This is a genomic window from Cryobacterium sp. N22 (assembly GCF_002929555.1).
GTDB lineage: Bacteria > Actinomycetota > Actinomycetes > Actinomycetales > Microbacteriaceae > Cryobacterium.
The window spans coordinates 57,672-115,342 of sequence record NZ_PJJP01000033.1; the positions used below are offsets into that span (position 1 = coordinate 57,672).

The window sequence follows — 57,671 nt, forward strand, 5'->3', positions numbered from 1 at the left end:
GCTGCTGGCGGATGCCCGCGGCTTCCACGAGGTCACGCCCACCGAGGGCACCCTCGAGGTGCAGGTCGAGGACATCGCCACCGACCGGGTCACCGGCGTCTGGGACGCCTCGCAGGCCGACCCGGAGACTGCGGTCGCCACGATCCGGTCCTGGGAGATGGGTCTGACCGTTCCCGGCGGCACCACCCTGGGCACCTGGGCGATCAGCTCGGTCACCGTCTCGCCCACCCACCGCCGCCAGGGCATCGCCCGGGCCATGCTCACCTCGGAGCTGCGCACCGCCGTGCGGCTCGGCCTGCCGATCGCCATGCTCACGGTCTCCGAGGCCACCATCTACGGCCGGTACGGTTTCGGCCCGTCGGCGCGGCAGTCCTCGTACATCGTCGACACCCAGCGGGCCCGCTGGACCGGCCCCACCCCGGCCGGCCGGGTGCAGTTCGTCAGCCCGGAATCGCTGCTCGCCGACGGCCCCGCCGTCTTCGAACGCACCCGCGACCGCTCCCCCGGCGAGGTCGACCGCCGCGAAATCTGGTGGAAGCGCACCCTCGGCCTACTGCCGAACGAACCCGACGCGCACAAACGCGGCATCCGCGCGGTGCGCTACGACGACGCAGACGGCGCCATCGCCGGATTCGCCCTCTACGAGATCGCGCTGCAGAACGTGAGCCATCCCGGCCAGCTCAAGCTTGTCGACCTCGTCGCGGCCACCGACGACGCCTATGCGGCGCTCTGGCGGTTCGTGATCGAGATGGACATGGTCAACGAGATCAACGCCGGCCTCCGCAGCGTCTCCGAGCCGGTGGCCTGGCAGGTCTCCGACCACCGTGCCGTGCGCAAGACCAGCGAACGCGACCACCTCTGGCTGCGCATCCTCGACGTTCCGGTGGCGCTCGGCGCCCGCAGCTACGCGGCACCGGGCGACTACTTGCTCGACGTCACCGACGACCTCGGCTTCGCGCAGGGCCGGTTTCTGCTCACCGTCGCCGCCGACGGGACGGGGCAGGCGCAACCGTTCACCGGCACGGCCCCGGCCGGCGCCGTCGAGGTGGCCCTCTCGGCGGCCGACCTGGCGTCGCTGTACCTCGGCGGCACGAGCGCCGTCGACCTCGCCCGTGCCGGCCGCATCACCGAGACGTCCCCGGATGCCGCCATCCAGCTGGACACGGCGCTGCACTCCGCCTACGCCCCGCACCTGAGCACCTGGTTCTAACCAGCGCTCGTTCCCCTCCCAGCTAGCTCACAGCGCCCGGCGACCGGTCTCATAGACCGGGTCGATATGGTCGAGGTGAGAACCAGTCCCGACGAAACGGCACAGATAGCCCATGAACGCAAAAACCCCCGGCCAGGCACTCCCCCCGAAGAAGGATCGCCGTGAGGTCGCGCGCGAAACCGCCCGCATCCAGCGGGAAGAACAGAAGAAGCGCGAGACGCGAAACCGCTGGTTCCTGCGGGGCGGCATCGGCCTGGCCCTGGTGGCCGTCGCCGCCATCGTCGCCATCCTCATCGTGGGCAGCGTCAAGCCACCCTCGCCCGGGCCGCTCAACATGGCCAGCGACGGCATCCTGATGCAGGGCGACGGCACCACCATCAGCGCGGTGGCGACCAAGGCCACCGCGGCCGACGCCAAGCCCGTGCCCACCGACGTGAGCGAGCTCACCAGTACCGTGAACATCGCGGTCTACCTGGACTACCTGTGCCCGTACTGCGGCCAGTTCGAGACCACGAACGGCGCCCAGCTCAACAGTTGGCTCACCGCGGGCAACATCACCCTCGAGACGCACCCGATCTCGATCCTCGACCAGTCCTCCAGCGGCAGCAAGTACTCCACCCGGTCGGCCAACACCGCCGCCTGCGTGGCCAATTACCAGCCGGACAGCTTCCTCGACGTGAACAGCGCCCTGTTCGCGAACCAGCCCACCGAGGGCACGACCGGCCTCACCAACGCCGAGCTCGTGAGTCTGGTGGAAGAGGCCGGCGTCACTGATGAGTCCGTGGCCACCTGCATCACCGACCAGGAGTTCGGCGACTGGGTGGGCGACGCCAGCGCTCGCGCGCTGGACAACCCGCTGCCCAACACCGACATCGGCCCCCTCACCGGCACCCCGACCGTGCTCGTGCAGGGCGTGAAGTATGAAGGCGACCTCGGCGACGCCGCAGCCTTCGAGACCTTCGTGCTGGAGCAGGCCACCGCGACGACCGACACCAGCGGAACCGACACGGGCACCGACACCGGCGAGTAGTCCTCCCACCCGCGCGATCCCGCGACGGCATCCCGCTCGGCTACTGTGGCCGGCGCGGACAATTGCACCCGGCACACCGGGTGCAGAAGTCCGCACCGGCCACAGTTGCGTCAGGATCCGGCCGCCACAAGCGGCCACGGCCACGGCAGAACCCGAAGGAGACCGGCATGCCGCACGAAGCCCCGCCCGGCCGGCAGACGGCCAGGCCGCGCGTCCACGGTGCCACCGTCGACGCGAACACCCGCTGCGTGCACTACGCCGGGCCCACCGACATCGTCGCGATCAAGTTCCGCTGCTGCGAGCGGTTCTACCCGTGCTTCCAGTGCCACGCCGACGCCGAATCGCACCCGGCCGCCCAGTGGGAGCCGTCGGAGTGGGCCGAGCGGGCCATCCTCTGCGGCGCCTGCGGGCAGACCCTCACGATCGAGGCGTACCGGGCCGTGTCCGCCTGCCCGGCCTGCGGGTCGGCGTTCAACGACGGATGCCGCCTGCACGCCCACCTGTACTTCCAGGTGCCGCCGCCGAAGTGAGCATCCTGCGCTCATGCGTTCCGGCAACCGGCGCCCAGTGGGCGCCGGCACCGAACCGGCTTCGCTACATCGGTCCCGCGTGCTCGGTCAGCCAGCCGAAGGGGTCGATGGCGGTGACGCCGTTGAGGTGGAGCTCCAGGTGCATGTGCGGCCCGGTGCTCTGGCCGGTGCTGCCGACGTTGCCGATCACCTGACCGGCCGTGACCGACTGGCCCACGCTCACGGCGGCCGAGCCGGCACGCATGTGCCCGTAGGTGCTGGTGACGTTCTGGCCGGCCACGACGTGGTCGATCATCACGTGCACGCCCAGGCCGCCGTCGTCGGACGCGGTGACCGAGCTCACGACGCCGTCGGCGATGGAGCCGATCGGGGTGCCCTCGCCGGGGTTCATGTCGAGGCCATCGTGGAAGGTCGAGCACCCGGCGCAGGGCGCCGAGCGGGGGCCGTAACCGTCGGAGATGCGGACGGTGCCGGGGAACGGCCAGCGCACGCTCGCCCCGGCGGGCGCGGCGGCAATGGCGGTGGGCGCAGCCTCGGCGGCGGGAGCGACGACCACGGGGGGTGGCGGTGCGACCTCCTCGGCCGCGAAGGTGTCCACCTGCACGGCGACGGGTGCGTCCGCGGTCACGCTGATGCTCTGCTCAGGTGCGGCCGGGGCCACCCTGGCGGTGGATGCGAGGGCCGCGCTGGCGGCGACACCGTCGGCGTCCAGGTACGCGGCCTGCGCGGGCAGCGCGCCTGCCGTTGTGAGCAGTGCCACAAAGGTCATGGCGGTGACGGCGGTGGCCTGTCGGCGGCGGGAGGGCGGCTTGATGAATCCGCTGCGCCTACGCATGAGCATCATCCCCGGCCGAAAGGTGGGCAAGGGTGTGCGCTGTGCAAAAGGGCATAACAAAAGCTTTCTGGTCGAAGCCGGATCAGGACGCGGATCCACCAGACCTCGAAAGGGTCACTCACCGGCAGCGACCCGTGTAACGAAACAGGGCCGGCCGGATAGGGCATGGAGCGGGCGGGAACCAAATCAGTGGCCCCGCCGAATGGGAATCCAGCACACGGCGACGACGTCGGCTCCGGGCGCAAGTAAGTGACGTTACGTCATTTATCTGGGTAAACCGTGTGTATGCATGCATATGCACACATCAATTGGCCCGGTGGGGACAGTTAGCTTCGTCGGGCGCGGAGGGCCAGGCCGCCGATCGGCAGGATCACCAGGCCGGCCGCGCAGAACAGGGCGATCCACTCGCCGGTGGCCAGGCTCACCCAGAGGCCGATCCCGAGAACCACGACGCTCCACAGCCAACCGAACAGCGTGCTGCGGCGGCGAAATGCGCGGTCGGGGGCGACTGTCATGCCCCCACTCTACAAAGCGACCGCTCGGCCGGTCCAGTGGAACCAGGGATCAGACGGTGACGACCGACTGGGCCAGAGCGTCGAGGGCGCCGGGCACCAGGCGGTAGTACGCCCAGGTGCCGCGCTTGTCCCGAGACAAGATCCCGGCATCCACCAGCACTTTGAGGTGGTGGGACACCGTGGGCTGGCTCAGCCCGAGGGGCTCGGTGAGATCGCACACGCAGGCCTCGGCGTCGTCGTGCGCGGCGACCATCGAGATCAGCCGCAGGCGGGCCGGGTCGGCGATGGCCTTGAGGGTCTTGGCGAGCTTTTCCGCACCATCCGCGGCGAGCGCCTGGCGGGCGGGCGGCGGGCAGCAGTCGGCCGCTGCGGGGGCCTGCAGGAGTTCGACGTTCACCATCCCCCCATTCTGCCACGCGAATTGACATCCATCGATGCTGTCGCCACACTCAATATCGACGTTCATCTATTTCTCAGCCGTGACCGATGGAGCACCATGACACAGCCCGCCCATGCCGCCACGCAGCTCGGCACCACCGATCGGCTGCTGCCGGTCTGGATTCTCCTCGCCATGGGACTCGGGCTGCTCCTGGCCGTCTTCACGCCCGGCGTCGGAGATCTGCTGCACGCCTTCTCGATCGGCTCGGTGAGCGTGCCGATTGCGGTGGGCCTGCTGGTGATGATGTATCCGGTGCTCGCCAAGGTGCGGTACTCGGATGCTCGCGCCGTCGCCGGCGACCGCCGTCTGTTGGTGTCCTCGCTGGTGCTGAACTGGCTCGTGGGACCGGCGCTGATGTTCGCGCTGGCTTGGGTCTTCCTGCCCGACCTGCCCGAATACCGCACCGGCCTGATCATCGTGGGGCTGGCCAGGTGCATCGCCATGGTGCTCATCTGGAACGACCTGGCCTGCGGCGACCGGGAGGCCGCGGCGTTCCTCGTGGCGATCAACTCGGTGTTCCAGGTCATCGCGTTCGCCGCCCTCGGCTGGTTCTACCTGCAGGTGCTGCCGGCCTGGCTCGGCCTGGCCACGACGAGCGCCGAGTTCTCCGTCTGGGCGATCACCGCGAGCGTGCTGGTCTTCCTCGGCATCCCGCTGCTGGCCGGCTACCTGTCCCGCCGCATCGGTGAGGCCACCCGTGGCCGCGCCTGGTACGAGAGCCGCTTTCTGCCGCGGGTGGGCCCGTTCGCCCTCTACGGACTGTTGTTCACGATCGTGTTGCTCTTCGCCCTGCAGGGCCGGCAGGTCATCGACCGGCCGCTGGACGTGGTGCGCATCGCCCTGCCGCTGCTGGTCTACTTCGCGGTGATGTTCGCGGCGGGCTTCATTGCCGGCCGGCTGGTCGGGTTGCCGTACGCCCGCACGGCCACGCTGGCCTTCACGGCGGCGGGCAACAACTTCGAGCTGGCCATCGCTGTGGCCATCGGCACCTTCGGCGCCACGAGCGGGCAGGCCCTGGCCGGCATCGTGGGCCCGCTCATCGAGGTGCCGGCCCTCATCGCCCTGGTCTACGTGTCGCTGTGGCTGCGCCCCAAGCTGTTCGGCCACGAGCCGGCGCCCCTCCAGGCGGCGCCCCGCACAACGGCGGCGCCGACCGCAGTCTGACCCGCGAGAGGAGCCCCGCTGCAACTCGGCGGCAGGGGCGCCGGCTCAGCCGCGGGTCACCTGGATCTTCGACGTCGTCTCGGAGCGCTCGGCGACGGGCACCCGCACCTCGAGCACGCCGTCCCGGTAGCTCGCCGAGACGTCGGAGTCCTTGCTGCCGATGGGCAGCGGGATGTCCCGGGCGAACGAGCCGTAGCGGAACTCGGTGCGGTAGCCGCCCTTCTCCTTGTGCTCGGTGGTCTCCTGGCGTTCGGCCTGGATGTGCAGCACCCCGTCGGACACCGAGATGTCGACGTCCTTGTCGGGGTCGATGCCGGGCATCTCGGCCTTCACCACGAGGGTGTTGCCGTCCTGATACTCCTCCACCCGCAGGGCGGCGGATTCCCAGTCGCCCTCGAAAAAGCGTCGCACGGAGTCGGGTAGTTCGAATCGATCGCGGCGCGCCACTCCACCAGCCATGATGCATCTCCTTGGGGGTTCGGTCTGTTTTTCGCTGCACAGAGTACCCCCGCGCCGTGACCCGCGCAGGGCGTGCGGCTGGCGCTAGATCAGCTGCGCCGCGCGCAGGTCGGCCTTCAGCTGCGGGGTCAGCGGGTCGACGATGTCGTCGTATTCCCGGTGCCCGCGCAGGTAGGCCGCCGTGAACGGGCACAGCGCCACGACCCGCAAGCCACGCGCCCGCACATCGGAGAGCGCGGCGGCCACCAGCGTCGACGCGAGGCCCTTGCCCGAGTGGTCCATGCTGATCTCGGTGTGCACGAACACCCGCTGGCCGCCGTGGTCGGCGTAGACGGTGTGGCCCACCTGCGCCCCGTCGAGCAGCAGCACGTAGCGACGCTCGTCCTCGACGAGCTCGACGGTGCGCTGCTCGCCGGCACCGGGCTGGCTCTCGCCGTGCGAAGGGATGCTCATCCCCCCAGTCTGCCCAGCGCGTCGACGGATGCAACCCCTGGCGCCACCCCCTTCCGGCGCTACTCGGTGATGGGCACCGCGCCGGCGTCCGCAGCATCCGCGCCGGCCTGGGTGACACTGCGCCGCGCCCGCCGGTAGGTCGAACGCTTCGGCTGCTCCTTGAGCTGGCGGCGCACGTCGTCGAGGATCTCGGTGACGGTCATCAGATCGGCGTGGCTGAGCCTGTCGAAGAGCATCTCCCGCACCAGGTCGACGTAGCCGGGGATGCCCGCCCGCAGCAGGTCGAGGCCCGCCGGCGTCACGTGGGCGATGACCGACCTGTCGTCGTCGGGGGCCGGCTGCCGCAACACCAGCTCCTTCCGCTCGAGCTGGCCCACCTGGTACGTGAGGCCGCTGCGGGAGACCGTGAGCGAATCGGCGATGTCGGTCATGCGACGACCGTCGGTGCCGGCTTCGCCGATGCGCAGGAGAATCTCGAACTGCGCGAGGGTGAGGCCCACGGAGTCGCGCAGGTTGCGGTCGGCCGCGTACTGCACGATGTTCGACGTCTCGAACAGGGCCGCCCAGGCACGCATCTCGTCGGCCGAGATGGATGGTTCGGGAATTCCCATGGTCGGTCCTCCGTTAGGCTGAAAACAAGTTGTTTCAAATACGAAGCACTTTGCGGCTCCGTGTCGAACGCTGAGTCCAGTGTGCTCCGCGCTACCCGAAAGAAGATAATCATGACCACGGCCATTTACACCGCATCCGCCACCTCCTGGGGCGGACGCACCGGCAAGGTCGTCACCAGCGACAACAAGCTCGACCTCGACCTGTCGATCCCTGCGGACATGGGCGGCGACGGCGGGCCCGGCACCAACCCCGAGCAGCTCTTCGCCAGCGGCTGGGCGGCCTGCTTCCACAACGCTCTCAAGGCAACCGCCCGCCAGAGCAAGGTCGACGTGTCGGAGTCCGCCGTCACCCTCACCGTCAACCTGGTCGGCAGCATGGCCGCCGGCCTCGACTTCGAGGTCACCATCGAAGCCCAGATCCCCGGCGCCGACCCGGCCACCGCGCAGGCCGCCATGGAGGCCGCGCACGCGGTCTGCCCCTACTCCCGCGCCACCAGCGGCAACATCAAGGTGTTGCTGAGCGTCGCCACCGACGAGGACTAGCCGCCGGCCCACTTCTGCGTCCCGTGCGGACAAGTGCGTCCGGCGTACCGGAACCAATTGTCCGCACGGGCAACAGTTGCGCGCACGGCAGGCCCTACCCCCAGATGTCGGCCAGCTCCGCGGGTAAGGTCCTCAGCGCGTCCCAGCGCCCGGGCACCACCAGGCTCGGCAGCACGAACGACCACATCTCCACAATCCGCTGCATCAGGTCCGCGCGGCCGGTGAGCACGCCGGAGACCACCTGCACACCCGTGAACGCCGGGCTGATGAACCGGGCGGCGGCGGCGACATCCACATCCGCGCGCACGTCACCGTCGAGGATCGCTCGCTGCAGCAGCACGGCGCACGCCGCGATCCAGTCCTCGTAGGGCCTCACGACGGGTACCGAGAGGTTGCTCGACTCCATGGTCAGGCGGATGCCGGCCCGCGACACCGGATCATCGCGCACCTGCTTGCCCAGCTCGAACGTCATCTGCAGCAGCACGTGCAGGCCGGGCTGTTCGCTGTGCAGCAGCTCGTCGCCGAGCCCGATCGCCCTCTTGTGCTGGGCGTCGATCACCGCCAGGGCCAGCGCCTCCTTCGACGCGAAGTGGAAGTACAGCGCCCCCTTGGTGAGCCCGGCCGCTACACAGATGTCCGCCATCGAGGCGCCGCCGTAGCCCACAGCGTCGAAGACATCGGCGGCGGCGCGGATGATCACCGCCCGGGTTTCCAACGCGCGTGCCTGTCGGGTCATGACGCTCCTCGAGTGGAAACAGGCGCCTGGCGGCGCGGCACCGAGACCAATTCCGAAACAGTCTCACCAGAAAGCATACCGTTTGGTATGCTTTCTCCAGGCCGGGCGAGCATTCCGGGGGGAACCTGTTTTCCCGGCCGACGACGATTGCACGACCGCATCATCCGCCCCGCGCCGCCGCCGGGCACCATCTGCCGGGATCGAGGGGAAACCGACGAATGAACAGCACAGGAATACTCAGCACCACCGTCTGGCAGGGAACGCTCGGGCGTGCAGACGTTCTGGACGGCGGCGCGATCGATGGCGCCGCACTGGGCTCCCTGATCGGAGTGACGCTCATCGTGCTGGCCGGCCTGGGCGCCCTCGTGCTGATCGTGGCCGCCCTCGCCCAGGTCATCCGCGCCGTGCACCTGAGCGAACCGGCCCGAACACGGTGGGTGCTGACCGTGGTCTTCGCACCGGTGTTCGGCGCGCTCGCCTGGTTCGCGGTGGGCAACCGGCTCCAGGCCGGCTGACCCGCACCCGGCCGACCCGCTCCGGCGGGATCAGGTTCGCGGCCGCACCACGAGCACCGGGCAGTCCGCGTGCCGCACGCACTGCTCGCTCACCGAGCCGAGCAGCATCCCGGCCAGTCCGCCGCGCCCGCGGGAACCGACCACGAGCATCCGGGACCCCCGCGAGACCTCGATCAGAGTCTTGGCCGGCCCGCCCAGCGCCACCCGGAACTCCACCGTGAGCCCCGGATGCTCGGTGACGGCGGCCTGGGTGTCGTTCACGAGGCGCTCCCGCACCGCGCCCGCGTAGTCGGAGTACGACGACACGTAGCCGAATTCCCAGTTCGCCGGGCGCGGAGCCGTGTCGATGGTCCAGGCCCGCACGATCGTCACCGGCACCTTGAGGCCGGCGGCCAGATCGAGCGCCACGGTCAGGGCGTGATTGGCGTCGGCCGATCCGTCGTGCCCGACGACGATGCCCGTGCGCGGGCCGGGCTCCTGCGCCGGTTGCGCGGCCGCCTCGGCGTGCACCGCCGCCGCGTCGCCTGCCTCGGCCCGCGGGTCCTTGCCTGTGCCCGTGTCAGCGTCCATGGTGACCTCCTGCCGCGGAAGGCGGAGCGTCCGACTCCTGCGGTTCCTCCCATTCAACCGTCCCCGGCCTGCCGCCGGAAGAGCCCGGGCATCGCGGGCGGGGATTTCGGTGCCCAGAGCCGGTGAGCCGTGCCGGCGCCGGCTCTCGCAGCCGCCTCCCACCCGACGTCCGTACGCCTTCGATAGTCTCGGGGGATGAGCTTCTTCGAGCGCCACCGCCTGCCCGCGCTGGCGACGGCCGCCGTTCTCGTCGTCGTCCTGGCCGGGGCGGCCCTGGTCGGCGCGGCCACGCGCACCGAACCCGCCACGGCGGCCCCCACCGCGCCCATCGCCACGAATGAGATCGACCTGGCCGGCTTCCAGCCGGGCCGCATCATCAGCGATTACACCTTCTTCAACGCCGATGCGATGACCGAGAAGCAGGTGCAGTCGTTCCTGCTGTCGCGCAGCTGCATCCGCACCGACAGCTCGCCCTGCCTGTGGGAGTACCGCGAGAGCACCGTCGACCAGCCCGCCGCGGGTGCGGGCCACTGCGCCGCCTACCGGGGCGACGAGAACGAACACGCCAGCACCATCATCAGCAAGGTCGCCGAGGCCTGCGGCATCAGCCCCCGCGTTCTGCTGGTGCTGTTGCAGAAGGAGCAGTCCCTGCTCAGCCGGCCCACCGAGTCCGGCTACCTGCGTGCCACCGGTTACGGTTGCCCCGACACGGCCGACTGCGAGACCGAGTATTTCGGTTTCTTCAACCAGGTCTACAACGCGGCCTGGCAGTTCCGGCAGTACACCCAGGAGCCCGACCGCACCTACAAGATCGGTGACACCGAGGTGGGCTTCAACCCCGACGCCGAGTGCGGCGCCAGCACGGTCGACATCCAGAACCAGGCCACCGCCAATCTGTACAACTACACGCCGTACCAGCCCAACGACGCGGCCCTCAGCCAGCCCGACAGTGACGGCGACGGATGCTCCACCCACGGCAACCTCAACTTCTGGTTGTTCTACACGGCCTGGTTCGGCTCCGGCGACCCCGACCCGTACCCGGATGCCCTGGGCTCGTGCCTCAACTACGCCCACGGCCAGCCCTGCCGGGTGCCCGAGCTGATCCCGTCGCTCTAACCCCCACCGCACGCTCAGGAGGAACCATCGTGGACGTCCCCGCCGGCCGCCATCTCGTCTACCAGACCAGCCTGATGAGCGCCCTGCTCGACGGCATCTACGACGGCGACACCACCGTGGCCACCCTGCTCGAACACGGCGACTTCGGCCTGGGCACCTTCAACGCGCTCGACGGCGAGATGCTGATCCTCGACGGCGTCTGTTACCGGATGCGGGTGGACGGCACGGTGGCGCCCGCCGCGCCCGGAGACCGGAGCCCGTTCGCCGTGGTCACCGAGTTCGTCCCCACCGTGACCATCCCCGTCGCCGGGCCCGCCACCCGCGATCAGGCGGTGGCGCTGATCAACGAGACCCTGCAGAGCGCCAACTACCTCTACGCGGTGCGACTGACCGGCGAGTTCGAGTGGGTGCGGGTGCGGGCGGTGCAGCGGCAGGAGAAGCCGTACCAACCCATGTCCGAGGCCATCCGGGGCGAGAAGACCCTGGAGTTCGGCCGTACCACCGGCGTCGTGGCGGGGTTTCGCACCCCGCTCTACGGGCAGGGCATCGGGGTTCCCGGCGGGCACGTGCACTTCATCGACGCCGACCGGCAGCACGGCGGCCACGTGCTCGACTTCGCGCTGAACTCCGGCACCATCGAGATCTGCATCGGCACCGACCTGCACCTGGAGCTGCCGCTGACGCCGGAGTTCAAGAACGCCGACCTCAGCCCGGACAACCTCGCCGACCAGATCGAGCAGACCGAAAACCACCGCTGAGCGGTCGGCTCGCGGGATCTCGACAGGCTCGATCAGCGGATGGTCGCGCCCGCATCGCTGGTCGAGCTTGTCGACGCCGTGCTGAGCTTGTCGAAGTAGACCCGGCATGCCGACCTCGACCCGCAACCACGCGAACCCGTCAGAGCCGCGGCGTGTGGCCCGGCCAGAGCGCCGCATCCAGCCCGCGTTCGAGCTTGGCGATGGTCTCCATATCCGGCCAGGCCCGCCCCTCCAGGATGCCGATGAGGGTGGCGTGGTTCATGCCGCAGGTCTCCGCCGCGCTGCGGATGCTCCGTGACCCGATGGCTTGCCGCAGGTTGCCCGCGAACACCCGCGCGACCTCCCCGATGGCGTCGCGGGCGGGCCCGTCCGGCCACGCCGTGACCAGTTCGTTCGGCTTCAGGCGCATGGTGCGGGACATCACCCCAGCGTAAGGCGCTCGGCAGGGGTCCGTGTCGGTGCGCTCCTGCTAAAATTCAGCTGGCTCGGGGGTGCTGCTCCGCCATGTCGCCGTTTGGTTTCGGACATTCACTGTGAGGACCCCCGTTGATACTGACCTCTCTGATTCTCAGTCACGCCAGACCGTACCGGTCCTGGATCGTGTGGGTCTTCGTGCTGCAACTGATCTCCACGATCGCCGCGCTGTACCTGCCGAGCCTGAACGCGCAGATCATCGACGAGGGCGTGACCCGCGGTGACACCGACTTCATCTGGTCGACCGGCATGACCATGCTGATCGTCTGCCTCGTGCAGGTGGTCACCGCGATCGGCGGTGTCTACTTCGGCGCTCGCACCGCCATGGCCATCGGCCGTGACCTGCGCCGCGAGGTGTACCGCAAGGTCGATTCGCTCAGCGCGCTCGAACTGGGCGGCTTCGGCACAGCGACCCTGATCACCCGCGGCACCAACGACGTGCAACAGGTGCAGATGCTCGTGCTGATGACCCTCAACTTCATGGTGTCCACGCCGATCATGTGCGTGGGCGGCATCATCATGGCGCTCCGCGAAGACGCCGGGCTGTCCTGGCTGGTCTGGGTGTCGGTGCCGGTCCTGTTCCTCATCGTCGGCTTCCTGGTCTTCCTGCTGCTGCCGCTGTTCAGGCTGATGCAGGACCGTCTCGACGGCATCAACAGCGTGCTGCGCGAACAGATCGTCGGCATCCGCGTGGTGCGCGCGTTCGTGCGCGAACCCTTCGAGTCCGAGCGGTACCGCACGGCGAACGAATCGATCACCGCCGTGTCGGTGAAGGTCGGCAACATCTTCGTGCTGATGTTCCCGGTGATCATGATGGTGCTGCACCTTGCCACCGCCGCGGTGCTCTGGTTCGGCGGCCACCGGGTCGACGCCGGCGACATGCAGATCGGGTCGCTGACGGCGTTCCTGCAGTACCTCCTGCAGATCTTGATGGCCGTGATGATGGGCGTGTTCATGGTGATGATGATCCCCCGCGCCGTCGTCTGCGCCGAACGCATCACCGAGGTCTTCACCACCGTCAGCAGCCAGGCCATCGCCCGCGACGCCCAAGTGGCCGCGCCCACCACCGGGATCGTCGAGTTCAGCGGCGTCAGCTTCGGTTTCCCGGGCGCCGAACGTCCGGTGCTCGACAACGTCAGCTTCACGGCGGAGCCCGGCCAGACCACCGCCATCGTCGGCTCCACCGGCGCCGGCAAGAGCACCCTGGTCAACCTCATCGCCCGCCTGTACGACGCCCAGCAGGGCGCGGTGACCATCGACGGGGTGCCCGTGTCCTCCCTCACCCGCGGCCAGCTCGCCCAGGTCATCGGGCTGATTCCGCAGAAGCCGTACCTGTTCTCCGGCACGATCGGCTCCAACCTGCGCTTCGGCCGGGCGGATGCGACGGACGCGGAACTCTGGGAGGCGCTCCGCATCGCGCAGGGTGACGACTTCGTGCGCGCGATGCCGCTGGGTCTGGACGAGCACATCGCCCAGGGCGGCACCAACGTGTCCGGCGGCCAACGCCAGCGCCTGTGCATCGCTCGGGCGCTCGTCGCCCAACCCAAGGTCTACCTGTTCGACGACTCGTTCTCCGCCCTCGACGTGGCCACGGATGCCCGCCTCCGCGCCGCGCTCGGCGACGCGACCCGGGACGCCACGGTGATCATCGTGGCCCAGCGGGTGTCGACCATCACCGCAGCCGACCAGATCCTCGTGGTCGACAACGGTGTGATCACCGGCAGAGGCACCCACGAGGAACTGCTCGAAGGCAATGCCACGTACCGCGAAATCGTTGAATCCCAGTTGAGTGTTGAGGTGGCGTGACCATGGCCAAGCGAATGAGCAAGCGGGCAGCCGCGGCAGCCGCAGACAACGCCGCGGCGGCGGCACCGGCCGGCGCCCCCGACGAGGAGTTCATCCCCACCGAGGCGGACGGCGACATGTTCGGCGGCACCCCGGCCCGCAAGGCCGAGAATTTCCTGCCGTCGGCCAAGCGCCTGATCGGGCTGATGCGGCCGGAGCGCACCAAGATGATCATCGTGGTGGCCCTGGTCGTGGTCTCGGTGGTGCTCACGGTGCTGGCGCCGAAGATCCTGGGCCAGGCGATGGACGCCATCTTCAACGGCGTCATCGGCATGCAGCTGCCCGCGGGGGTGCCGCTGGACCAGGTCATCAGCCAGGCCCGCGCCACGGGCAACGACCAGTTCGCCGACATGCTCCAGGGCACCACGGTCGTGCCAGGCGAGGGCGTGGACTTCACAGTGCTCGGCCGGCTGATCATTGCGGTGCTCGCGATGTACACGATCGCGGCGGTGCTCTCCTGGGCGCAGGGGTTCATCCTCAACGGCCTGGTGATGCGGGTCGTGTTCAGGTTGCGTCAGGACATCGAGGAGAAACTCAACCGCCTGCCGCTGTGCTACTTCGACACCCGCCAGCGCGGCGACCTGATGTCGCGGGTCACCAACGACGTGGACAACATCCAGCAGGCGCTGCAGCAGGCGTTCTCCCAACTGATCCAGTCCGTGCTCACGGTGCTCGGCATCGCCGCGATGATGTTCATCGTCTCGTGGCAGCTGGCCCTCATCGCGCTGATCTCGCTGCCGCTGTCCGCGATCATCGCCGGGGTCATCGGCGTGCGCTCACAGAAGCTGTTCACCGCGCAGTGGAAGAACACCGGCGCCCTCAACGGGCACATCGAAGAGACCTTCTCCGGCCAGGAGATCGTGCGGGCCTTCGGCCGCGACAAGGAGATGCTCGAGGAGTTCGACAAGCGCAACGAGGAGCTCTACACGGCCTCGTTCGGTGCGCAGTTCGTCTCCGGCATGATCATGCCCGCGATGACCTTCGTCTCGTACCTGTCCTATGTGCTGATCGCCGTGGTCGGTGGGCTGCGGGTCGCCTCGGGCCAGATGACCCTGGGCGACGCGACGGCGTTCATCCAGTACTCCCGGGAGTTCTCCCAGCCGATCGGCCAGATGGCCGGCATGGCCAACATGCTGCAGTCCGGCGTGGCCTCGGCGGAGCGCACCTTCGAACTTCTCGACGCCGACGAGCAGCAGCCGGATGCGCCGACCGCCCAGCTGCCGGAGCGCACCAGCGGCCACGTCGAGTTCGAGCGGGTGTCCTTCGCGTACAGCACCGACAAGCCGCTGATCGAGGACCTGTCGTTCTCGGCCGAACCCGGCCACACCGTCGCGATCGTGGGGCCCACCGGGGCGGGCAAGACCACCCTGGTGAACCTGGTGATGCGGTTCTACGAGCTCACCGGCGGCCGCATCCTGCTCGACAGCGTCGACATCACGGCGCTCTCCCGCGGTGAACTGCGCTCGCAGGTGGGCATGGTGCTTCAGGATGCCTGGCTCTTCGGCGGCACCATCCGGGAGAACATCCGGTACGGCCGCCTTGACGCCACCGACGAGGAGGTCGTGGCCGCCGCCGAGGCGACCATGGTCGACAGGTTCGTGCGTCAGCTACCCGACGGGTACGACACCGTGCTCGACGCGGACGGCGGCAGCGTCTCCGCCGGTGAGCGGCAGCTGCTCACCATCGCCAGGGCGTTCTTGGCGAACCCGTCGCTGCTCATCCTCGACGAGGCGACCTCGTCGGTGGACACCCGCACCGAGCTGCTGGTGCAGCACGCCATGGCCGCACTCCGGGCCGACCGCACCTCGTTCGTGATCGCCCACCGGCTCTCCACGATCCGCGACGCCCACACCATCCTAGTGATGGACGGCGGCCGCATCGTGGAGCAGGGCAACCACGACGACCTGCTGGTGCGCCGCGGCGCCTATTACGCGCTCTACATGTCCCAGTTCCGGGGCGAGGACCCGGCCGACGATCCCGCGGCCCTGGCCGGGCCCGCAGCCGAGGCCGTGCCGGTCGAGTAGTCCCGCGGCAGTTACGGTGTCCACCACGGCCGCAACGGCAGCTCGCCGGCCACGCCCCGATTGTCGGGCCTCTTCATCAGCACCTGGTGCAACTGGATGCCGTTGCTCTCGAACCCGAGCCGCGAACCGGCCATATACAGTCCCCACACTTTCGCGGTGGCGAGCCCCACCTCGGCGACGGCCTCGTCCCAGTGTTCGACGAGGTTGGCGCACCAGTCGCGCAGCGTCATCGCGTAGTGCTGCCGCAAATTCTCTTCGTGCACCACCTCCAGACCGATGTCTTGGGCGTCACTGATGATCCGGCCCGATCCGGTGAGCTCCCCGTCGGGGAAGACGTAGCGATCGATGAATCCGCGCGCCTCGGGTTGGTGGTGGTTCTCGGGTCGGGTGATGCAGTGATTGAGCAACAGCCCGCCGGGGCGGAGCCGGGACTGCAGAAAGTCGAAGTATGACGGATAGTTGCGCACGCCGATGTGCTCGAGCAACCCGATCGACGACACCGCGTCGTAGCCGGTTTCCGTGACGTCGCGATAGTCGGCGCAACGGACCTCGGCCAGATCATCCAGGCCTTCGTCGGCGATGGCCCGCTGCGCCCACCCGGCCTGCTCGGCCGAGAGCGTCACACCGGTGGCCCGCACGCCGCGGCGTGCGGCGTAGCGCACCATGCCGCCCCAGCCGCAGCCGACGTCGAGTAACCGGTCGCCCGGTGTCAGCCGCAGCTTCTCGAACACGAGCCGGTACTTGTTTTCCTGCGCCTCCTCGAGTGATGCGCTACCGCGCGGGTAGCACGCGCAGGTGTAGGTCATCGACGGCCCGAGCACCCACTCGTAGAAGGTGTTCGAGACGTCGTAGTGGTGGTGGATCGCGTCGGCGTCCCGGGTCTTGCTGTGCCGGAGCCCCCCGGCGATCCTGCGCCACCGGGGCTGCGCCTCCTCGGGCGGCGGCGCTATCGGGCGCAGGTGCCGGGCGCCGATGGAGCGGATGATGTCGACCATCATCCGGGCCGGTGGGCGGGTGAAGACGAGGCTGTCGGCGAGCGCTTTGAGCAGGTCATAGGGGTCCCCGGGGTGTACCCCGCGGATGTCGAGGTCGCCGGCAATGTAGGCGCGGGCGAAACCGAGGTCGCCGCGGCCGGTGGCGAGGTAGCTCGTGCCCCGCGGGGTCCTCAGATCCAGCCCGAACGGAGCGTCCGGCGGTCCAGCCGAACTCCCGTCGTAGGCGGTGAACCGCAGCGGAAGCCGACCGCCGGACAGAATCTCCAGAACCTCGGCGAGGGTGAACTTCCCCGTCTTTTCCGATTTCGCTGTCGCCTCCGTCAGCGCGGTTGATTTCGTCGAGTGGTCCTTGAACGTGGTCATCGTCGTTGTACCGCCTTCGCATAGAGGTCGAGGAGACGTGAATCAGGGTCGTATTTCGTCTTCACGGCCCGGTAGCTGTCCCCGCCGTAGAGTTCGTCGAACTCCTCCCGGGAGTAATAGGAGTCGGAGTACAACGACTTGTGCCCGTCGACGTCGGTGACCCTACGCTCGATCAGCCGGTTCGTCTCGCCCTCGTGCCGCCCGATGGGCACCGTCGCCCAGAAGCCCAGGTTGACGTAGGTCTGGTTCGGCTTGATCGGGTACAGGGGCCAGCCGTCGCTGCTGCCGGCCGCGCCGCTGCTGGCCGCACGCAGGCGCAGTGGGCACAGCCAGATCGGCGTGATCGGCACGGTCGCCAGGAACCAGTCAAGGTACTCAGCACACCGCGCGAGTGGAACTTCGACATCCTGCACGACGCGTTCGCGCGGCGGCCGGCCGCCCAGTTTTTCGATCCGGTCGCCGATCCGGAACCGTTGTTCGTATTTCATCAGCGTCGAGTAGAAGCTGCTGGTCCGGTAGCGCTTCGGCCAGATCCGGCGGAGGCGTCGATCCTGCGCGCCGAACGGCTTTGAGCACCAGAACCAGTCGGTGTCCCAGCGCCACAGGTAGTCGTGAATGGTGAGGCGGTCTTCAGTCAAGCCGTCGTCGTGCTGGATCGAGCGGTAGTAGATCTGCTGGCCGGTGTAGTCGCTGACGGCACCGGGGGTATCCGTCTGCACGCCAACGCAGAGGTAACTCTCCTCGGCGCTGAACACCACTCCGTCGAGGTAGTCGATCGCCACCCCGTCGAGCCGGCCGGTCTGAACGATGCGACCCATCATCGTGACCAGGTCGCTGAGCGAGTGGAAGCGCAGGTGCCGGAGGGCGACGAATGGCTTGACGGGCTCCAGGTCGATGCGCAGGCGCACCGCATACCCCAGCGTGCCGTAGGAGTTGGGGAAGGCCCGGAACAGATCCGCGTTCTCGGTTGGCGACACGGTGAGCACCTCCCCCGCGCCGGTGAGGATGTCCATCTCGAGTACCGACTCGTGCGGCAGTCCGTTGCGGAACGAGGTCGACTCGATGCCGAGACCGGTGACTGCACCGCCGAGCGTGATGGTCTTCAACTGCGGCACCACCAACGGTGCCAGCCCAGCGGGAAGTGTCGCGGCAACGACGTCTTCGTAGGTGCACATGCCGGCGACCTCCGCCGTCCGCGCCTGGGCGTCGACGGTGATGACACCCGTCAACCCGGAGGTGTCGAGGCCCCTGACCCGGGTCTTGGTGCGCGTTCGGAACAGATTGGATGTCGGTTTGGCCAGCCGCACCGACTCCGTCGCCGGCACCGCCCGGTAGCTCGCGAGAAGTCGCCGCACGCCCTCGGCGTGAGCGACTTCGGTATCGGCTGGAGCAACGGACACGCCCCCACGGTAGCCCGCAACCGCGCTCGAAGCGACGCCTGTCAGCGCGGTGTGAGACGGATGACGGGAATCTCGCGGTCGGTGATCGTCTCGTACTTGGCGTACGCCGGGGCCTGTGTCGTGATCAGCCGCCAGGCCTCGTCCCGTTCTGCGCCGTGCAGTTGGGCGGCAGTGACGTCGATGTGCTGCCCGGCACTCTCGATGCGGGCCGCGGATGGATGCGCCGCGAGGTTGAAGTACCACGACGGATTGCGCGCGGCGCCTGATGCCGAGGCCACGATGAGCCGGGTGTCGCCCCCGCCGGGGAACCAGCCCACCGGGGTCCTGCGCTGGGCTCCGGTCTTGCTCCCTGTTGTGACCAGTACCAGCAGGTTCGAATGCCCGAGGGTGCCGGTGCGACGGACATGGCGAATCATCCGCCGGTTTGCCCAGCGCTCGAATCGGTTGCGGCCGGGCTGACGGGCCCCTCGCGTTCCGTTCGGAGTGTCGAATGCCATGGTCTCGTCTCCTCTACCCACTGTTCTTCTGCTCGTTGTCGTTCTGCAGAAAGGCCAGCACGGCCGCCACCCGCCGGTGCACGCCGGTCTCTGGCAGGCGCAGCTTGGTGAAAATCGCGTTCACGTGCTTCTCCACCGTCGACGTCGCCAGGAACAGCGACTGCTCGATCCCGGCGTTGGTCTTGCCTGCGGCCATCTCGCGCAGCACCTCGAGTTCGCGGGGTGACAGTGCTCCGAGCAGGCTCGACTCCCCCGCAGCGCTGTGGCGGCGCACGAGCGTGTCGACGATCTGCGGGTCGATCACCGACCCGCCGGCGCAGACCTCGCGCAGGGCATGCACGAGGTCTTCCAGGTCGCCGACGCGGTCCTTCAGCAGGTAGCCGAGGCCCGCCGAGCCGTCAGAGAACAGCGCGAGGGCGTAGCTCTCGTCGGCGTGCTGCGACAGCACCACGACGCCCGTCTCCGCCGAGGAGGCCCGGATCGCGTGTGCGGCCTCGATGCCCTCCATGTGATGGCCGGGCGGCATCCGAATGTCGGTGAGGACGGCGTGCGGGGTGAGCCGCCGCACCGCGTCGAGCAGCTCGGTGCCGTTCCCGACCGACGCGACCACGTCGACCGCGCCAGAGTCCTCGAGCAGGCGGCGCACCCCCTCGCGCACGAGGTAATTGTCTTCGGCGATCACAACCCGCAGCACTCCCTGCTCATCCAACGGAAACGACCGTCCGTCCGGCTGCGGGCACGACGCCGTCCACCGGCAGCTCCACGAACACCGTCGTGCCGGACGGCTCGTTCGGCGAGACCCGCATGGCGCCGCGCAGCGCGGCGACCCGGTCGCGGATGTTTGCCAACCCGCCGTAGACCCGCGACGTCGGCGAGACGTCGCCCATGCCGCAGCCGTCATCGCTGATCGAGATGAACAGGTGCCCGTTGCTCTGCGCAAGTCCGACCGACGCATGGGTCGCGTTCGCGTGTTTCGCGGTGTTCGCGAGCGCCTCGCGCACCACGTAGTACGCGGTCGTCTCGACGTCATCGGGAAACCGCGTCTGGCGCACGGCGGAGTCAGCGTCGACCCGCAGCGGGATCGGGAACCGCGCCACCCCCGACTCGACCGCAGCGACCAAACCGTTGTCGCTCAGCACTGGCGGGTGGATACCGCTCGCGAGTTCGCGCAGGTCGGTGAGCGTTTCGCGAGCCTGCTCCTGCAGCAGCGTGAGTTCCGCGGGCGTCAGCTCGCCGCGCTCCAGCCGGTTTCGAGCGAGCCTGAGACCGGCTATCTGCGCCACAAGGGTCTGCTGGATGCCGTCGTGCAGGTCGCGCTCCAGCCGCCGCCGCTCATCGTCGTGCGCGGCGACAAGCCGCTCACGCGAGGCGGTCAGCTCGTCAAGCTGCTCGGCAAGCTGTTCGGTCAGGCTCAGGTTGGCGACGGATGCCGCCGCCTGGCTCGCGACAGTGCGCAGCAGTGTGCGCTCGGCGTCGCTGTACTCCCGGCGGCGGCGGGGGCCGACCTCGATTCGGCCGAGCGTTTCGTCGCCGCGGATGAGATCGCACGACTCGACGGGCTCGCCGGCGTCGGACACGTCGCCGGCGGTCCCGGTGGGCACCTCCGCCAGTCTGCCGGCGGTCGACACGAGCCGGATCCGCACCCATGAGGCGTCGAGTCCATCGCGCACCGCCTCGGCGAGGCGGGTGAGTAGCTCGCGGGGCTCTGCCGCCTGCTCCAGCTGGGCGCCGAGCTCGCTGAGCACGCCGAACTGGCGTTCGCGGTCGCCGAACAGGGCGCGGTGCAGCCGCCGCTGCATCCAGCCGCGGGCGGGCAGCAGCACGACGGCGAGAAGTGTCGTGATCAGGATCGCCGGCACGGTCCGAAGTGGGGGCGCGAGCAGCAGAGCCGGCATCGCGACGCCGGCGGCGTAGACGACGGTGATGAGGATGTTCGACGAGCGCTCGACGCCCGCGCCGCGGTCCCCTGGTCCGATGTCGAACGCCCCGTAACGGAGGATGCCGTGGATCGCGGCGACCGGGATCGCGATCATCGACGCGTAGACCAGGAACTCGACTCCGGGGAGGCCGGGCACAAAAGTCCACAGCGCGAAGGCCACGATCGCCGCAGCGACCGCCAGGGCCATGACTCGGGTGCGAGCCCGCGCCTCTGGTGCGCCGAAGACCGCACGGGAGACGAGCACGGCGAGGCCGAGCGCGACGGCCCCCCACGCCTGGAGGATGAGGTAGTGGACGAAGGGCGCTGCCCACTCCAGCCACGGGACGACGAAGGGGTTGGGGGTCGAATCGCCGCTGATGCCGATGAACTGTGACATCACCACGTGCGGGTTCGTGAGCAGGGTGAGCGGGCCGACGAGCACCGGAGTCCAGAGGAAGACGACCGCGATCCGCTCCCACCTACGCTCCGGCGTGCCGTTCGGGAACGTGGCGAACACGATGAGCAGCGTCGAGGTGGCCACCGCATCGGCGGTGAGGCCGACCATATTGACGATCGGGAACCACGGTGCCGCAAGGATCTCGGGATTGGTGTGCACGAAGATCTCATACGCCGAGCCGACGAGCATCGCCGTCGACCCGAGCCCGATGAACAGGGCGATCCGCGACGCCGACACCGTGAGCAGCCACATGCCGAACACGAACAGCGGCAGAGCGCCGAGCAGCGGCCAGGCGAGGCCGTGATCGACGTCCACGTCTATGTCGATGAACCCGCGCATGACGACGATATAGGCCAGGGCTGCGACCCCGATCGGGCCGAGCAACGCGAGGCACACCCATCTGCGAACCACGATTCCATCGTCCTCCCGATGGGTTGTCGGCCACAAGGAGGGCCGCCCCCACCATCCGTCGGCGGCTAGCCTCCATTCGCCGTGCCGGCGACAAGCGCGGAGCACCTCCACGCGCGGCGAGGACTGCCCCGATCCCACCGCACGCCGAACAGACGAGCGTGGAGTCAAGCGGATGCCATGAGCGAAGGCCATGAGCGACCGCACCGAACAAGGAGAGACATTATGCGCAGGATCTACTCGGTCATCGCCTGGATCGTCGCTGCCGGTGTCATTGTGCAGGCTGCCGCGATCGCCTTCGGGGTCGGCGGGATGGTGCATTTCGTGCAGGAGGGCGGCGTCGTCGACAAAGCCCTGATCGAAAGTCGCCAGCTGGCCTACACCGGTGAACTCGGATTTTGGATTCATGCCATCGTCGGCGCGGGGGTGATCCCGCTCGCCGCAGTGGCACTTCTCATCGTCGCGTTCTTCGTGAGAGTCCCGCGCGCTCGACTGTGGGCTGCGATCGTGCTCGGCCTGATCGTGGCGCAGGCCACGCTCGGGTTCGCGCTCCGCGACATCCCGTACCTGGGCCTCGTCCATGGCGCGAACGCGCTCGCCGTGCTGTTCGCCGCGGTGTTCACCGCGGTGCGGGTGCGGCGGCCGTCGCGCGCGAACCGCGAGGAGGCGAAATCCAATGCCGTCGCGGCGTAGCCCCGTGCTGCGAGTGCTGGTCGGCATCGCGGTCGCGATCGCGGTCGGCGCCGGCGCCCTCGCGTGGAGCTCGACACTTCTCGGCGAGTACTCGGTCATGGACATGGGCGGCGCTGCCGTGGACGTGAGCGGCGTGCCGTCTGGGCACGCCGCGCACACCGAACACTCAGGCCGCTCGGGGCTTTCGGCCGACCCCGCCCAGCCAGGCGGCGCCGTCTCGGTGACGACGCTGACGGCTGACCCCGACCGCCCCGCCGATGTGCACGCCGAACTCGTCGCCCGCCAACAGACCGTGGACGTGCCCGGCGGACGCTCACTCGAGGGCTACACCGTGAACGGCACCTCCCCCGGCCCCGTGATCCGCGCTCGGCAGGGCGAGCTCGTCGAGGTGGTGTTCGTCAACGAGTCGGTCGCGGCGGGCGCCACCCTGCACTGGCACGGCATCGACGTGCCGAACTCGGCCGATGGCGTGGCTGGCATCACGCAGGATGCCGTTCCGACCGGTGGCCGCTACACGTACCGGTTCGTCGCGACGGATGCCGGCACCTACTGGTACCACTCACACCAGGTGTCGCACGAGCAGGTCGAAGGCGGACTGCTCGGCGCGGTCGTTATCGACCCCGCGGAGCCATCCGCGGCCACCGACGCCGACATCGTCGCGCTCCTGCACGTCTACGGCGGTCAGCACACGCTCAACGGGCGCGTTGGTGACGAGCAGGTGGCCGCCGACCCCGGCTCGACGGTGCGCGTGCGCATCATCAACTCCGATCAGGGCACGGCCGCCGTGTGGTCCGCCGCGCCCTTCCGGGTGCTCGCGACCGACGGGCACGAGGTGAATTCGCCGAGCGACGTCGAGGGCCGGAAGCTCCTCATTCCGGCGGGCGGACGGGCGGATGTGGCCGCGCAGGCCCCGCAGCAGGGCGCGGTGCGGCTGCAGGTCGGCGGCGCCCGCGGCATCCTCATCGGCGATCCAACCGTGACGGCACCGCCATCCGCGCAGCCGACGGAGACCCTCGACCTGCTCAGCTACGGCGACCCGGCTCCGCTCGGGATCGATGTGTCGTCACCCGCCCGCGTGTACGACTACGTGATCAGTCGCCGCTTCGGCATCATCAACGGTCGCCCCGGCAACTTCTGGACGATCAACGGCAAGCTGTTCCCCGACGTGCCGATGTTCCACGTGAGCGAGGGCGACGTCGTCGTCATGAAGATCGTCAATGATTCCAATGACGTGCATCCCATGCACCTGCACGGCCACCACGTCGTCGTGCTCTCTCGTGACGGTGTCGCCGCCTCCGGCAGCCCCTGGTGGGTCGACTCGCTTGAGGTGCATCCCCACGAGTCGTACGAGATCGCCTTCGTCGCCGACAACCCCGGCATCTGGGCCGACCACTGCCACACGCTCCTCCACGCCGTTGACGGCCTGATCGCCCATGTCATGTACGACGGCGTCACGACACCATTCACCATCAACGGCGATGCGGGCAACCGGCCGGAGTGACGGCGCTGGTGTCGGCGCGTTCTCGCAGACTCGTGTCATGGCCACCCGATCGGCGCGCGGGTGGCATCCGAGGCCTTGTAGCGTCAGCCGGGTGCGCAGATACTGAATCCCGTGACCGACGAACCGGGCGCCGACGACGGGCCTGTGGATGTTCCACTCGCCTCCTTCGAGAGTGTCTACAAGGGCCGCTCTCCCTTCGCGTCGGTGACAAAACCGCCGTGGACCCGCCGGTATGTGCCGTTGATCGAATCGATGAACGGGTACTCCGCCAGAAGGCTCCGGGTGGACGGGGTGGCGGGGCTCACGGTCGCCGCCCTCGCTCTGCCGTCGGCGATGGCGTACGCCGAACTGGCCGGCCTCCCCGTCACGGTCGGCCTGTACGCTCTACTCCTGCCGGTGCTGGCCTACGCGCTGCTGGGCACCGGCCTGCGGGTTGTGATCGGTCCGGAAGGTTCGGTCGCACTGCTCGTCGCCAGCGCCCTGGCCCCGCTCGCCGCGACGGGTTCGGCGGAGTACGTCACGCTGGCGGCGGCCCTGGCCATCGCCGTGGGTGGCATCTTCCTCGTGGCCCGGTTGCTGCGCCTGGGCTGGATCGCCGACTACTTCTCCCAGTCCGTGCTGGTGGGTTACATCACCGGTGTGGCGGTCCTGATGATCCTGGGCCAGCTGGAGAAACTCACCGGCCTGGCGAGCACCTACGACGGAGCCATCCAGGCGACGATCGACCTCGTCCGCCAGCTGGGCGGAGCGAACCCGGCGACTCTGGTCGTCTCCGTCGGGGCCTTTGCCATCCTCATCGTGCTCGGCCGGTTTCTCCCGCGCTGGCCGGGTGCCCTGGTGGTCGTCGTCCTGGGCATCCTGGTGTCCTGGCTGCTCGACCTGGAGGCCAGCGGCGTTTCGGTCACCGGGTCGATCCCGGCGGGACTGCCGTCGTTCGCTGTGCCTCGCATCTCCGGCCCGGACTGGTTGTCGTTGGCGCTGCCGGCCGTGGCGATCTTCCTCGTCGGATTTTCGGACTCGATCCTCACCGCTCGATCGTTCGCCGCCCGCCACGGCGAGACGATCGACGCAGATCAGGAGATGCTCGCGTTCAGCGCGGCAAACGTCGCGGCCGGCTTCAGCCAGGGTATGCCGATCGGCACCAGCGGATCCCGCACGGCGGTCAACGACTCGATGAAGGCCACCAGCCAGGTCAGCGGCCTGGTCAGCTTCGGCGCGCTGGTCCTGATCCTCCTGTTCCTCACCGGGCCCATCCGTTACCTGCCGAGCGCGGTCCTCGGTGTGGTGATCGTATACGCGTCGCTGAAGCTCATCGATCCGGCCCAATGGCGGGAGCTGGCGCGCAGCAGCCGAATTGAGGTCGCCATCGCCGCGATCACCACCCTCGTCGTCGTCGTCGTGGGCGTGCTGCCGGCGATCGGCGTCGCGGTGTTGCTGTCGATCATCGACGTCATTCGGCGTACGGCCACTCCGGACGACGCCGTGTTGGGCTTCTCCGACGTGGATCAGCGGTACGCCGACGTGGGCACTCACCCGGATGCCGGAATCACCCCGGGGGTGGTCGTCTATCGAATCCAGGAGCGGCTCTTCTTCGCCAACGCCCACTTCTTCAAGCGTCGGCTGTGGGCGGCCGTGGACGGCGCCCCTAAGCCCGTACGCCATGTGGTCCTGGACGCCACCATGATCAGCGGCATTGACGCCAGCGCGGTCGGCGCCATCCAGGAGGTGCAGTCGGGGCTGCGCAGCCGCAACATCACGCTCGAAGTGGCCCATGCCACCGACGAACTCCGGGAGGCGTTCGCCGCGACGGGCCTGACTGAGGTCATCGGTGCCGAGCACTTCCACGGTACCGTCACCGCGGCCGTGCAGGCCTGCGCGCGAGAGAGCGGGCGCTAGCGCAATCCGTGCATGGAAAAAGCACCTTCGTTCGTGGGAACGAAGGTGCTTTTTCCGTACATCAGAGCCAGTGTGAGATTTCAATCCAGTTGACGCTATTTCACGGCCAAGGCCACCTTGTTTCCGCAGGTCCACGGAAGAGTGTTCAGGCTTTTCATTCCATCCGAACTGACACTTTGTCGCCGTACCTTGTCGGAGCGGGCGACGCTAAGGCTTCCGCGTGGCAATGAGATAGCACGCGTCATTGTCAATTGCCGCGCAAACGGACCCATAGCTTTTTGACCGAGCGAATGTTCGCACCTGAGCAAATTCTCCGTCCAGAAGGGGCTTGACTCCTTCCCCGGTGACGACGGCGACCCCCTCGGCTTGCTCTATTACGAATCCCCCCACGATTGAGTGTGTTGAAAGAATTTCGCTCATTCGTATGTCCAGCGAAACCTTGTTGAAACTCTTCGAGGGCTCAGCGGTGAATCGATCAGCTTGCTTGCGCAAGCTCACGACGTGAAGCTCTCCTCGCCGGGCCAGTAAGAGGTTGTTGTCCGAGTTGCCGAGGACTTGAAGGGAATCATTACCCTGTCGAGCACCTCCACTCGCGCTCATGACCGCCGACTCGAGGGAAGGCCCGGGCCGGATACTTCTGATTTTCCAAGAAGCGAACTGCTCACCGCCTTGCTTGTCCTGCCGGCTGTCTGCCCGCCAAAGCGTGGGGACCGCATCTCCGTCGTAGTTCAACAGGTTTCGCTTCGCAAACGAGGTCTTGTATGAACGATCCGCTTTCTTCTGGAGCGAACCCTTAGACAGTCCGGAAAGGAGGTGCGACTCTGTGGGGTTGTCGGCCCAATCCACCTCGCCGAACCACAGGCCTTCGTCAGCAGCGGACGCCGCGACTGAAGCGTAGTTAGCATTTACATCGCGAGTCTCGACCGAGAGCAATTGCTCGAGTGGAGCTACCTCGTCAACGTCCTGCGGACCAACCCTCGATTCGAAGAGCCCCTCCGTCGATGCGAGAAACAAGCGATTTGCATAGACGCTGGACCCAAGCAAGACACCAGGGACTGGCTCTGTGCCAGACCAGCGCAGTTGGCTCGGGGAGTATTCGATCGGTCCGATCTCGATAGCTTCGCGTGCAGCCCCCTCCCAGTAGGACTGATAGCCCGAGCTGCGGAGCAGGCTACGTTGCTGTTCCGAAGCAGTCCAGTCATTCCGAAATAGAGCATGCTCGGCGATGGTGGCGATGTGTGGGGAATGTGTCTTCACGATGTCCCGGACAATTGTTTCGACAGGCACTTTGTACAGTTCGCCATCATCATCCCAAAGATGAAGTATTCCTTTGTACAGCCAGCAGTCGGCCCAGTTGCCGGCGATTCGAACCGCAACGCCGTGCGCAATTGTCATATCTTCTGTTCCCGGAGAATACGCCGTTGCCGTACCTTGTCGATTCGGCTTGCGGTTCGCCACGTCTTTATGATTTCTGCCGAGGGCCGGTCTCCCGCACCGGAACCCACAGGAAACCCGTGCCACGGGTCGGAGGCGTTGGCTGGCTGAGGAAATTTAGCGATCTTCTCGGCGCCGACACCAATAGGCACGGTGGCATTCTCGGAGATATACCAAACGACGCCACGGCTGTCCAACCACCCGTTTTCAAATGCCTCGCAAAAAGTGTGACATTCGTCTGCGGCCGACAGCGACCAACGCGATTTATGCGGCGAGGGAGCCGCGTTCGTTCGATGGTAGTGAAGGGCCATGTAGCACGTATGCCCGTCGCACGACATGAAACGTTCGTCCAGTCCGCTCTGACCTGTGCTGATACAACTCTTCACGCGACCCCGCCCGCTTCGATGTTCCTAGTACCGTAAGTATGTCTGCATCCGCCCCTCATCCCACGCACTCGCGGCCGAAGATGACAGAGTGCGCCAGGGTAGGACTCCTACTCTCGTTTGCTCCGGCGGGCACCTGTCGACGCCAACCAGAAAACCCACGTCAGAAAGGCGGCGCACAGCGCCCACGCGAAAAGCGGGGCTACCTCCTCTTGTGTGTCCCCCATCGTTAGCCCATAGACGACACTTGCACCGATGAACAATGTCGCAGTCAGGCACAGTCCGGCGAGTGTTTCGAAAGTGCCCTTCACAGCCTCAATACCCCCGAGGTCTTGCTCATGCTCGTTGCTTCCAGGCAAATGACGGTCCACCTGTTGGGGAACGCATGATCAGCGTATGACCCGGGACGTAGGAAAGATACTCCACATTCGGGTGCCATGGTGGGCGGTGGCGTCGACTCCCAAGGAATCGGGCGAACATCGCTGATGCCTGTATGCCGCCATCCATTCGAGGTTGTGGCGGACGACTTGGTCGACGCCGATGAATATCTCATAGCGCCAGCCTGCTTTGACGCACACGTTCTTGGTCTTTTCGAATTGCAGCGCGGCTGACTCATCGATGCGTTCCTGAGGTCGGACGTCGTAAACAACTTGCGATCCGTCGGCGTGAACCGCGAAGAAGTCCGCGTAGTGCCGCGAACCGTCGGCAAAGAAGATGCACATGGGCTGTGCCGCGATGGCACGGATTGAATGATGATGGTCCAGCCACATCAGGGCCGTGTATTCGACCATCGACTCGTGCCAAACGAGCTTCCCGGTATCGGCGAACCAGTAGTAGCCCTCGTAGTGGCGGCGGTGCTGATATTTGACCGGCTGACGCGTCACCTGAGCAGTGTGCAGGTTAAGCAGCGTGGCGCCCTTGTCGACAAGAGCGCTTCGAGGCTGACCTGTGGAATCGGTCCAAGCGATCGTGTCCCGTTGGGATATGGAGGTGACGTTCTTGAATCCGTCTGGTCGTTTCCTGCTTTTCAGTGTCATGCCTATCTCATGCGCGGACCATTCCGAAATAGGCTTGATATGACCGCTGATCAGAGTCGTTCAGCCCTCTTTTGGGTCTTTTGGCCTTATCAACTGACGGAAAGACCTAAATTGGGCCAAGTTTTATCCCGTGACTAATCCCCGATTCCGACCGCGTGGCTACGCCGACATACCTGCCGAATTCGGAAAATTCGAAAGCATTAGCTGGCTCTCTCCAAAAACTCCCGAGGATGGAGATCGACTGCGGGCCGCGCAGATGCATCACATGTTCGCCTGCCGCATCAATAAGCGTCTTCGTGAGCGCCGTGAGACTGTGGCGAAGTACGCCGAGCTGACGGGAGTCGGCTACGACCGAACGTCAAAGATGCTTCGAGGCGACGTGCTCATGAAATTCGAGGATATTGCGCAGGCCGACCGCATCCTCGGAGGCATCACAAACGGGAAACGCAAGCCGAAGCCGATCGAAGATGACGACGATTTCTGACTCGTCCTGATTTACCAAGAGCGACTCACGCATCCACCCAGCGGATCGTTCCGATTCCATAGAAACCAATGCAAAACTCGACAGAGCGTCGAACAAGACAGTCGTACCAAGCAGTTCAGTAAGAGGAGCACCGCACAGTGGTAACTGGGGAATTGAAGTCACAGATAGACAAGGTCTGGAACGCGTTTTGGACCGGCGGCATCGCCAACCCCGTCGAGGTGATCGAGCAGATCACTTACCTACTCTTCATCCGGCGTCTCGACGACCTGCACACCCTTGCCGAGAACAAGGCGAACCGCACGGGTCAGCCGATTGAGAACCGCGTCTTTCCTAAGGGGCAGGATGACACGGGTCGCGCCCCTCGCGACTTCAACGATCTGCGTTGGTCGGTGTTCGCGAACCGGTCTGCCGATGAGATGTTCACGATCGTCGGGCAGCACGTCTTCCCGTTCCTGCAGCAACTCGGTGAGACAGGGTCCAGCTACGCGCGCAACATGAAGGACGCGCGCTTCACCATCCCCACCCCGGCGTTGCTCGTGAAGGTCGTCGACCTCCTCACGGCCATTCCGATGGCTGACCGTGACACCAAGGGTGACGTGTACGAGTACATGCTTTCCAAGCTCGCCACTGCCGGCACGAACGGGCAGTTCCGCACCCCGCGCCACATCATCAAGCTCATGGTCGATATGTCGGCCCCCAACCCCACCGACGTGATCATCGATCCTGCAGCGGGTACGGCGGGCTTCCTGGTCGTGGCCGGTGAGTACCTGCGCGAGCATCACCCGGAGATCTTCACGGATGGAGTTAGCCGCGACCACTTCAACGGTCCAGCATTCACCGGCTACGATTCAGACGCCGCGATGGCCCGCATCGGAAGCATGAACCTGCTGTTGCACGGTGTCGATAATCCCACTATGGAGCGCGGCGACTCCCTCGCCGAGGACCACCCGAAAACAGATTCGTACACGCTCGTGCTCGCCAATCCACCCTTCGCCGGCAGCCTCGACTACGAGACCACCGCCAAGGACCTCCTCGACGTCGTGAAGACCAAGAAAACCGAACTGCTATTCCTCGTGCTCATGCTGAGGCTCCTCAAGAACGGCGGACGGGCCGCCGTCATCGTTCCGGATGGTGTCCTCTTCGGCTCATCGAAGGCCCACACGGACCTGCGGCGCATACTCGTAGAGGACCACAAGCTCGACGCGGTTGTGAAGCTGCCAAGCGGCGTCTTCAAACCGTACGCCGGCGTTTCCACCGCCATCCTCTTCTTCACCAAGACCAGCTCCGGTGGAACCGATAACGTATGGTTCTACGACGTGCAGGCCGACGGCTTCTCTCTTGACGACAAGCGCACGGAGCTGGATGCTGCGATGCACGAGCAGAATAACCTCGCCGACGTCCTCGCCCGGTGGTCGAGCTTGTCGAGGCCTGACAACCTCGAACTCAATCGTCCCCGCACCGCCCAATCGTTCATGGTTCCCAAATCTGAGATCGCCGCGCAGGGCTACGACCTGTCCCTCAACCGGTACAAAGAGGTCGAGCATGTGGTCGTCACGCATCGACCTCCATCGGAAATCCTCGATGACCTTGCCGCGCTAGACGCCGAGATTGCAGTTGGCCTCAGTGAATTGCGCCGGTCCTTGGATGCCCTCAAATGAGCGTCCGAATAGGATCAATTCTCGGCGATCTGAAACCCGGATACGCAACGTCTGACGATTTGGCTGATGGCGTATTTCAGATTCGAATGAATAACGTCACGCGCGACGGCCACCTCGACCTGACCAAGAAGAGACGCGTGTTGGCTACGGACCGTCAGCGTCAGCAACAGTCGCTGCGGGTTGGAGACGTCATCTTCAACGCGACGAATAGTCCCGAGCTGGTTGGTAAATCCGCGCTAATCAGACATCTCGATGAACCGACCGTTTTCAGCAATCACTTCTTTCGCTTGCGAGTCGATCCTCAACAAATGCACCCAGATTACCTTTCGAATTTTCTTCGATTCGAATTTAGCCGCGGAACGTTCCGGGGACTTGCCCGGCAATGGGTCAGCCAGGCCGCAGTGAGTCGGGAATCACTGGAATCGGTAGTGATTCGTGTTCCGCCCCTCCCCGAACAACGTCGTATCGCAGCGATCCTCGATCAGGCTGACGATCTGCGTTCTAAACGCCGCCGCGCACTCGCGCTCCTCGACGAGCTCGCCGACTCAGCATTTGCGGAACTGCACGCGCATTCCGCTGGAGTAGTGTCGATCCGCACTCTCGAGGAACTCGGAACGTGGAAAACGGGCGGTACCCCATCGAGAAAGTCACCGGAATATTTCTCGGGTCCAATCCCTTGGGCCACCTCGGGGGAGTTGAACTCCATGTTCATCAACAAAACGAAGGAACACATCTCTGACACTGCGGTCAGAGAAAGTTCGGTCAAGCTCGTGCCTCAAGGTGCATTGATGCTTGGAATGTACGATACGGCCGCTCTCAAGTCGGCCATTGCTTCCATCCCTATGGCATGCAATCAGGCGATTGCTTTCGGGGTTCTGGACCCCAAGAAGGCACTACCCGAGTATGTCTATTTCGCAGTTCAAGGGCAGCGACAAGAGGTTCTTTTGTTGCAGAGGGGGATTCGTCAGAAGAACCTAAACCTAGGGATTATCAAGGGAATCTCAATCCGGGTGCCGGATATTGAAGTTCAACGTCGCTTCGTCGCGTTTATTGCACAAGTCAACTCATGGCGGCTCACGTGTCAGAGCGAAATCGGGCGCATTGATGAACTCTTTGCGTCCCTTCAACACCGCGCATTCCGAGGCGAACTGTGAGTGACATGGACCAATCCGTCGGACAACCGTCCATCTCTACGCTTCCTCTTCCGTCCTCCCGCGCAGGCGGCCGCTAGAGTCAGCCTTGTAAACGTTTGGGAAGCTGGGGGCGGATCTAGCGGTGGGCAATTTCGATTTCGTGACGGCGGCGTGGCCAGAAATCAGTGACGAGGCGCGGCGCGCTGAGCACTATGCGTATGGGGAACCGCGGTCGTCGGTCTTCTATGCCCGTCGAACCCTCGAACTGACCGTGCAGTGGCTGTATCGAGCCGATGCGTCGCTCACCTTGCCGTACAGTAAGGACCTCTCCAGCTTGCTGTTCGAGCCCACCTTCAAGGCTCTCGTCGGCCCGGGCATCCACACGAAAATGAACGTCATTCGGATGCGCGGCAACGACGCCGTGCACCAAAGCGGCCCGCTGAAAGACACTCAGAGCCTGCCCGTGGTGCGTGAACTCTTCCAGGTGCTGATCTGGCTGGCCACCTACTACGCCGCTACGCCCGAGCTTCGCCCCGCGCCGGGCGTGCTTTTCGACGCGGCATCCATTCCTCGCCCACAGCCGGGGGCCGCCACCCGCACACGGGAGCAGCTAGAGAAACTCGCCGACGCCAACGCTGTCAAGGATGCGCAGCTCGCCAAGGCTACCCAGGACAACGAGGTCCTCACTGCGGAGCTTGCGGCGCTCCGTGAAGCGATGGCCCTCGCGAAGGCCGCGAACCAAGAAATTGTCGACCCCCACGACTACCGGGAAGATGAGACCCGGCACCTGTTCATCGACCTTCTGCTCGGTGAAGCCGGCTGGTCCCTCACGGATACTCGCGACCGGGAGTTCCCGGTCACCGGTATGCCCCGGGCCCCCGGAGTGGAGAGGGACGATCCTGGAATCGGGTTCGTTGACTATGTGCTTTGGGGGGAAGACGGCCTGCCGCTTGGCCTCGTGGAGGCAAAGCGCACCACGCGTGATCCACGGGTGGGCCAGGAGCAGGCGCGACTTTACGCTGACGCTCTCGAGCGCCAGTTCGGTCAGCGCCCCGTGATCTTCTACAGCAACGGGTATGAGCACCACATCTGGGATGACACACAGTATCCGCCGCGCCCGATTGCCGGGTTCTACACCCAAGATCAGCTCGCGCTGCTTGTGCAGCGGCGAACAGCGAAGCATCCGCTTGTGAGTTCAAGCAGCACGGCCGGAACAAGCGCCAATGCGGACATTGCTGGGCGGCACTACCAAGTGCAAGCCGTGACGAAGATCGCCGAGAGCTTCGAGTCAGGCCACGAACGCAAGGCGCTGCTCGTCATGGCAACCGGCAGTGGCAAGACACGGACCGTGATCGCGCTGACCGACGTGCTCATGCGCGCGAATTGGGCCAAGAGAGTTCTGTTTCTCGCCGACCGCATCGCCCTCGTGAACCAAGCGACCGGACAGTTCAAGAAGCACCTTCCGGATGCCGCACCAGTGAACCTGCTCACGGACCGCGATTCCGACGGCCGAGTCTTCGTCTCCACCTACGGCACCATAATGGGGCTGATCGACCAGGGCGGAGCCGGGTCAGAAGGCGGTCTGCGCCGGTTCGGCCCCGGCTACTTCGACCTCATCATCATCGATGAAGCCCACCGGTCGGTATACCAAAAATACGGCGAGATCTTCTCCTACTTCGACTCCCTGCTCGTAGGCCTGACTGCGACGCCGAAGGACGAAGTCGACCACAACACGTACAGCCTCTTCAACCTCGAAGACGGCGTTCCCACGGACTCCTATGAGCTCGGCCAAGCTATCGCCGACGGATACCTGGTGCCGCCCGTCGCCCGCCCGATTGCGCTCGGGTTTATGGCCCGTGGTATCCGCTACGCGGATCTGACCCCGGACGAACGTGACCAGTGGGATCTGCTCGACTGGGATGACGGCCTCATCCCCGACGAGATCGACGCGGCCGCTGTGAACAAGTGGCTGTTCAACGCCGACACCGTCGACAAAGTGCTGGAGGTCCTCATGACCGAGGGTCGCCGGGTTGCCGGAGGAGACCGACTCGGCAAGACGATCGTGTTCGCGAAGAACAACGCACATGCCGAGTTCATCGCAGCCCGGTTCAACATCAACTACCCGGAATACGCCGGTCAGTTTGCCCGGGTCGTCACCTACAAGACCGAGTTCGTGCAGAACCTGATCGGTGAATTCTCCAAGACCGACAGCGCCCCTCACATCGCGATCTCCGTGGACATGCTCGATACGGGCATCGATGTTCCTGACGTGACGAACCTCGTGTTCTTCAAGCCCGTCTACTCGCAGACCAAGTACTGGCAGATGATCGGCCGGGGCACCCGCCTACGCCCCGGACTGTACGGTCCTGGCGCTGACAAAGAAGATTTCATGATCTTCGACGTCTGCGACAACATCGCGTTCTTCAACGTCGATATGCCAGGCACCGTTTCGGGCCAGCCCGAACCGCTGCGGCAACGGTCTTTCAAAGCGCGGGTGAATCTCCTGCGAGCGATCGACGCCCTCGGCTCAGCTGACGAAAGTCAGCGGGCCTTGCGCGGGTCGGTGGCCGCAAGTTTGCACGCCACCGTGGCCGGAATGAACCATGGCAACTTCCTCGTTCGTCGGCACCTGCGCCACGTCGAACGCTTTGCCGAAGCCGGTGCATGGACCACATCGACCGGTGAGGACTTGGACGCAGCGGCCGATCACCTCTCCGGGCTGCCATCCTCCATGGATGCCCTCGACACGGACGAGCAAGCCAAGCGCTTCGACCTGCTCGCGTTACGCGCGCAGCTCGGGGTCGTGAGCGTTGAACCTGACGATGTGAACGCGTTCATCTGGGCGAAGACCCGCCTGAAAACAGTCGCCGAGGTGCTCGGTGAGCAACGCAACATCCCCGTCATCAGACAGAACCTCGAACTCATTCAGGCCGTCGCCAGCGACGAATGGTGGGACGGGGTGACACTCGGCCTGCTCGAACTGATGCGACTCCGGTTGAGGAGCCTCGTACGCCTCATCGACACGACCAAACAGGCGATCGTCTACACCGACTTCCAGGACACACTGCGGGCGCTTGAACCGGCGCAGATACGCATCGCATCGCCCGGCGTTGATCGTGAACGGTTCCGAGAGAAGCTCCTCGCATTCCTCCACGAGCACCAGGATCAGGTGGTGCTCCACAAATTGCGCATGGGACGCCAGCTCACGCCCCTAGACCTCGTTGAACTCGAACGTATCCTCACCGAGACTGGCGGCTTCTCAGCCGCAGAAATCGCATCCGGAACCGCTGAAGCCAACGGGCTCGGACTGTTCATCCGTTCCGTCGCGGGCATGGACCGTGGCGCTGCCTCCCAGGCGTTGGATGCCTTCGTCAGACACGCAACCTTCACCGCAAACCAGCTGGCGTTCGTGAAACTCATCATCGACCAGCTAGCGCAACACGGCGCAGTCGCGACCGGCCTGCTCTACGAAGCTCCCTTCACGGACTTCGCACCCCACGGCCCCGACGAACTGTTCACCGATGCCCAAGTTACAAACCTGATCGACGTCTTGCGCCATGTCGCAGCGACCGCTATCGCCTAACATCTGGTGCTGGTGAGCGGGGAGCCGTTCGACAGCGCCTATTTCTACGTCGAGAAGCATTCATGATCAAAGGTGTACCGCGGCAACCGGTCCGCCTGCACCACCCGCGCTCAGCGACATCGATGCGACGTACCTTGCAGGGGCGCCAAACCCCGTTTGGTCCCATTCGTAGGCGATAACGTTCAGCGTGTTCAGCAACCGCCCCACCAAGAATGCCATGGTCACAGGCCCGTGGAAGAACAGGTGAACGTCCGCATTGTCGTAGTCTGCCGACAGCTGCTTGATCTTCGCGGCAAGGAGTTCAGCGAGCCGCGCGCCCTCAGCCGCGTCGATGAATCCCGCGCCTGAAAGCGAGAGCTGCACGGCGGCCGAGACATCGCCATCTTCAGCGACCGCACGCACGAAAGCACCTTCACTGCTCGGCTGTTGAAGTGCTACAGCGACGTAAACTTTCGTCGCGGTGCCCACAGAAACGCTATTGAGACTCGGGTAATCCTTTTCGATCAGCTGGCGCTCATTGGGCACAGCCACCGGATCGTTCGACCATAGCGTCCCTCGGACATCTTCAATTTCGGCGTGACCAAATTTCGTATCCGGCAGTGCCATTCCGAGCGCCAAGGCGACCGTGAGATGCATCCCGCCTTGGATACGAATGGTCCGGGCTCGGCTGTGATGAATTGCATCGCTGACGAGGGGAAGTGTGAGCGCGAAGTCCTTCAGCCCGTCGCCGTGCGGCAACCGACCATCGACTGGCGGCCTGAGCCGAATGTGGAGATCTGCTGCGCGCGATGGCTGCGCCGTTGACTCCGGGCGGGTTTGCACGTCGACGACCAGAATCCCATCCGCGAGGTCGTCAGCCCTGCGGCTGATGTGATCCGCGAGGTGATCGTGGACAATCTCAAGGCGCCCGTCAACCGTCCGGCTGTTGCTCTGCTTCTTGTCCCCCAAAGTCTTCGGAGCCCGCTCGAGCAGTCGATCAGGGGCAGAGAAGTCTGGGCGGCTGGCATCAAGCGGGTTGGCTATCTCATTGGCGATGGTCAGAGTAAAGTCGGTGACTTCGTCCAGCTGGAGCAGCCTTGGCAGCTCGACATTTTTGACCACCCAGCTCTTTTCGATGGCCTTCGTGACGAGAAGCATGGCTCCGGACAGGCCGCCGGTGAGTGCTCGCTCCAGGCGTTCGTTGGTGTTGCCGGCGCGGAGATCAGTCCGATCATGCCAGACCTTGAACCCTGCGGCTCGCAGAAGCCATGCCATCTGCGACGATCTGTCCGTGCCGTCACTCTGTCGGTAGGACACGAACAGTGGGCCATCGGGATTGACGGCTCCATCTGGCAGCGGCCCCGGACTTGCAAGGGCGTCTGTGGACGATGATTGCGGAGAAACTGAGGCGCTAGACACTCGGCCGAATTTTCCTTTTCTGAATATGAGACCGTAGAGGCGATGGTCCTCGTCGTCTAGAGCGCACACGATAAGAGCTATCGGGTTGCCAGCGCTCTTCTTGAGAGTCGCACGCATCGTGGTGCGATCGGTCGGGCTAGGCCCGGTGGGTTTCGGATGGCTGTGCCACTCCCCCACATATCCGGAAATGTCTTCCGGATGCAGCGTGGAGCGGTGGTTCCGGAGCGCCTCGGCAGCATCCTGGTGATCCTGTCGGTAGTGGTGTGTTCCCGAGCCACCGCTGTCGACTGTCAGTGCGGCGGTGACCACTATTCGTGGCCCTTCGCGATAGCCGACGAGGATCCCGCCGGCCTCCAGGGGGAGGCTGGCGAGGCTCGCTGCGACAATTGTGCGTTCGGCAGCCACGTAGAGCGACAGTTCCGGACCTGTTGATGTCCGTGTCATGAGATACCCACGTTCCCTGCTTGGCGCACCTCTCCGGATGGACTAACAGGGGCGCCGGTGAGGAGTCCCACCGCGTGACGTGCAGTGACGGCCGCAGCTTCGATCGTGGTGTACGGCGCAGTCGGTGACACTGGACTTCCACAGCCGGATTCGAAGAACTCAACGTCCAAGAACTCGTTGCTTGCGTCATTATGCGACGAAGGCAGGGGCGCCGCGCCGCCTAATGGCGGAAGAATGTCGATTCGGATGGTGCGTCCTCGGTTCTGGATCGCGCTGGACAGCACATGTGCGCCAGACGCTCTTGCAACAGCCTTCAGGAGAGCGGTGACCGAGAAATCTGCCGTTGCGTTGATGATCAAGTCGACGTCTTCCAAGAGGGACATTACTTCCGCTCCCTTCCGAAGGTCATACCGGCCGGTTTCTATCTTGCCCTCCACCATCGTCCCGGAGGCGGCGATGATTTGTCTGACCGCTTCGACCTTGGGAAGGCCGATGTATCGCGGTCCGGCTAGATGCCGAATGGTGTTGCCCGGCTTGAGGATGTCGTTGTCGATCAATGTCAGACGCCCAACACCAGCCCGTGCAAGAGCGTCAGCGGTGAAGGAACCGATGGCGCCGACACCGATGATGGCGACGGACTTGGTCTGCAGCTCCGAGAAGGTCGTCCCGGCCCGGCGTGTCCGTGCTTCCCCACTCGTGCTCGAGCTCTGGAGGCCGCGCGCGAGCACGCCGCCGCCCGGCACTCCCCCAACCTCCAGAGCAAGGACAGCTTGGTGTTCGCCGCGACGGTAAGCGACCAGGAGGACACGGATCTCCTGTGCGACGATCAAGTTTATGACCTGACCTGAATTCGGCATCATCTTCGCGAGGTCTTCCCATGTGCGCGGCGGTACGGCGATCTCACCGACGTCCACCGTGAGGCCATAGACCGTCTTGCCCGCCCTGCCGTTCTTAGGCTTACGGCCGTGACCTTTCATCACCATCGTGTCGTTCGACCCCGGCACGAAACGGACGTAAGTGCTACTGAATTCAGCAGGATCTGGATAGAGGTAGAGCCGCCTGTCATGGGCTTGGTCGAAATAGCGCTCAAGATCCAAGTCGGTCCGATCACCAGCCCATCCGGTATCTGATTCCATGAGCCAAGCGTGGATGTGGTCGACGAAAGACTCGCCGTGCTTCCACCACAACCCTTCGTGGTCATCTTGGGCGACTAAGCAAAGGCTGCCATCTCGTTCCCGATGCCACGAGTACGGAAGGGAGTCGAGATCGACAGGCCGAACGGTTGGTGGCTGGAACGGGAAGGGATCAGACAGTCTGATCTCCAGCTGCGTTGTGGTGCCACCGTGTTCGATGCTGCCGACCCAGACGCTGCCCTCAAGGAAGAATCCATTGCGCATCAGCCCCTCATCGAAGGACTGGTACTCCGATTCGGTCATTTCGGTCCACTCGGCGATGTTCAACCGAAGGTCTTTGATCCGGCCGGAACATCGGGGTCCCCGGGGGTCGCCCTCGACTCATTCCGCGTTCCGTCGTCTTTGAATCCGGGGGGCATGGGGAAGACGGTGTCTCCGTCGCCGTTCTTTCCGAGCAGAATACGGTAGAGCACAGCCGCCTTCCCAATGTGCTCCTCTGCCAAGGCACTGGCCGCAGTATCGCCTGCGCGGGCGAACTCGCGATCGAGGTCGGCCAACTCATCATCGTCAGCTCGGACGTGGATCGTTTCACCATCACGGGTGGGATCTACGATGGCAATCTGGTTTTTGACGAAGCTCGTGAGGAGTTTGCTGACCGCGATGAGGGCCGACACGTAGTACTCGGCCTGGGTCTTGCCTGTGACGTCACCAGAGGCGAATGCTTGGTAGGTGGCAACCTCGATGAAGAAACCTCCGGGCTTCGCCCCGTTCAGCAAGCTCCTACGGGTCTGACGGAGCAGCTTCACAGTCGGCACGTAGAAGCCGCTGTGCTCGTCATTCATCGCGATGGTGAGCTCGCTCATCGCTTCAGGATTCGTTTCCACCCACTCATCATCGGAGCCGCGCTGAGGGATTTCCCACATGCCCCCGGAGGTGCTTGGGCGAGCGGGGACTGCGTCAACGTCGAGGTCGAATTCAGGGAAGGCGATCTTCAAACTACGGCTCTGACGGGTCACCCGGCGGTGACCGTCCTCGTCCTTGCCGAATTCCGTGTGCAGGACCTCGAAGAAGCTGTTGAGTATCTCAGCGGACGTGACACCCGCGGGCAGTGAATCCAGCCGGCAAAATACGTCGACGTCTTTCACCCGCCGGATAGATACCTTGCGCTTGTAGGAGCCGATGAGTATCGAGTTGATACCGTAGCCGGCAAGTTTCGGGTCGGCGGCCAGAGCCGCTCGTACGAGCTTGTGGGCTTCCGGTGCATTCGTTTTGTCGTCGCCCGGCTCAATCGAGTTTAGGGCGGTGGTGAACTGTGGATTTAGGTGGGCCAAGTGGACCCCCTTCTGCCGCTGCGCTTAGGCAGTTAGGCAAAGGGCAGACCGTTCCGAGGGAAGGTGGGATTCGATTTGAGAAACCTCCCTATTCTCGTTAGAGTCGAGTAATTCTTACCGGAATGACTAGACCCCGCGGGGCTGCTGATTTAACCGTCAGCGGGCGCTGACGGGGTTTTGTTTTTAACGAACGCTCAAAGTCAGGGTAGTTCTCGGGCTCTTCGCCTTCTTGGCCGTTCCAAGGTAGTTGTCACAGTGGCCACCAACTCGAATTTGTGACAACTATCTTGGAACGTTGGCCAACTGCAATGGAATCTCACAGCCAGTCGGATACTGGCCGGCGGGCTAGAAGTCCCAGTCGTCGTCTTCGGTGTTGACGGCCTTGCCGATGACGTACGAGGAGCCCGACCCGGAGAAGAAGTCGTGGTTCTCGTCGGCGTTCGGCGAGAGGGCCGACAGGATCGCCGGGTTCACGTCGGTGACGCTCTTGGGGAACATGGCCTCGTAGCCGAGGTTCATCAGGGCCTTGTTGGCGTTGTAGTGCAGGAACTTCTTCACGTCTTCGGTCAGGCCGACCTCGTCGTACAGGTCCTGCGTGTACTGCACCTCGTTCTCGTACAGCTCGTACATGAGGTTGAAGGTGTAGTCCTTGATCTCGTCCTTGCGCTCCTGCGTGGCGCCCTCGAGACCCTTCTGGAACTTGTAGCCGATGTAGTAACCGTGCACGGCTTCATCCCGGATGATCAGGCGGATGAGGTCGGCCGTGTTGGTGAGGCGGGCCCGGCTGGAGAAGTACATCGGCAGGTAGAAGCCCGAGTAGAACAGGAACGACTCGAGCAGCACCGAGGCGACCTTGCGCTTGAGCGGGTCGTCGCCCTGGTAGTAGTCCATCACGATGGACGCCTTCTTCTGCAGGTTGACGTTCTCGGTCGACCAGCGGAACGCCTCGTCGATCTCCTTCGTCGACGCGAGGGTCGAGAAGATCGAGGAGTAGCTCTTGGCGTGCACCGACTCCATGAACGCGATGTTCGTGTAGACGGCTTCCTCGTGCGGGGTGATCGCGTCGGGGATCAGCGAGACGGCGCCGACGGTGCCCTGGATGGTGTCGAGCAGGGTGAGCCCGGTGAACACCCGCATGGTGAGCTGCTGCTCCACCGGGGTGAGCTGGTTCCAGGACTGCACGTCGTTGGAGAGCGGGATCTTCTCGGGCAGCCAGAAGTTGTTCGTGAGGCGGTTCCAGACCTCGACGTCCTTCTCGTCTTCGATCTTGTTCCAGTTGATCGCGTCAACGTGGGAGACGAGCTTGAGCTTGTCAATCATTTCTTAGTCCTTTGTGGTGGTGCACCGTTGGTCGAGCTTGTCGAGACCTCGAGATCTCGAGATCTGCTTACGTGGTCTCGACAAGCTCGACCACCGATTATGCCGCTACTCACTCATAGCGCACAGGAAACACAGCCCTCAACCTCGGTCCCCTCGAGGGCCATCTGGCGCAGACGGATGTAGTAGATCGTCTTGATGCCCTTTTTCCACGCGTAGATCTGCGCGCGGTTGATGTCGCGGGTCGTGGCGGTGTCCTTGAAGAACAGCGTCAGGGAGAGGCCCTGGTCCACGTGCTGGGTGGCAGCGGCGTAGGTGTCGATGACCTTCTCGTAGCCGATTTCGTAGGCATCCTGGTAGAACTCGGTGTTGTCGTTCGTCATGAACGGCGCCGGGTAGTACACCCGGCCGAGCTTGCCTTCCTTGCGGATCTCGATCTTCGAGGCGATCGGGTGGATCGACGCGGTCGAGTTGTTGATGTACGAGATCGACCCGGTCGGCGGCACGGCCTGCAGGTTCTGGTTGTAGATGCCGTGCTCCATGACGGATGCCTTGAGCTCGGCCCAGTCGGCCTGCGTCGGGATCTCGACAGTCGAGTTCGCGAACAGCTCGGCGCCGCGGGCGGTGGTCGGCTCCCAGACCTGGTCGGTGTACTTGTCGAAGAAGGCACCGGAGGCGTAGGTGGAGTCCGCGAAGCCCTCGAAGGTGGTGCCTCGTTCGATGGCGATCTTGTTCGAGGCGCGCAGGGCGTGGAACAGCACCGTGTAGAAGTAGATGTTGGTGAAGTCGATGCCCTCTTCGCTGCCGTAGTACACCCGCTCACGAGCGAGGTAGCCGTGCAGGTTCATCTGGCCCAGGCCGATGGCGTGGGACTTGTCGTTGCCGCTCTCGATCGAGCGCACCGATGCGATGTGGCTCTGGTCGGAGACCGCGCTGAGTCCGCGGATCGCGGTGTCGACGACCCGGCCGAAGTCGGGCGCATCCATGGCCAGCGCGATGTTCATCGAGCCGAGGTTGCAGGAGATGTCCTTGCCGATGGTGTCGTAGGAGAGGTCCTCGTTGTACGTGGTTGGGGTGTTGACCTGGAGGATCTCCGAGCACAGGTTCGACATGTTGATGCGGCCCTTGATCGGGTTCGCTTCGTTCACGGTGTCTTCGAACATGATGTACGGGTAGCCGGACTCGAACTGGATTTCGGCGAGGGTCTGGAAGAAGTCGCGGGCCTTCATCTTGGACTTCTTGATGCGCGAGTCGTCGACCATCTCGTGGTACTTCTCGGAGACCGAGATGTCGGCGAACGGCACGCCGTAGACGCGCTCGACGTCGTACGGGGAGAACAGGTACATGTCCTCGTTGTTCTTGGCCAGCTCGAAGGTGATGTCGGGGATGACCACACCGAGGGAGAGGGTCTTGATGCGGATCTTCTCGTCGGCGTTCTCACGCTTGGTGTCGAGGAAGCGCATGATGTCGGGGTGGTGCGCGTGCAGGTACACCGCGCCGGCGCCCTGGCGGGCACCGAGCTGGTTGGCGTAGCTGAAGGAGTCTTCGAGAAGCTTCATCACGGGGATGATGCCGCTGGACTGGTTCTCGATCTGCTTGATCGGGGCGCCGGACTCACGGATGTTGGAGAGCAGCAGGGCCACGCCGCCGCCGCGCTTGGACAGCTGCAGCGAGGAGTTGATGCCGCGGGAGATGGACTCCATGTTGTCTTCGATGCGCAGCAGGAAGCAGGAGACGAGTTCGCCGCGCTGGGCCTTGCCGGAGTTCAGGAAGGTGGGGGTGGCGGGCTGGAAGCGGCCGGCGATGATCTCTTCGACCAGCGCGATGGCGAGCTGCTCGTCGCCCTGGGCGAGTCCGAGGGCGGTCATCACGACGCGGTCCTCGAAGCGCTCGAGGTAACGCTTGCCGTCGAAGGTCTTCAGCGTGTACGAGGTGTAGTACTTGAACGCGCCGAGGAACGTCTGGAAGCGGAACTTCTTGGAGTAGGCCAGCTCGTTGAGGCTGGTGATGAACTCGAAGGTGTACAGGTCGAGAACGGCCTGCTCGTAGTACTCCTTCTCCACCAGGTAGTCGAGGCGCTCGCGCAGCGAGTGGAAGAACACCGTGTTCTGGTTCACGTGCTGCAGGAAGAACTCCCGGGCAGCTTCGCGGTCCTTGTCGAACTGGATCTCCCCGTTCGGTCCGTACAGGTTGAGCATGGCGTTCAGGGAGTGATAATCCATGTCCAGGCCTGACGGCGGGCTGATCGGGGTGACCTTCACGGCTGTTGCTTCCAAAATTCTTCCAATCCTTCGTGAACGGCGGCTACGTCGTCCGGTGTGCCGAATACTTCAAAGCGGTACAGGTGGGGCACACCGCACTTCTGCGCGATGATGTCCCCGGCGAGGCAGAAGGCCTCACCGAAATTTGTGTTCCCGGCGCCGATGACGCCGCGGATGAGTGAGCGGTTGCGCTTGTCGTTCAGAAAGCGGATGACCTGGCGCGGCACTGCCGGCCCCAGGTCGCCGCCGCCGTAGGTGGGAACGACGAGCACATACGGATGCCGGGCCACGAGCGGCGCATCCTTGGCGTAGAGCGGGATGCGGGCGGCGGGCCTGCCGAGCTTCTCAACGAACCTCGCGGTGTTGCCCGAGATGCTGGAGAAGTAGACGATGTCCACGTCTCCGGCATCGAGCTCTTCGCCGGTGACCCGATCGGTCGTGCCGGCGGTGGACTCGCGAGTGGAATCAGCCTGAAGCAGCATGGGTTCCCCTTTTCGTGCGAGTTGAGCTGGTCGGCGCCCCCCAAGGCGCGGTGCTGGTTACGCCAGGCGTGCGGCGAGCTCGTTGATCTTGTCGGGGCGGAAGCCCGACCAGTGGTCCTCATCGGTGATGACGACGGGCGCCTGCAGGTAGCCGAGCGCCTTGACGGCCTCGAGTGCGTTCTCGTCGGCCGACAGGTCGAGGATGTTGTACTCGATGCCCTTGTTGTCCAGGGCGCGGTAGGTCGCGGTGCACTGCACGCAGGACGGCTTGGTGTAGACGGTGATTGCCATCGAAGAGGCCTCTCGTATCGTTCTCGTCGTTCAGGACCGTAGGCAAAGCTGTGCGAAATCCGTGGTGAAGACGTAGTTGAAATGTGGTGGAAATGCACCCGTAAAGTGCGAAGTTCTTTTCTAAGCGTTGTGCGATTGCTTGGACTTCAATACTACATCTAGTGATCCCCAATGGGAACAGCCACTACATGCGGGAATTACAATTATGTACTTATCCACCGACATTCCACCGGTTGTCAACAGGGCGGCACTGGCGAAGTCCGCAGGATTACGCGGTTGGGCCCGAAGTTATCCACAGGTCGGGCGCGCACAGGATTTTGCCCTGTGGAATCCGTTGCCGGGCGCGTCGATCACCCGGTCGGCCGATCCGTCCCCCCTATGGGGCTCAGGACTTGCGTTTACGCGAGACGACGAATCGCTGCAGCAGCACGAAGGCGAGGAGGATGCCGCCGGTGATGATCGTGGTGGCTTCCGGTGGGATGCCGCCGTCGCGGGTGATGAGCACATTCATCAGTCCGAGCACCAGGGCGCCGATCACGGAACCGAGCACAAAGCCGGCACCGCCGGTGAGTAGCGTCCCGCCGATGATGACGGCGGCGATGGCGTCGAGCTCCCAGCCCACCCCGGTGATGTTCTGCGCGATGCCGAGCTTCGAGGTGTACACCACCGCGGCCAGCCCTGCGAGGGTGCCGCTGATCACGTAGATCGACAGCTTTGTGCGCACCACAGGCAGGCCCATCAGCAAAGCCGACTGCTCCGAGCCGCCGATCGCGTAGACCGTGCGACCGAAACGGGTGCGGTGCAGCATGAAGAAGGCGACGATGACCACGAGTGCCGCGATGAGCACGTTGGGTGTCGTCACGAGGTCGTCGATCTTGGGTCCGTCGTAGACCTTCCACTGCGTGGACAGGGCGCGGATCACCGAGTCATCCGCCAACCGCTGCGGGGTGGTGCTGAGGATGGACGCGAGGCCGCGGGCGAGGAACATCATCGCGAGGGTCGCGATGAAGGGTTGCACGTTGAAGTACTGGATCAGCACCCCGGAGGCGACACCGAAGACCGAGCCGATCAGGATCATCAGCACAATCACGACGAGCGGATTCCAGCCGGCGTTGGCCAGCATCACGCCGACCAGGCTGCTGATGGCGATCACGGCTCCCACCGACAGGTCGATCCCGCCGGTGAGGATGACGAAGGTGAGACCCACCGCCAGGATGATCAGATACGCGTTGTTGATCAGCAGGTTCGAGATCGTGCTGAACGCCACGATCCGCCCGTAGGCGATCTCGCCGTAGATCAGCATGGCGATGAAGATCGCCACGGCGGCCAGGGTCGGCAGGGTTTCCAGGTTCGGCTTCATTCGCGACAGCAGCGAGGGTGCGGCCGGCCGATCGAGCTCGGTGATGGTCATGCCGGCACCGTTTCCTTTCGCGCCGTGATGACGCGGGTTCTGCGCCGGTTGAACATCGAACGCACCCTGGGTGACTGCAGGAGGCAGATGATCACGATGACGACGGCCTTGAAGGCCGGGGTCGCCGACGACGGGATGGACATGTAGACGATGGTCTTGTCGAGGGTCGCGATCAGCAGCGCCCCGATGATGCTGCCGGTGAGCGAGAACTTGCCTCCGGCCAGCGAGGTCCCACCGATGACCACGGCGAGGATCGCATCCATTTCGGCGGTCATCCCCGTTTTCGCCACCTCCACCGTCATGACGCTGGCGGTGCTGAAGATGCCGGCCACGCCGGCGAGCACGGCGCTCACGATGTAGACGGAGATGAGGATGCCGACCGGGCGGATCCCGGCCATCCGGGCGGCCTTGGGGTTGATGCCGATGGATTCGATCATCAGCCCGAGGGCGGTGCGGCGCACCAGGGCGGCCAGGACCGCCACGATCAGCACGGCGATCACGAACACCACCGGGAAGCCCAGGATGGTGCCGTTGGCAATCCAGCGGAACGGTTCGTTCGTCGCCGAGGTGTTCTGTCCCGATGTGATCACCTTGGCCAGGCCCCGGCCGGCGAGCATCATCACCAGGGTCGTGATGAACGGTTGCAGGCCCACGATCGAGACGAGGATGCCGTTCAACGTACCGAGCAGCGCGCTGATGCCGAGCGCCAGGAGCACGGCGACGGCCGCCGTGCCGAACGACCCTGTGCCGGTGTTCCGCATGAACTCCATCGAGACGGCACCGGCCACGGCCATCACCGACCCGACCGACAGGTCGATACCGCGGGTGGCGATGACCAGGGTCATGCCCACCGCGATCATCATGATCGGCGCGCTCGCGCGCAGGATGTCAATGACGTTGCCCGAGAGGTTACCGGTGGCGGCGTTGACCGACACCCCGAGGTACGCAGGGTTCTTGGTGAGATTGACGACGAGCAACAAAAGCAGGGCCACGATCGCCCAGACATACGGTTGGTGGAACAGCCCGCTGATGACACGGATGGCTGCGGACGGACGTGAGACGGGGGTGCTCATGCGCCGCTCCCTTCTGAAGCGATGAGATCGACGATGGCTTCGGCAGTCACGTCGGGTCCGTTGACGATCTCGCCGATCTTCCGACGGTCTTTCAGCACGATGATGCGCTCGCTGAGGCGCACGACTTCCTCCAGTTCAGACGAAATGAAGATCACCGACATGCCGTCATCGGCGAGCGCCACAATTGTCTCCTGAATCTCCGCCTTGGCCCCGACATCGATTCCGCGGGTCGGTTCGTCAAGGATCAGGAGCTCCGGCTGGGTGGCCAGCCAGCGGCCGAGCAGCACCTTCTGCTGGTTGCCGCCGGACAGATCCCGCACGGCCCGCTCCGGGTCGGCGGGGCGCACGTTCAGCTCCACCAGGTACTTGTCGCAGATCGCGGCCTGTTCCCGCCGGGACAGCGGCCGGGCCCAACCGCGGCGGGCCTGCACGGCCAGCACCAGGTTCTCCCGCACCGTGAGGTCGCCGACGATGCCCTCGTCGCGCCGGTTCTCGGTGGAGAAGGCGATCTTGCGCGCCAGGGCGCCGACCGGGCTGGTGACCTCGGCGGTTTTCCCGTCGATGGTCACGACGCCGGCGTCGGGTTTGTCGGCCCCGTAGATGAGCCGGCCGAGCTCGGTGCGGCCCGAACCGAGCAACCCGGCCAGGCCCACCACTTCGCCGGCGTGCACCTCGATGTCCACGGGTTCGATGGAACCCTTGCGGGTGAGGTCTTTTGCACTGTAATAAGGGGTGCCGCCCGAGCGCGCGGCCCGGGACCGCTGGGAACCCAGGGAGTTGAGGGCGTCCACGTCCTTGCCGATCATCTCGGAGATGAGCTGGTTGCGCGGCAGTGCGGCAGTTCGGTGTTCGCCGACGACGACACCGTTCCGCAGCACGGTGAGCCGGTCGCTGATCGCGTACACCTGATCGAGGAAGTGCGAGACGAAGAGGATGGCGACGCCCTCGTCGCGCAGGCGGCGGATGACCGTGAACAGGCCCTCAACCTCGTTGGCGTCCAGGCTGGAGGTCGGTTCGTCCAGGATCAGAACCGTGGAGTCGGTGACCATCGCGCGGCTGATCGCGACCAGCTGCTGCAGGGCGAGCGAGATGCTGGAGAGCGGTTGCTTGGGGTCGAGGTCGCCCAGGCCCAACCGGATCAGGGCCTCGTGGGCCGCCTCGTGGGTCTTGCGCCAATTGATGCCGACGGGTCCGCGCACCTCGTGGCCGAGCATCACGTTCTCCCCCACCGTGAGGTTGTCGCAGAGGTTGACCTCCTGATAGACGGTGGAGATGCCGGCGCTCTGCGCATCCGCGGTGCCCGCGAACCGTCGCGGAACGCCGCCGACGGTGATGGTGCCCGAGTCGATCTTGTACACACCGGTGAGCGCCTTGATGAGGGTGGATTTACCCGCCCCGTTCTCGCCCATCAGGGTATGCACTTCACCCGGGAAGAGTCGGAAGTTCACGTTCTGGAGAGCCTTGACCCCCGGGAACTCGATCGAGATGTTCTCCATCTCGACGATCGGCTCCGCCACTGCCGGCGCTGTCGCTGCCATTTCTCTGCCTGGTCCTGCCGGTGTGTCGGCCTCGAAAGTTGGGTTGCGTGGCGAACCTGCCACGAAGGGGGTGTTCGTTCCTGCGGCCGGTCGGCCGCAGGAACGAACACGCTGCCCGCGGATGTCGCGGGTCGGTGCTGCGGGTTAGTACTGGCGGTCGGGCAGGGCCGCGGTGGCCGCCTCGGGCGAATCGAATGTCGTGCTCGGCACGACGATGCTGGACTCGACGTCCTCGCCGGCCAGCGCCGCGTTGACAACCTCGATGGCGTCGTCTCCGAAGAGCGGGTTGTACTCGGCCACGAAGCTGAGGCGGCCGGCCGCGAGGGCCTCGAGGGCGGCCTGAGTGCCGTCGATGGTGATGATCTTCACGTCGGTGCCGGGGATGAGTCCGGCCTCCTCAACCGCGAGAGCCGCGCCCAGACCCATCTCGTCGTTCTGTGCGAAGACGAGCTGGATGTCGTTGCCGTTGGCCTTGAGCATGGTCTCGAAGACGCTCTTGGCCTCTTCGGTCGACCAGTTGGCCGACTGGCTCTCGAGCTTGGTCAGGTTGTCGGCGACGGCCTCGTCCCACCCCTTGTTGCGGTCGTTCACCACGGAAAGTCCGGGCGGGCCTTCGAGGACGACGTAGTTCGCGCCATCCGGGAACTGCTCGTTGGCCCATTCGGCGGCCGAGGCGCTGATGCCCACGTTGTCCGGAGCGATCCGGCTCGTGTAGAGGCTCTCGTCGTTCGGCTCGATACCGCGGTCAAGCAGCACCACCGGGATCTCGGCCTCCTGTGCACGCTCGAGCACGTCCTCCCAGCCCGTTGCCTCGGTGGCCGAGAGCAGGATCGCGTCAACACCCTCGTCGATGAACGAGGTGAACGCGGTGATCTGCGAGTTCTGGTCGCCGTTGCTGGACGGTGCGTACTTCAGGTCGAACCCGTTCTCTTTGGAGAACGCGTCCTGGATGTTCTGCTCGTTCGCGGTGCGCCAGCCGCCCTCGGGTCCGACGGCGACGAATCCGACGGTGGTGAGCTCGCCGCCGTCGTCACCGGATGCGGCCGGTTCGTCCGACCCCGACGAGCAGGCGACGAGACTGAAAGCCAGTGTTCCGGCCAGGGCCAGGCCCGTGAACGCGCGGAACCGTGATGTGGGTGCCATGTGATCTCCTCCTTGAGACCTGCCGGCACGAGCGTCGTGCCTGCAGTATGAATGTGTTCAGTGAACGGCTGCGGTGCTAGAGACGATGTGTGATCGCTAACAATTCGCTACTAGCCAGCCGCTTGATAGTTTCTGACTTCGATGTCGGGATCAATTGTTAGCCTTCACAATCGCTCGTTTCGGAGGCTATCCGCGGTGCGAGGGTGTTGTCAAGGGGTTTCCGCCGGGATCTGTTCCTGCGGGGAGCCTGTTGCGCCGAACGAGTTGTGAACCCTAACATTCAGGGGGACGAGGAGGTTCGCGACGTGCACGGAAGTAAAGCCGAACCGATCGTGGTGATGAGCGGCGTCACCGTCACGTTCCCGGGCGTCACCGCACTGGATTCCGTGGACTTCAGGCTGTTCCCCGGGGAGGTGCACTCGCTGCTGGGCGAGAACGGCGCGGGCAAGAGCACCCTGATCAAGGCGCTGACCGGTGTCTATCGCATCGATGGCGGCCGGATCGAGGTCGACGGGGTGAGCGTGGCCTTCACCAGCCCGGCCGACGCGCAGCGGTCCGGCGTGAGCACCGTGTACCAGGAGATCAACCTGCTGCCCAACCTCAGCGTTGCCGAGAACATCCTGCTCGGGCACGAGTCCCGCCGTCCGTGGGGTGGCATCGACTGGCCGGCGACACGTCGGCACGCCGGCGAGCTCCTACGGGGTATGAACCTCGAGATCGACCCGGCATCCACCCTGGCTGACCATTCACTGGCCGTGCAACAGCTCATCGCCATCACCAGGGCCGTTGCCGTGCAGCCCAAGGTGTTGATTCTCGACGAACCCACCTCGAGCCTGGACACCGACGAGGTGACGGAGCTTTTCAGGGTGATCGCCCACCTCAAGGAGTCCGGGGTGGCCATCCTGTTCATCTCGCACTTCCTCGAGCAGGTCTACGAGATCTCCGACAGGCTCACCGTGCTGCGCGACGGTCAACTCGTCGGCGAGTACCTCACCGATGAGCTGCTGCGGATCGACCTCGTGCAGAAGATGGTCGGCGCCGGGATGTCGGTGCTCTCCGAGATGCAGAATCGCACGAGTGAACGGGAGGTCGAGGAAGCGCTCGGCGGTGAACGGCCGCTGGTCAGCGCCATCGGCCTCGGCCGGGACGGCGCCCTCGCGCCGATCGACCTGGCCGTCTACGAGGGCGAGATCGTCGGCATGGCCGGTCTGCTCGGCTCCGGCCGCACCGAGCTGGCGCGGCTGCTGGCGGGTATCGACCGGCCGGACAGCGGCAGCGTGTCGGTCGACGGGGTCGCGCACAGGTTCCGGAGCCCCCGAGATGCGCTGAAACACCGCATCGCCTATGCCTCGGAGGACCGCCGTGCCGAGGGCATCATCGGGGACCTGACCGTGCGCGACAACATCGCGCTGGCCCTGCAGGCCGACCTGGGCTGGTTCCGTCGGATCTCCCGGAAACGGCAGGACGAACTCGCCGCCAGCTACATCCAGGCGCTGAACATCCGTCCGCCGAACCCGGAGGCGCTGGTGCGGCACCTCTCCGGGGGCAACCAGCAGAAGCTGCTCCTCGCCCGCTGGCTGGCCATCGCCCCCCGACTGCTGATCCTGGACGAGCCAACCAGGGGCATCGATATCGGCGCCAAGGCCGAGATCCAGAATCTGGTGACCGATCTGGCCGAGAACGGTCTCGCCGTGGTCTTCATCTCGGCCGAGCTCGAAGAGGTGTTGCGCATCAGCAACCGGGTCGCGATCCTGCGCGACCGCAAGAAGGTCGCCGACATCCGCAATCACGACCTGACCGTCGAACGGTTGCTCACCGTCATCGCCGACGGCGCCGACGATGACGAAGACGAGCATCGGGGGGCCGGGTTGTGACCGGGACCGCCGTGCTCCTGGCACTCACCGTCCAGGGCACTCGTCTAGAATCGGTGACACAACCCTGCATTACGTGGGCTGGCCGTATGTTCCGCGTGAGAATCGACCGCGGAGAAATGGGGCCCCGTCGCCCGCAGGGAGAGGTATCGCCGTGAGAGAGGAAACTCCCCGCCAGGCGACGATCTTCGACGTCGCGCGTCTCGCCGGGGTATCGCACCAGACGGTCTCCCGCGTGCTGAACGACCTGCCCAATGTGCGGCCGTCCACCCGGGTTCGGGTCGAGGAGGCCATCAAGAAGCTGCGGTATGTGCCCTCCCCCGCCGCGCGGGCTCTCGTGACCCGGCGGTCGCGCACCATCGGGTTGATCGCAACGGGCACGCCCGAATTCGGACCGGCGTCCACCCAGCTGTACTTCAACGCTGCCGCCAGGAAAGCGGCCTGGTCGGTCTTCACGGCCAGTCTGATCGACACCGAGCCGTCGGCGATCCGGGCCGTCGTCGAGGCGTTCCTCCGCCAGAACGTCGAAGGCATCGCCGTCATCACGAGCCGCCAAGGCGTCGTCGACGTTGTCGCCGGCATGGAGCTGGCCATCCCCGTTGTGGCGCTCGAGGCCACCTCCCGCACCGGCATCACCACGGTGGGGGCCAACCAGTACAGCGGAGCCCGGACCGCGGTGGCCTACCTGGCGGGGCTCGGCCACCGCAATATCGCGCACCTGGCCGGGCCGAGCGACTCGATCGACGCCAAGGAACGGGAGCGCGGTTGGCGCGACGAGCTGGCCTCCCGCGGCCTGCAGGCGCGCCGCATCGGCATCGGCGACTGGTCGCCGTCGGCGGGCTACAGCTTCGGCATGGCCTGCGACCTCGAGGGGCTCACGGCCATTTTCGTGTCGAACGACCAGATGGCGGTGGGGCTGATGCACGCCCTGTCCGATCGGGGCCGGTCGGTTCCCCGCGACGTCAGCATCGTCGGGTTCGACGATGTCCCCGAGGCGGAGCATCTGTCGCCCCCGCTCACCACCGTGCGCCAGGATTTCGAGCACATCGGACGGGACATGCTCAGCGTGTTGCTCGGACGCATCAACGGCGACGGTTCCCCGCTGCCGGCCTCCGTTCCCGCCCTCATCGAGCGCTCCTCCACCCGCCGGCTCGACGACTGAGCCCTTTCACCTCGGGAACCCCTCGAGCACACGGGATCTCCGTGGCGCGTCACGCTCAGGCGCGGGGCACCCCTCGCTCGGTGAGGAAAGCGTGAAACCGGGCCGGTGAGAGCGCGAGGTCCCACCCCCAGCGGTCGAAGCTGTTCACCCGGGCGCGCAAGGCGTCCTCGCGCTGCTTCTCCTGCCACACCACCGAACTCGGGTCGCGATCGCCCAGCACCGGTCCCACGCCGTACTTGAGGAACCCGTCGAATTCGCCGATCTTGCGCACCCGGCGCCAGAAGAAGTCCACCCAGGCAGTGCCGCCAAGGATGTCAGGAAAACACACCTGCAGCTCAGGCGCCGCGAAACCCAGCTGGAAGATGCGCACCCGGCTCAGCGTCTCCCCAGGGTTCGCCGCCAGCGGGTTCGCGAAGGCGATCACCCGTTCGGCCCGGCGCCGACCGGTTCGCGGGTTCACCCGTGCGAGCTCGCGGTAGAGGTCCTCCCTGGTCAGCGGCGGCCGGACCGGCACTTCACCGCGCCGCTCCCGCTCGGCGCGTTCCTGCTCAACACGCAGCGCGTGATCCACCATTGTCACCCCCACCAGAAAGGGCGACGATGCGGCCACATCCACCAGGGTTCGCGCAAGCGTGGTGACCCGGCATCCGTCGATCTCGTGTACCGCTTCCGGTACCGGCCCGCGGTGGCTGGTGGTGAATCGGGCATTGCTGCCCCCGCTGGCGCCAGGTGTAACAATGTGCACGGTGGACGGCCATCGGCCGATGATCGGGAGGCCGCGCAGGACGGCCGCTGAGTGATGCGACAGCACGGGGGGATTGCCGGCGACCAGCGCGGTCGCTCGAACCATGAGACGGTATCGCTCGTCGACGTTTGAAGCGCGCCATCGCTCCCCCGTGACGTACACGCCACGCCGAATACTGTGCAGCACGCCCTCGCGGCACAGCCTTGTGAAGCTGTGCGGCAACACCCCGGCCTCCCCTAGGGCATCAGCCGGGAGCAGCCCGCCAAACCGTAGACCCACGACATTCGCGAGGCGGAGGGCAGGGTCGACGGCGGTGAGGGCTCCACCGGCGGCCGGCGGCTCGTGGGCGAAGGATCGATCGGATGATGAGGGCTGGGCTGTGACCATGCTGCAGGTTCCTTCTTCGCGGCACGACACTCGGTCCTAGCCCCGCAAGTGGTGCAGTATCCATCGCGCCGCACCCTGTGGAGGGCGGCCCGACGGCGCAGTGCACAGAGCGCCAGAACATCTATTCCATTCCACCCCGGCCCTCGTGGCGCAGGTTTGTGCTCGCAGCGCAGGCTAATGCGCCGCATACCCTGCGCCACGAGGAGGAAGGTGCGCCACGAGAAGGAAGGTGCGCCACGAGGCCTGGCGCGGATGTCGGCGGGCCGCCGCGCAATGCGGGGCGCGCAAAAGACCGCCGGCCCCGCGTCCGAAGAGGAGGCGGGGCCGGCGGCCGGATGGAGCGTGGTGCCTAGCGGCCGCCGGAGCGGCGCTTGTTGTAGACGTCGAAGGCGACGGCCAGGAGGAGCACGAGGCCCTTCACGGCCTGCTGCCACTCGATGCCGATACCCATGATCGACATGCCGTTGTTCAGCACACCGATGATCAGACCACCGATGATGGCGCCACCGATGGTGCCGACACCACCCTGCACGGCCGCGCCACCGATGAAGGCGGCGGAGATGGCCTCGAGCTCGAAGCCGTCACCGGCCTTCGGGCCGGCCAGGTTCAGGCGGGCGGTGAAGATCAGGCCGGCGAGGGCAGCGAGCACGCCCATGTTCACGAACAGCCAGAACGTCACGTTGCGGGTCTTGACGCCCGACAGCTCAGCGGCGTGCAGGTTGCCACCGATCGCGTAGATGTGACGACCGAAGACGCTGCGGTTCATGATGATGCCGTAGACCAGGATGAGCACGGCCAGCACGATCAGGGTGACCGGGATGCCCTTGTACGAGGCGAGGGCGTAGGCGAACATGCCGATACCGACGGTGATCAGCACGAGCTTGCCGACGAACCAGACCAGCGGCTCGACCTCCTGGCCGTAGGCGGCACGGCCACGACGGGTGCGCACCTGCTGCACGATCAGGGCGATGATCGCCAGTGCGGCGACACCCAGGGTGAGCGGGTCCAGCTCGAACTCGCCGAAGACATCCGTGAGGAAGCCGTTGCCGAGTGCGCGGTATTCGCCGGGGAACGAGCCGATGTTCGCGTTGCCGAGCACCACGAGGGCGAGGCCACGGAAGATGAGCATGCCGGCCAGGGTCACGATGAAGGCGGGAATGCCCACGAACGCGATCCAGAAGCCCTGCCACACACCCACGAGCGCACCGACGAGGAGCGAGAGGATGATCGACAGCCACCAGGGCAGGCCCCAGGTCACGGCGAACACACCGGACACGGCACCGACGAAGGCGGCGACCGAACCGACCGACAGGTCGATGTGGCCGGCGATGATGACCATCACCATGCCGACCGCGAGAACGAGGATGTACCCGTTCTGCACGATCAGGTTCGAGATGTTCTGCGGCCGCAGCAGGATGCCGTCGGTCAGGAAGCTGAACAGCACGACCACCACGATCAGTGCGACGAAGATGCCGTTCTTGCCGAGGTCGGCGATGACATGGCTGAACCAGGCCGCCGCTTTGGAGTTGCTGGGATTGACTTGTGCACCTTCGGGCGTGTTGCTCGCCGGCTTGGTATCGAGATCACTCATTTTGACGTTTCTCCTATTCCGATAGCGCCGACGCTAACGGGCCTTTTCCATGGTCATGTGCTTGATAAGGGTCTCCGGGGTGGCATCGTCGATCGGGAATTCTCCCGTGATGCGTCCCTCGGAGAGGGTGTAGATGCGGTCGCAGATGCCGATCAGCTCCGGCAGCTCCGACGAGATCACGATGACGCCCTTGCCCTGTGCGGCGAGGGCGTTGATGATCGCGTAGATCTCGTACTTGGCGCCCACGTCGATGCCGCGGGTGGGTTCGTCCAGAATCAGCACGTCGGGGTTCGAGTAGATCCACTTCGACAGCACGACCTTCTGCTGGTTGCCGCCGGAGAGTTTCCCGGTTTTGGCCAGCACGGTCGGCGCCTTGATGTTCATGCTCGTGCGGTACTCGTTGGCAACCTTGAACTCTTCGTTGTCATCGACCAGTCCGCCCTTGACGAGCTTGCCCAGCGAGGCCATCGAGATGTTGCGCTTGATGTCCTCGATGAGGTTGAGGCCGTAGGTCTTGCGGTCCTCGGTGGCGTACGCGATGCCGTTGTCGATCGCCTCGGTGACCGTGCGGGTCTTGATCTCCTTGCCGGCCTTGAACACCTTGCCGGTGATGCGGCTGCCGTAGGTGCGGCCGAACAGGCTCATCGCGAACTCGGTGCGACCGGCGCCCATGAGCCCGGCGATGCCCACGATCTCGCCACGGCGCACGTTCAGGTTGACGTTGTCGACCATGACCCTGGTCGGGTCCTGGGGGTGGTGCGCGGTCCAGTCCTCGACCCGCAGGATTTCCTCGCCGATGTTCGGCGTGTGGTCCGGGTAGCGGTGCTCGAGGTCGCGGCCGACCATGTCCTTGATGATGCGGTCTTCGGTCACGTCGACCTTGTCGATGGTCTCGATGGCCTTGCCGTCGCGGATGACCGTGACGGCGTCGGAGACCTTCTTGATCTCGTTCAGCTTGTGGCTGATGATGATGGACGTGATGCCCTGACCCTTGAGGTGCAGCATCAGGTTGAGCAGGTGGTCCGAGTCCTCGTCGTTGAGGGCGGCCGTCGGCTCGTCCAGGATGAGTAGCTTCACCCGCTTGGAGAGCGCCTTGGCGATCTCCACGAGCTGCTGCTTGCCGACGCCGATGTCCATGATCTTGGTCGTGGGGTTCTCCCGCAGGCCCACGCGGGCGAGCAGCTTGACGGCTTCGGTGTTGGTCTTGTTCCAGTCGATCAGGCCCAAGGCGCCGCGCTGTTCGTTGTTGAGGAAGATGTTCTCCGCGATGGAGAGGTAGGGACTCAGTGCGAGTTCCTGGTGGATGATGACGATGCCCTTGGCTTCGCTGTCCCTGATGTCCTTGAATTCAACGACCTCGTCTTCGAAGACGATGTCGCCGGTGTAGGTGCCGTGCGGGTAAACGCCGCTGAGCACCTTCATCAGCGTGGACTTGCCCGCGCCGTTCTCACCGCAGATGGCGTGAACTTCGCCGCGAGCGACGTTGAGCGTCACGTCCTGCAGCGCCTTGACGCCGGGGAAGGTCTTGGTAATACCGCGCATCTCGAGGATGTTGGTGGTCACGTGCGTTCCTTTCTGAGGTCTAATACGTTGTGGTGACCGGCCGGCGGGGCGGGTGGCCCCGCCGGCCGGTCACGAACACGTGACTCTTAGCCGTCGATCTCGGCCTGGGTCCAGTAGCCGGTGTCAACCAGCTCTTCCGTGATGTTGTCCTTGATCACGATCGAGGAGTCGAGGAGGTAGGAGTCCACAACCTTCACGCCGTTGTCGTAATCTTCGGTGTTGTTGATCTCCGGCTCGTCACCGTTCAGCAGGGCGAGGGTCATCGAAACGGCGACCTCGGCCAGCTTGCGGGTGTCCTTGAAGATCGTGCCGTACTGCTCGCCGGCGACGATGGCCTTGACCGAGTCGAGCTCGGCGTCCTGGCCGGAAATCGCGGGCCATTCCGGGCCCACCGTGTAGCCGGAGCCCTCGAGGGCAGAAATGATGCCTCGCGAGATGCCGTCGTACGGGGAGAGCACGCCGTTGACAACGCTGCCGTCAGAGTACGTCGACGTCAGGATGTTCTCCATGCGGCTCTGTGCCTCTTCGCCGTCCCAACGCAGGGTTGCAACCTGCTCGATATCGGTCTGGCCGCTCTTGACCACGATGGTCTTGGCGTCGATCAGCGGCTGGAGGACATCCATCGCGCCGTCGTAGAAGAAGAACGCGTTGTTGTCGTCCAGCGAACCGGCGAACAGCTCAACGTTGAACGGGCCGGCCGGGGCACCCTCGATGGGCGTTCCGTCCAGCTCGACCAGGCCGAGGCCGTTCAGCAACGACCAGGCCTGCTGCTGGCCGACCTTGAAGTTGTCGAACGAGGCGTAGTAGTTGACGTTCTCGGTGTCGCGGATCAGGCGGTCGTAGGCGATGACGGGGATGTCGGC

At 65.3% G+C, this 57,671-nt stretch carries 50 protein-coding genes (2 of these 50 cut by a window edge); 19 read left to right on the forward strand and 31 right to left on the reverse strand.

The genetic code is table 11. The features are described 5' to 3' along the window. The 3 genes from CXY76_RS08575 to CXY76_RS08585 all read left to right on the forward strand — a co-directional run. On the forward strand, window positions 1-1,210 hold the 3' portion of the coding sequence (locus CXY76_RS08575; RefSeq protein WP_104163816.1) for a GNAT family N-acetyltransferase. It extends 113 nt beyond the left edge of the window; 1,210 of the gene's 1,323 nt are visible here — the last part of the coding sequence; its start codon lies off the left edge, out of view; the stop codon is at window positions 1,208-1,210. Window positions 1,211-1,322: 112 nt separating this feature from the next. Beyond that, window positions 1,323-2,240, forward strand: coding sequence for a thioredoxin domain-containing protein (locus CXY76_RS08580; protein WP_104163817.1), 918 nt, complete (start codon window positions 1,323-1,325; stop codon window positions 2,238-2,240). Window positions 2,241-2,407: 167 nt separating this feature from the next. Continuing rightward, entirely contained in the window at window positions 2,408-2,770 is a 363-nt protein-coding gene (locus tag CXY76_RS08585; RefSeq protein ID WP_104163818.1) for a CHY zinc finger protein, read from the forward strand. A gap of 64 nt (window positions 2,771-2,834) precedes the next feature. Here CXY76_RS08585 and CXY76_RS08590 read toward each other — a convergent pair whose 3' ends face one another. From CXY76_RS08590 to CXY76_RS08600, 3 genes are all read right to left on the reverse strand, one after another. Next, window positions 2,835-3,605 carry a M23 family metallopeptidase gene (locus CXY76_RS08590; RefSeq protein WP_158253866.1) on the reverse strand — a complete coding sequence of 257 codons (771 nt, stop codon included), beginning with the start codon at window positions 3,603-3,605 and terminating at the stop codon, window positions 2,835-2,837. A gap of 326 nt (window positions 3,606-3,931) precedes the next feature. Further along, window positions 3,932-4,120 carry a hypothetical protein gene (locus CXY76_RS19395; RefSeq protein ID WP_158253867.1) on the reverse strand — a complete coding sequence of 63 codons (189 nt, stop codon included), beginning with the start codon at window positions 4,118-4,120 and terminating at the stop codon, window positions 3,932-3,934. Between the two features lie 49 nt (window positions 4,121-4,169). Continuing rightward, window positions 4,170-4,520, reverse strand: coding sequence for a metalloregulator ArsR/SmtB family transcription factor (locus tag CXY76_RS08600; RefSeq protein ID WP_104163821.1), 351 nt, complete (start codon window positions 4,518-4,520; stop codon window positions 4,170-4,172). Window positions 4,521-4,616: 96 nt separating this feature from the next. On the opposite strand from CXY76_RS08600, the gene arsB reads away from it, so the two are divergent. Continuing rightward, window positions 4,617-5,723, forward strand: coding sequence for an ACR3 family arsenite efflux transporter (gene arsB / locus CXY76_RS08605; RefSeq protein ID WP_104163822.1), 1,107 nt, complete (start codon window positions 4,617-4,619; stop codon window positions 5,721-5,723). 45 nt (window positions 5,724-5,768) lie between these two features. On the opposite strand, the gene CXY76_RS08610 is transcribed toward arsB, so the two are convergent. The 3 genes from CXY76_RS08610 to CXY76_RS08620 all read right to left on the reverse strand — a co-directional run bounded on the left by CXY76_RS08610 (window position 5,769) and on the right by CXY76_RS08620 (window position 7,246). After that, window positions 5,769-6,182 (reverse strand): Hsp20/alpha crystallin family protein, encoded by a 414-nt coding sequence (locus CXY76_RS08610; protein ID WP_104163823.1) that lies wholly within the window; start codon window positions 6,180-6,182, stop codon window positions 5,769-5,771. An 84-nt stretch (window positions 6,183-6,266) separates the two neighbouring features. Then, window positions 6,267-6,635: a GNAT family N-acetyltransferase gene (locus tag CXY76_RS08615; protein ID WP_104163824.1), complete on the reverse strand. Its 369-nt coding sequence runs from the start codon at window positions 6,633-6,635 to the stop codon at window positions 6,267-6,269. Window positions 6,636-6,694: 59 nt separating this feature from the next. Beyond that, window positions 6,695-7,246, reverse strand: a complete 552-nt coding sequence (locus tag CXY76_RS08620) for a MarR family winged helix-turn-helix transcriptional regulator (protein WP_104163825.1) — start codon at window positions 7,244-7,246, stop codon at window positions 6,695-6,697. Window positions 7,247-7,357: 111 nt separating this feature from the next. On the opposite strand from CXY76_RS08620, the gene CXY76_RS08625 reads away from it, so the two are divergent. Further along, a complete protein-coding gene (locus CXY76_RS08625) occupies window positions 7,358-7,789 on the forward strand; it encodes an Ohr family peroxiredoxin (protein ID WP_104163826.1) in 432 nt (143 codons plus the stop codon). A gap of 94 nt (window positions 7,790-7,883) precedes the next feature. Here CXY76_RS08625 and CXY76_RS08630 read toward each other — a convergent pair whose 3' ends face one another. Continuing rightward, entirely contained in the window at window positions 7,884-8,525 is a 642-nt protein-coding gene (locus CXY76_RS08630) for a ScbR family autoregulator-binding transcription factor (RefSeq protein ID WP_104163827.1), read from the reverse strand. A 218-nt stretch (window positions 8,526-8,743) separates the two neighbouring features. Between CXY76_RS08630 and CXY76_RS08635 the strand changes: the two genes are divergently transcribed. Further along, entirely contained in the window at window positions 8,744-9,040 is a 297-nt protein-coding gene (locus CXY76_RS08635; protein WP_104163828.1) for a PLDc N-terminal domain-containing protein, read from the forward strand. Between the two features lie 30 nt (window positions 9,041-9,070). Here CXY76_RS08635 and CXY76_RS08640 read toward each other — a convergent pair whose 3' ends face one another. Beyond that, window positions 9,071-9,610: a universal stress protein gene (locus CXY76_RS08640; protein ID WP_104163829.1), complete on the reverse strand. Its 540-nt coding sequence runs from the start codon at window positions 9,608-9,610 to the stop codon at window positions 9,071-9,073. 195 nt (window positions 9,611-9,805) lie between these two features. Here CXY76_RS08640 and CXY76_RS19660 point away from each other — a divergent pair, with 195 nt between their 5' ends. Together CXY76_RS19660 and budA are read left to right on the forward strand one after the other, a co-directional pair. After that, a complete protein-coding gene (locus CXY76_RS19660) occupies window positions 9,806-10,726 on the forward strand; it encodes a hypothetical protein (RefSeq protein ID WP_233199662.1) in 921 nt (306 codons plus the stop codon). Window positions 10,727-10,755: 29 nt separating this feature from the next. Next, on the forward strand, window positions 10,756-11,484 hold the full coding sequence (budA, locus tag CXY76_RS08650) for an acetolactate decarboxylase (RefSeq protein WP_233199663.1): 729 nt from the start codon (window positions 10,756-10,758) through the stop codon (window positions 11,482-11,484). Between the two features lie 139 nt (window positions 11,485-11,623). Here budA and CXY76_RS08655 read toward each other — a convergent pair whose 3' ends face one another. Further along, window positions 11,624-11,905 carry a helix-turn-helix transcriptional regulator gene (locus tag CXY76_RS08655; protein WP_104163832.1) on the reverse strand — a complete coding sequence of 94 codons (282 nt, stop codon included), beginning with the start codon at window positions 11,903-11,905 and terminating at the stop codon, window positions 11,624-11,626. A gap of 125 nt (window positions 11,906-12,030) precedes the next feature. Between CXY76_RS08655 and CXY76_RS08660 the strand changes: the two genes are divergently transcribed. Together CXY76_RS08660 and CXY76_RS08665 are read left to right on the forward strand one after the other, a co-directional pair. After that, window positions 12,031-13,764 carry an ABC transporter ATP-binding protein gene (locus tag CXY76_RS08660; RefSeq protein WP_104163833.1) on the forward strand — a complete coding sequence of 578 codons (1,734 nt, stop codon included), beginning with the start codon at window positions 12,031-12,033 and terminating at the stop codon, window positions 13,762-13,764. Window positions 13,765-13,778: 14 nt separating this feature from the next. Continuing rightward, window positions 13,779-15,827, forward strand: a complete 2,049-nt coding sequence (locus tag CXY76_RS08665) for an ABC transporter ATP-binding protein (protein WP_104163922.1) — start codon at window positions 13,779-13,781, stop codon at window positions 15,825-15,827. 11 nt (window positions 15,828-15,838) lie between these two features. Here the strand turns inward: CXY76_RS08665 and CXY76_RS08670 are convergent, their stop codons facing one another. The 5 genes from CXY76_RS08670 to CXY76_RS19665 are packed head-to-tail and all read right to left on the reverse strand — an operon-like array spanning window position 15,839 to window position 21,868. After that, window positions 15,839-17,185, reverse strand: coding sequence for a class I SAM-dependent methyltransferase (locus CXY76_RS08670; protein ID WP_104163834.1), 1,347 nt, complete (start codon window positions 17,183-17,185; stop codon window positions 15,839-15,841). Further along, entirely contained in the window at window positions 17,182-18,585 is a 1,404-nt protein-coding gene (locus tag CXY76_RS08675; protein ID WP_104163835.1) for an FAD-binding oxidoreductase, read from the reverse strand. The genes CXY76_RS08670 and CXY76_RS08675 overlap by 4 nt, the downstream gene beginning before the upstream one ends. Before the next feature lie 41 nt (window positions 18,586-18,626). Next, entirely contained in the window at window positions 18,627-19,082 is a 456-nt protein-coding gene (locus tag CXY76_RS08680; RefSeq protein WP_104163836.1) for a nitroreductase/quinone reductase family protein, read from the reverse strand. 13 nt (window positions 19,083-19,095) lie between these two features. Beyond that, window positions 19,096-19,791, reverse strand: a complete 696-nt coding sequence (locus CXY76_RS08685; RefSeq protein WP_233199664.1) for a response regulator transcription factor — start codon at window positions 19,789-19,791, stop codon at window positions 19,096-19,098. After that, on the reverse strand, window positions 19,784-21,868 hold the full coding sequence (locus CXY76_RS19665) for a sensor histidine kinase (protein ID WP_158253868.1): 2,085 nt from the start codon (window positions 21,866-21,868) through the stop codon (window positions 19,784-19,786). The genes CXY76_RS08685 and CXY76_RS19665 overlap by 8 nt, the downstream gene beginning before the upstream one ends. A 222-nt stretch (window positions 21,869-22,090) precedes the next feature. On the opposite strand from CXY76_RS19665, the gene CXY76_RS19400 reads away from it, so the two are divergent. The 3 genes from CXY76_RS19400 (at window position 22,091) to CXY76_RS08700 (ending at window position 25,955) form a co-directional block, all read left to right on the forward strand. After that, window positions 22,091-22,558, forward strand: coding sequence for a hypothetical protein (locus tag CXY76_RS19400; RefSeq protein WP_158253869.1), 468 nt, complete (start codon window positions 22,091-22,093; stop codon window positions 22,556-22,558). Continuing rightward, window positions 22,542-24,059, forward strand: coding sequence for a multicopper oxidase family protein (locus tag CXY76_RS08695; RefSeq protein ID WP_104163838.1), 1,518 nt, complete (start codon window positions 22,542-22,544; stop codon window positions 24,057-24,059). Before CXY76_RS19400 ends, CXY76_RS08695 begins: the two co-directional genes overlap by 17 nt. 111 nt (window positions 24,060-24,170) lie before the next feature. After that, window positions 24,171-25,955, forward strand: a complete 1,785-nt coding sequence (locus CXY76_RS08700; protein WP_104163839.1) for a SulP family inorganic anion transporter — start codon at window positions 24,171-24,173, stop codon at window positions 25,953-25,955. 207 nt (window positions 25,956-26,162) lie between these two features. Here CXY76_RS08700 and CXY76_RS19225 read toward each other — a convergent pair whose 3' ends face one another. Continuing rightward, entirely contained in the window at window positions 26,163-27,413 is a 1,251-nt protein-coding gene (locus tag CXY76_RS19225) for a hypothetical protein (RefSeq protein WP_146073411.1), read from the reverse strand. Between the two features lie 748 nt (window positions 27,414-28,161). Beyond that, a complete protein-coding gene (locus CXY76_RS08705; RefSeq protein ID WP_104163840.1) occupies window positions 28,162-28,809 on the reverse strand; it encodes a TnsA-like heteromeric transposase endonuclease subunit in 648 nt (215 codons plus the stop codon). 130 nt (window positions 28,810-28,939) lie between these two features. Between CXY76_RS08705 and CXY76_RS19230 the strand changes: the two genes are divergently transcribed. The 4 genes from CXY76_RS19230 to CXY76_RS08725 all read left to right on the forward strand — a co-directional run bounded on the left by CXY76_RS19230 (window position 28,940) and on the right by CXY76_RS08725 (window position 35,667). Beyond that, window positions 28,940-29,293 carry a helix-turn-helix domain-containing protein gene (locus tag CXY76_RS19230; RefSeq protein WP_146073412.1) on the forward strand — a complete coding sequence of 118 codons (354 nt, stop codon included), beginning with the start codon at window positions 28,940-28,942 and terminating at the stop codon, window positions 29,291-29,293. 137 nt (window positions 29,294-29,430) lie between these two features. Then, window positions 29,431-30,951: a class I SAM-dependent DNA methyltransferase gene (locus tag CXY76_RS08715; RefSeq protein WP_104163842.1), complete on the forward strand. Its 1,521-nt coding sequence runs from the start codon at window positions 29,431-29,433 to the stop codon at window positions 30,949-30,951. Further along, the gene (locus CXY76_RS08720) at window positions 30,948-32,105 is read left to right on the forward strand and encodes a restriction endonuclease subunit S (RefSeq protein WP_104163843.1); all 1,158 of its coding nucleotides are present in this window, start codon (window positions 30,948-30,950) and stop codon (window positions 32,103-32,105) included. Before CXY76_RS08715 ends, CXY76_RS08720 begins: the two co-directional genes overlap by 4 nt. 121 nt (window positions 32,106-32,226) lie before the next feature. Continuing rightward, window positions 32,227-35,667: a DEAD/DEAH box helicase family protein gene (locus CXY76_RS08725; protein ID WP_104163844.1), complete on the forward strand. Its 3,441-nt coding sequence runs from the start codon at window positions 32,227-32,229 to the stop codon at window positions 35,665-35,667. 66 nt (window positions 35,668-35,733) lie between these two features. On the opposite strand, the gene CXY76_RS08730 is transcribed toward CXY76_RS08725, so the two are convergent. The 11 genes from CXY76_RS08730 to CXY76_RS08780 form a co-directional block, all read right to left on the reverse strand. Next, entirely contained in the window at window positions 35,734-37,509 is a 1,776-nt protein-coding gene (locus CXY76_RS08730) for an SAVED domain-containing protein (RefSeq protein ID WP_104163845.1), read from the reverse strand. Then, window positions 37,506-38,969: a ThiF family adenylyltransferase gene (locus CXY76_RS08735; protein ID WP_146073413.1), complete on the reverse strand. Its 1,464-nt coding sequence runs from the start codon at window positions 38,967-38,969 to the stop codon at window positions 37,506-37,508. Before CXY76_RS08735 ends, CXY76_RS08730 begins: the two co-directional genes overlap by 4 nt. Next, entirely contained in the window at window positions 38,966-39,973 is a 1,008-nt protein-coding gene (locus CXY76_RS08740) for a nucleotidyltransferase (protein ID WP_104163846.1), read from the reverse strand. The genes CXY76_RS08735 and CXY76_RS08740 overlap by 4 nt, the downstream gene beginning before the upstream one ends. 345 nt (window positions 39,974-40,318) lie before the next feature. Next, entirely contained in the window at window positions 40,319-41,293 is a 975-nt protein-coding gene (gene nrdF / locus CXY76_RS08745) for a class 1b ribonucleoside-diphosphate reductase subunit beta (protein ID WP_104163847.1), read from the reverse strand. Window positions 41,294-41,406: 113 nt separating this feature from the next. Next, a complete protein-coding gene (nrdE, locus tag CXY76_RS08750; RefSeq protein ID WP_104163925.1) occupies window positions 41,407-43,512 on the reverse strand; it encodes a class 1b ribonucleoside-diphosphate reductase subunit alpha in 2,106 nt (701 codons plus the stop codon). Between the two features lie 35 nt (window positions 43,513-43,547). Further along, the gene (gene nrdI / locus CXY76_RS08755; RefSeq protein ID WP_104163848.1) at window positions 43,548-44,033 is read right to left on the reverse strand and encodes a class Ib ribonucleoside-diphosphate reductase assembly flavoprotein NrdI; all 486 of its coding nucleotides are present in this window, start codon (window positions 44,031-44,033) and stop codon (window positions 43,548-43,550) included. A 57-nt stretch (window positions 44,034-44,090) separates the two neighbouring features. Next, complete coding sequence (nrdH, locus tag CXY76_RS08760) at window positions 44,091-44,324, reverse strand: glutaredoxin-like protein NrdH (RefSeq protein WP_066592430.1); 234 nt, start codon at window positions 44,322-44,324, stop codon at window positions 44,091-44,093. A gap of 385 nt (window positions 44,325-44,709) precedes the next feature. Continuing rightward, the gene (locus CXY76_RS08765) at window positions 44,710-45,735 is read right to left on the reverse strand and encodes a sugar ABC transporter permease (protein ID WP_104163849.1); all 1,026 of its coding nucleotides are present in this window, start codon (window positions 45,733-45,735) and stop codon (window positions 44,710-44,712) included. Next, window positions 45,732-46,808, reverse strand: coding sequence for an ABC transporter permease (locus tag CXY76_RS08770; RefSeq protein WP_104163850.1), 1,077 nt, complete (start codon window positions 46,806-46,808; stop codon window positions 45,732-45,734). The genes CXY76_RS08765 and CXY76_RS08770 overlap by 4 nt, the downstream gene beginning before the upstream one ends. Next, window positions 46,805-48,346 (reverse strand): sugar ABC transporter ATP-binding protein, encoded by a 1,542-nt coding sequence (locus tag CXY76_RS08775; protein ID WP_104163851.1) that lies wholly within the window; start codon window positions 48,344-48,346, stop codon window positions 46,805-46,807. The genes CXY76_RS08770 and CXY76_RS08775 overlap by 4 nt, the downstream gene beginning before the upstream one ends. A 144-nt stretch (window positions 48,347-48,490) precedes the next feature. Further along, window positions 48,491-49,489, reverse strand: coding sequence for an ABC transporter substrate-binding protein (locus CXY76_RS08780; RefSeq protein ID WP_104163852.1), 999 nt, complete (start codon window positions 49,487-49,489; stop codon window positions 48,491-48,493). A 338-nt stretch (window positions 49,490-49,827) separates the two neighbouring features. Between CXY76_RS08780 and CXY76_RS08785 the strand changes: the two genes are divergently transcribed. Continuing rightward, complete coding sequence (locus tag CXY76_RS08785) at window positions 49,828-51,363, forward strand: sugar ABC transporter ATP-binding protein (protein ID WP_104163926.1); 1,536 nt, start codon at window positions 49,828-49,830, stop codon at window positions 51,361-51,363. Window positions 51,364-51,514: 151 nt separating this feature from the next. Further along, window positions 51,515-52,522 carry a LacI family DNA-binding transcriptional regulator gene (locus CXY76_RS08790; protein ID WP_199190244.1) on the forward strand — a complete coding sequence of 336 codons (1,008 nt, stop codon included), beginning with the start codon at window positions 51,515-51,517 and terminating at the stop codon, window positions 52,520-52,522. Window positions 52,523-52,577: 55 nt separating this feature from the next. Here the strand turns inward: CXY76_RS08790 and CXY76_RS08795 are convergent, their stop codons facing one another. The 4 genes from CXY76_RS08795 to chvE all read right to left on the reverse strand — a co-directional run. Next, entirely contained in the window at window positions 52,578-53,492 is a 915-nt protein-coding gene (locus CXY76_RS08795) for a hypothetical protein (protein ID WP_146073414.1), read from the reverse strand. Window positions 53,493-54,003: 511 nt separating this feature from the next. Beyond that, window positions 54,004-55,245, reverse strand: coding sequence for a multiple monosaccharide ABC transporter permease (gene mmsB, locus CXY76_RS08800; protein ID WP_104163855.1), 1,242 nt, complete (start codon window positions 55,243-55,245; stop codon window positions 54,004-54,006). 33 nt (window positions 55,246-55,278) lie between these two features. After that, complete coding sequence (gene mmsA, locus CXY76_RS08805; protein ID WP_104163856.1) at window positions 55,279-56,808, reverse strand: multiple monosaccharide ABC transporter ATP-binding protein; 1,530 nt, start codon at window positions 56,806-56,808, stop codon at window positions 55,279-55,281. 86 nt (window positions 56,809-56,894) lie between these two features. After that, window positions 56,895-57,671 carry the 3' portion of a multiple monosaccharide ABC transporter substrate-binding protein gene (gene chvE / locus CXY76_RS08810; RefSeq protein ID WP_104163857.1) on the reverse strand. 351 nt of this gene lie beyond the right edge of the window, so only the last 777 of its 1,128 coding nucleotides appear in the window; its start codon lies off the right edge, out of view; it ends in the stop codon at window positions 56,895-56,897.

Bases quoted from the DNA above. Each gene is read 5' to 3' on its own strand.
- CXY76_RS08720 (WP_104163843.1), top strand. From the start codon at position 30,948: ATGAGCGTCCGAATAGGATCAATTCTCGGCGATCTGAAACCCGGATAC.
- CXY76_RS08585 (WP_104163818.1), top strand. From the start codon at position 2,408: ATGCCGCACGAAGCCCCGCCCGGCCGGCAGACGGCCAGGCCGCGCGTC.
- CXY76_RS08580 (WP_104163817.1), top strand. From the start codon at position 1,323: ATGAACGCAAAAACCCCCGGCCAGGCACTCCCCCCGAAGAAGGATCGC.
- CXY76_RS08590 (WP_158253866.1), bottom strand. From the start codon at position 3,605: ATGCGTAGGCGCAGCGGATTCATCAAGCCGCCCTCCCGCCGCCGACAG.
- CXY76_RS08665 (WP_104163922.1), top strand. From the start codon at position 13,779: ATGAGCAAGCGGGCAGCCGCGGCAGCCGCAGACAACGCCGCGGCGGCG.
- CXY76_RS08610 (WP_104163823.1), bottom strand. From the start codon at position 6,182: ATGGCTGGTGGAGTGGCGCGCCGCGATCGATTCGAACTACCCGACTCC.
- nrdE (WP_104163925.1), bottom strand. From the start codon at position 43,512: ATGGATTATCACTCCCTGAACGCCATGCTCAACCTGTACGGACCGAAC.
- CXY76_RS08630 (WP_104163827.1), bottom strand. From the start codon at position 8,525: ATGACCCGACAGGCACGCGCGTTGGAAACCCGGGCGGTGATCATCCGC.
- CXY76_RS08620 (WP_104163825.1), bottom strand. From the start codon at position 7,246: ATGGGAATTCCCGAACCATCCATCTCGGCCGACGAGATGCGTGCCTGG.
- CXY76_RS08705 (WP_104163840.1), bottom strand. From the start codon at position 28,809: ATGACACTGAAAAGCAGGAAACGACCAGACGGATTCAAGAACGTCACC.
- CXY76_RS08780 (WP_104163852.1), bottom strand. From the start codon at position 49,489: ATGGCACCCACATCACGGTTCCGCGCGTTCACGGGCCTGGCCCTGGCC.
- CXY76_RS08615 (WP_104163824.1), bottom strand. From the start codon at position 6,635: ATGAGCATCCCTTCGCACGGCGAGAGCCAGCCCGGTGCCGGCGAGCAG.
- nrdH (WP_066592430.1), bottom strand. From the start codon at position 44,324: ATGGCAATCACCGTCTACACCAAGCCGTCCTGCGTGCAGTGCACCGCG.
- CXY76_RS08770 (WP_104163850.1), bottom strand. From the start codon at position 46,808: ATGAGCACCCCCGTCTCACGTCCGTCCGCAGCCATCCGTGTCATCAGC.
- CXY76_RS19660 (WP_233199662.1), top strand. From the start codon at position 9,806: ATGAGCTTCTTCGAGCGCCACCGCCTGCCCGCGCTGGCGACGGCCGCC.
- CXY76_RS08640 (WP_104163829.1), bottom strand. From the start codon at position 9,610: ATGGACGCTGACACGGGCACAGGCAAGGACCCGCGGGCCGAGGCAGGC.
- CXY76_RS08625 (WP_104163826.1), top strand. From the start codon at position 7,358: ATGACCACGGCCATTTACACCGCATCCGCCACCTCCTGGGGCGGACGC.
- CXY76_RS08635 (WP_104163828.1), top strand. From the start codon at position 8,744: ATGAACAGCACAGGAATACTCAGCACCACCGTCTGGCAGGGAACGCTC.
- CXY76_RS08730 (WP_104163845.1), bottom strand. From the start codon at position 37,509: ATGACACGGACATCAACAGGTCCGGAACTGTCGCTCTACGTGGCTGCC.
- CXY76_RS08765 (WP_104163849.1), bottom strand. From the start codon at position 45,735: ATGACCATCACCGAGCTCGATCGGCCGGCCGCACCCTCGCTGCTGTCG.
- CXY76_RS08785 (WP_104163926.1), top strand. From the start codon at position 49,828: ATGAGCGGCGTCACCGTCACGTTCCCGGGCGTCACCGCACTGGATTCC.
- nrdI (WP_104163848.1), bottom strand. From the start codon at position 44,033: ATGCTGCTTCAGGCTGATTCCACTCGCGAGTCCACCGCCGGCACGACC.
- CXY76_RS19400 (WP_158253869.1), top strand. From the start codon at position 22,091: ATGCGCAGGATCTACTCGGTCATCGCCTGGATCGTCGCTGCCGGTGTC.
- CXY76_RS19395 (WP_158253867.1), bottom strand. From the start codon at position 4,120: ATGACAGTCGCCCCCGACCGCGCATTTCGCCGCCGCAGCACGCTGTTC.
- CXY76_RS08680 (WP_104163836.1), bottom strand. From the start codon at position 19,082: ATGGCATTCGACACTCCGAACGGAACGCGAGGGGCCCGTCAGCCCGGC.
- CXY76_RS08695 (WP_104163838.1), top strand. From the start codon at position 22,542: ATGCCGTCGCGGCGTAGCCCCGTGCTGCGAGTGCTGGTCGGCATCGCG.
- CXY76_RS08600 (WP_104163821.1), bottom strand. From the start codon at position 4,520: ATGGTGAACGTCGAACTCCTGCAGGCCCCCGCAGCGGCCGACTGCTGC.
- CXY76_RS08655 (WP_104163832.1), bottom strand. From the start codon at position 11,905: ATGTCCCGCACCATGCGCCTGAAGCCGAACGAACTGGTCACGGCGTGG.
- arsB (WP_104163822.1), top strand. From the start codon at position 4,617: ATGACACAGCCCGCCCATGCCGCCACGCAGCTCGGCACCACCGATCGG.
- mmsB (WP_104163855.1), bottom strand. From the start codon at position 55,245: ATGAGTGATCTCGATACCAAGCCGGCGAGCAACACGCCCGAAGGTGCA.
- nrdF (WP_104163847.1), bottom strand. From the start codon at position 41,293: ATGATTGACAAGCTCAAGCTCGTCTCCCACGTTGACGCGATCAACTGG.
- CXY76_RS08775 (WP_104163851.1), bottom strand. From the start codon at position 48,346: ATGGCAGCGACAGCGCCGGCAGTGGCGGAGCCGATCGTCGAGATGGAG.
- CXY76_RS08670 (WP_104163834.1), bottom strand. From the start codon at position 17,185: ATGACCACGTTCAAGGACCACTCGACGAAATCAACCGCGCTGACGGAG.